We start from the raw sequence: 54581 nt of genomic DNA, 5'->3' as shown, positions 1-54581 counted from the left end.
GCGGCTGGTCGACGTCGAGGCCGTTGTGGGTCGCCAGCTCGCAGGCGAACAGCTGCAGCGGGATCACCGCCAGCAGCGGCTGCAGCAGGGTCGGCACCTTCGGCAGCCGGATCATCACGTCGGCGTAGGGGGTGACCACCTCGTCGCCCTCCTCGGCCAGCACGATCGTGCGGGCGCCCCGGGCGCGGACCTCCTGGATGCCGCTGACCATCTTGTCGTGCAGCTGGTCGCGGCCCCGGGGAGGTACGACGCAGAAGACCGGCATGCCCTCCTCGACGAGCGCGATCGGGCCGTGCTTGAGCTCGCCGGCGGCGAACCCCTCGGCGTGGATGTAGGCCAGCTCCTTGAGCTTCAGCGCTCCTTCGAGCGCGACCGGGTAGCCGGCGTGACGGCCGAGGAACAGCACCGACCTGGCACCGGCCAGCTCGCGGGCGAGCTCGTAGACCTGCTCGGCGTGGTCGAGGACCTGCTGGATCTTGTCCGGGGTCTGCGCGACCTCGTGGACCACCTGGGCGATCTCGTCGCCGTACCTGGTGCCGCGGACCTGCGCGAGGTAGAGCCCGAGCAGGTAGCAGGCGACCAGCTGGGTGGTGTAGCCCTTGGTGGAGGCGACGCCGATCTCGGGCCCGGCGTGGGTGTAGATCACCGCGTCAGACTCGCGCGGGATGGTCGAGCCGTTGGTGTTGCAGATCGCGAGCACCTTGGCGCGCTGCTCGCGGGCGTGCCGGATCGCCATCAGGGTGTCGGCGGTCTCCCCGGACTGGCTGATCGCGACGACGAGGGTGTCGCGGGTCAGGATCGGGTCGCGGTAGCGGAACTCCGAGGCGAGCTCGACCTCGCAGGCGATCCGGGTCCAGTGTTCGATGGCGTACTTCGCGACGAGGCCGGCGTAGAACGAGGTGCCGGTCGCGATGATGATGATCTTGTCGACGTCGCGCAGGTCCTCCTCGCTGATCCGGATCTCGTCCAGCTGCAGCGCCCCGGTCTCGTCGTGCCGGCCCAGCAGGGTGTCGGCGACCGCGCGCGGCTGCTCGAAGATCTCCTTGCGCATGAACCAGTCGTAGCCGCCCTTCTCTGCGGCCGAGAGGTCCCAGTCGACGTGGTACGGCGTGCCCTCGGCCGACGCCCCCTCGAAGTCGGTCACCGAGACCTCGTCGCGGGTGATCGTCACCACCTGGTCCTGACCGAGCTCGAGTGCCTCGCGGGTGTGCTCGATGAAGGCCGCGACGTCGGAGGCGAGAAAGTTCTCGCCCTCCCCCAGCCCCACCACGAGCGGGGAGTTGCGCCGGGCGGCGACCACCCGGTCGGGGTCCTGGGCGTCCACCGCGACCAGCGTGAACGCACCCTCGAGCCGGCGGGCGACGCGCTGCATCGCCTCGGTCAGGTCCGCCCCGCCGGCGACCTCGCGCTCGAGCAGGTGGGCGGCCACCTCGGTGTCGGTCTCCGAGCGCAGGTCGTGGCCCTGCGCCTCGATCTCGTCACGCAGGGCGGCGAAGTTCTCGATGATCCCGTTGTGGACCAGCGCGACGCGGCGCTCCTGGCCCAGGTGCGGGTGGGCGTTGCGGTCGTTGGGGGCGCCGTGCGTGGCCCAGCGTGTGTGCCCGATGCCGGTGGTGGCGCCCGGCAGCGGGGTGTCGTCGATCGCCTTCTCGAGGTTGGCGAGCTTGCCGGCGCGCTTGTCGGTGGCGATCTGGCCCTCGTGGACCAGCGCGATGCCGGCGGAGTCGTAGCCGCGGTACTCCATGCGCCGCAAGCCCTCGATCACGATGCCCTGCGCCTGCCGCGGCCCGACGTACCCAACGATTCCACACATGCGCCTCAGCCTACCGGCGTGGACTGGTGCTCCCGCCCATCGCGGGGTGGTGAAGAATGCGCCGCATGGCTTCTGCTCAGGCGCACGGCCGGCCCGGCGCTCCGGTGCCCGGCGACCGCGAGTCCTCGCCGTACGTCGAGCTGGACCGGGCCGCCTGGGCGGCGCTCGGCGCCACGACCGTGCAGCCGCTCAGCGAGGAGGAGATCGCGCGGGTTCGCGGCCTCGGCGACGAGCTGGACCTCGACGAGGTGGTGCAGGTCTACCTGCCGGTCTCGCGCCTGTTGAGCCTCTACGTGAAGGCCGCCGGCGAGCTGCACCGGGCCCAGGAGGAGTTCCTGGAGCGCCCGCACCCGCCGCGGACCCCGTTCGTGATCGGCCTGGCCGGCTCGGTCGCGGTGGGCAAGTCGACCACCGCACGGCTGCTGCAGCAGATGCTGGCGCACTGGCCCGAGCACCCGTCGGTGGCGCTGGTCACCACCGACGGGTTCCTCTACCCCAACGCCGAGCTCGAGCGGCGCGGCATCCTGGGCCGCAAGGGGTTCCCGGAGTCCTACGACCGCAAGGCCCTGCTGCGGTTCGTGATGGACATCAAGTCCGGCAAGGACGAGGTGGAGGCACCGACGTACTCCCACCTGGTCTACGACGTGGTGCCCGACGAGAAGGTGGTCATCAAGCGGCCCGACATCGTGATCATCGAGGGGCTCAACGTGCTGCAGCCCGCCCGGGTGCGCGAGGACGGGCGCACCGGGCTGGCGATCAGCGACTTCTTCGACTTCTCCGTGTACGTCGACGCGGCGATGAACGACATCCGCCGGTGGTACACCGAGCGGTTCCTGCGGCTTCGGGAGACGGCGTTCCGCAACCCGGCGTCGTACTTCGCCAAGTACGCCGAGCTCACCGAGGACGAGGCGGTCGAGGAGGCGCACCGGATCTGGGACACGATCAACGGACCCAACCTCGAGGAGAACGTCCGGCCGACCCGCAGCCGGGCGACGCTGGTGCTGCGCAAGGACAAGGACCACTCGGTGCGCTACGTGCGGCTCCGCAAGCTCTGACTCCACGCGAAAATCCGGTGCGGTGCCGTGCCGCGCCGCCCTACCGTCGGGACATGCAGACCACGACCCTGGACGTCCGGCTCCTCGACACCCGCGACGACGCGGCCCTTCGCCGCTGGCACGAGGTGAGCCAGGCGGCGGAGCGCTTCGAGCGTCCCTGGGCGACCACCTGGACGTTCGAGGAGATGGTGCTCCAGGTCCGCGCCGAGGACGAGGCGATGGGCTGGAAGATGCTCGGCGCCTACGACGGCGAGGACATGGTCGGCGGCGCCGCGCTGATGCTCCCGCGGCTGGACAACCTCGACAAGGTGTACGGCGTGATCGTCGTGCACCCCGACCGTCGTCGCCGCGGCGTGGGCGGCCGGATCGTCGAGGAGGTCGTCGCCCTGATGCGCGCCGAGGACAGGTCCGTGCTGCTCGTCGAGTCGGGCTTCCCCGGGGAGGACCGGGACGAGCACCCCTATGCGCGGTTCGCGCGCAAGCACGGGTTCACGATGGCCAACGTCGAGGTGCACCGCGTGCTCGACCTGCCGCTCGACCCGGAGCTGATCCGCTCGATGCAGGCCGAGGCCGCCACGCACCACACCGGCTACGAGCTCGTCACCTTCCAGGACCGGGTCGACGAGGAGCTCGTTCCCTCCTACGTCAGGCTGCTCAACCAGCTCGCGGTCGGGGCGCCCACCGGCGACATCGACTTCGAGGAGGAGGGGCTGACCCCCGAGGTGCACGAGCGGCAGGTCGACAGGATGCTGCGGCAGGGGCGGCACAAGCTGGTCACCCTCGCCCTGACCCCGGCCGGCGAGGTCGTCGCGCACAGCGACCTGCTCGTGCCGGCCGGTGACCGGCCGAAGGTCTACCAGTGGGGGACGCTCGTCCGGCGGGACCACCGCGGCCACCACCTCGGTGCGGCCGTGAAGCCGCAGAACCTGCTGGCGCTGCAGGAGCGGTTCCCCGACCGCACCGAGATCCACACCACCAATGCCGAGAACAACGCCGCGATGGTCGGGATCAACGAGCGGCTCGGCTTCCGGGTGGTCGAGATCTGCCCGGAGTTCATGCTCGAGCTCTGACCTCTGGGGCCGATCGGACGTGCACTCGCGGCCGCCGGCGGGTGACCCTGCGCCTGTGCGGCGGCGTCTTGCCGTTCGAGTGCACGTCCAACTGGCCCTGCAGACGGGGCCTTGGCGCTCAGAGGTGCTTCTGGAACTCCCCGAGCCGCTCGACGGGACGGAAGCCCATCTTGTCGTTGACGCCGATCATGTGGCTGTTGACCTCGGCGTTGTAGGTGGTGAGCAGCCGCAGGTCGGGCCGCTCGTCCTGCAGCCACAGTAGGTTGCGCGCCTTGAGTGCCTGCCCGAGCCGGTGCCCGCGGTGGTCGCGGCGGACGAGCGTGCCCCACTGGTAGACCCGGCCAGGGTCGTGCGCGGGCACCACGAGCTCGGTGTAGCCGGCGAGGACGCCGTCCGGCGCGACCGCGACGGTGGTGTACTTCATCCGCCCCGACTGCGCGAACATCACCTCGTCGGCGCGGATCCGCTGCACGTCGAGCACCTCGGGCTCCAGGTCGATCTCACCCATCGGGGCCTCGACGACGAGCTGGCCGATCAGCTCGCCGAACGCCTCCACGATGTCCTCGGGCACAGCACCGCGGAACTGCCGGATCCCGTAGCCGGTGTGGAACGGCTCGGCGTCCTTCGCGAGACCGCGCAGGACGGCCGTGTCGGCGGGGAGGTCCAGGACCCGTTGCACGTCACCCAGGCCGAAGGTGAAGCCGTGCTGCCTGAGGAAGACTGCATGCGGGTGGTCGCCACCGTCGGCCGGCGCGTCGAACGGGTAGGCAGCCTCGGCGAGGAGCACCGCTCGCTCGTGCTCGCGCGCGAACTCGGTCAGGTGCTCGAGCATCGCGGCGCCGTACCCCCGGCGCCGGAGCTCCGGCAGCGTGTCGACCTGCAGCCAGGCCTTGGTCAGATTGTCCTTCAGCGGCAGCTCGACCATGCCGGCGGCCGCGACCCGTCCGTCGACGACTCCTGAGAACGCATACGCCTTCTCACCCGGCCGGTCGCTGGTCAGGTCGGCGCGGACCTCCTCGAGCATCCACGGTGTGGCGTAGGGGCGGTCGTGCGTCGTCGAGGCGAGGTAGGTCGCATGCCAGGGGCGCAGCGCCGCGTCGTCATGAGGGTCGAGGGGTCGGATGTCCACGGGGCGGAACGCTAGGTGGTACGGCGGTCACGCGCACGTGGTTTAGCGGACGGGGCCTTCAGACGGCGGCGCCGAGGGCGGCGAGCTCGTCGACGATCCGGGCGCGCAGCTCGTCGTGCCGAGGCCCGAGAGCATGGTCGCCCCCGTAGAACTGCTCCGGGTCGTAGAGCCAGACCGGCCGGCCGATGTGCTCCGACGCCTCCCAGTCGTAGCGCGGGAACAGGTGTGCGTGCAGGTAGGCGTCGGTGTTGCCGAGTATCTCGTAGTTCATCCGGCGGAACGCCGGGTCGACTGCACGGCAGGCCGTCTCCACCGCCTGGCCGAGTGTGTCCATGCTGTCGAGGAACTCCAGGCGCTGGCGCTTCGGCAGGTCCGTGAGCCGGTCGATGCTCGGGTCGTCGACCAGCAGGACGCAGTAGCCGGGGAGGAACTGGGCGTCACCGATGACGGCGTAGGAGCGGGGCAGCTTGGCGAGCACCGTGGGGTTGGTGCCGGCACGTGCCGAGCCGATCCGGTCCAGCTTCCAGGCATCGGTCTGCGTCATGCGGGCCAGTCAACACCACCGGGCGGGTCGGGTGCGGTCACTCGAGATGCCGGGCGAACTCGTCGACCACGTTGCCGTCGCGATCCTCGACGACCCAGCGGCCGATGCCGTCGGGATGCTCCCGCGCCTGAGCCTGTAGCCGGACCAGGTCTTCATCGACCGGCAGGTCCTCGCTCCGCGAGGCGACGAGCGTGTAACAGTCATAGACCAGGAAGCGGTGCCCCTGCTCAAGGCCGCGCACGATCTTGGCGAGATGCTGGCTGAACTCCGGACACAGGCCGCCCCACATGACGCTGATCATCTCGTCACACTGCTCCGGCGAGATCAGGACGTCGACGTCCCGCTCGGCACCGTCGGGGCCCGTCACCGTGAACCGGACCCGTCCAGGTCCGGCCTCGACCGCCGTGCCCAGCTCACCGAGCAGAGCCAGGAATCCCTCCCAGAGAAGCTGCCTGTGCCCGCACATGCACCCAGCATGCCTCAGGCATGCCAGGCAAAGTCAGAGAGCGAGCTGCTGGCGCACCACGCCGGCGAGCCGCTCGGCGATGCTGCCGGCCTGCTCGGAGGTCGACGCCTCCACCATCACGCGGACGAGCGCCTCGGTGCCCGAGGGGCGCAGCAGCACCCGGCCGCTGTCCCCGAGCTCAGCCTCGGCCTCGGCGACCGCGGCGGCCAGCAGCGCGTCCTCGTCGGCGCGGGACTTGTCGACGCCGGGGACGTTGACCAGCACCTGCGGGAGCCGGTCCATCACCCCGGCGAGCTCGGCGAGCGAGGCGTCCTTCTCGGCCATCCGGCCCAGCACGTGCAGCGCGGTGAGGATGCCGTCGCCGGTGGTCGCGTGGTCGCTCATGATCACGTGCCCGGACTGCTCACCGCCGAGGGAGTAGCCACCGGCCTTCATCGCCTCGAGCACGTAGCGGTCGCCGACCTTGGTCTGGCGAACCCCCACTCCTTCGCGGCGCATGGCCTGGACGAAGCCGAGGTTGCTCATCACCGTCGCGACGACCGTGTCGGCGTGGAGCCGGCCGGCGTCACGCAGTGACAGCGCGAGGATCGCCAGGATCTGGTCGCCGTCGACGACATTGCCCTGGTGGTCGACGGCGAGGCACCGGTCGGCGTCGCCGTCGAGAGCGAAGCCGACGTCGGCGCCGTGCTCGACGACCGCCTTCTGCAGGACGTCGAGATGCGTGGACCCGCAGCCGTCGTTGATGTTGAGGCCGTCGGGCTCGGCGTTGATCGCGACCACCTCGGCGCCGGCGTCGGCGAGCGCCTTCGGGCCGGCGAGCGAGGCGGCGCCGTGGGCGCAGTCGAGCACGACCTTGATCGGGCGTCCCCCGTCGGCGGAGGTCTCCAGCCGGTGCGGGAGCGTGGCGACGAGGTGCGCGGCGTACCGGTCCACGGCCTCGTCGTACGTGGAGACCCGGCCGACGGCACCGCCGGTGGGCCGGTCCCACGGCTCGCGCAGCCGCTTCTCGATGGCGATCTCGATCGCGTCGTCGAGCTTCACGCCACCACGGGCGAGGAACTTGATGCCGTTGTCGGGCATCGGGTTGTGGCTGGCAGACAGCATGACGCCGAGGTCGGCGCCGAGGACGTCGGTCAGGTAGGCCACGCCCGGAGTCGGCAGCACCCCGAGCAGGAGGACGTCGACGCCGGCGGAGGCGAGGCCGGCCACGACGGCCGCCTCGAGGAACTGGCCCGAGATCCGGGTGTCGCGCCCCACGACGGCGACGGGCCGGCCCCTCCCCCTGACAGAGTCGGAGAAGACACCGGCCTCGCCGAGGACGTGTGCTGCGGCGACCGAGAGGTCCACCGCGAGCTCGGCGGTCAGGAGATCGTTCGCGAGCCCACGGACACCGTCGGTGCCGAAGAGACGTGCCACTACAGGGAGTAGCGGATCAACGCTTGCTGAACTGAGGCGCCTTGCGGGCCTTCTTCAGACCGGCCTTCTTGCGCTCGATGACGCGGGCGTCGCGGGTGAGCAGCCCGGCCTTCTTCAGCGAAGGACGGTTCGCCTCGACGTCGACGGCGTTGAGCGCACGGGCCACACCCAGACGCAGCGCGCCGGCCTGGCCGGTGATGCCGCCGCCGTGGATGCGCGCGATCACGTCGAAGCGGCCCTCCAGGTCGGTGGTCACGAAGGGCTCGTTGACGACCTGCTGGTGCAGCTTGTTGGGGAAGTAGCTCTCGAGGGTGCGGCCGTTGACCGTCCACTGGCCGGTGCCCGGGACGAGGCGCACGCGAGCCACGGCCTCCTTGCGGCGGCCGGTGGCCGACGCCGGGGCGATCGTGGCGGGGCGGGCCGGAGCCTCGTCGGACGGCGCGCTCTCAGAGCTGTAGGCGACGCCCTGCTCGTTGACCTCGTAGGTCTCCTCGACGCCCTCGGTGGTGGTCTCAGCCACGGATGTTCCTCACTTAACGACTGCTGTTCTCGACGGATGCGGTTACTGGGAGATCTGGGTGATCTCGAACGGCTTGGCCTGCTGCGCCTGGTGCGGGTGGTCCGGACCGGCGTACACCTTGAGCTTCTTCAGCATCTGGCGGCCGAGACGGTTCTTGGGGAGCATGCCCCACACCGCCTTCTCGATGGCCTTGCGCGGGTCCTTGTCGAGCAGCTCGCCGATCGGCGTCGCCGACAGACCACCCGGGTAGCCGGAGTGGCGGTAGGCCATCTTGGTGGTGGACTTGGTGCCGGACAGGGCGACCTTCCCGGCGTTGACGATGATGACGAAGTCGCCACCGTCGACGTGCGGGGCAAACGTGGGCTTGTGCTTGCCGCGAAGCAGCGTCGCGGTCTGGACGGCGAGGCGTCCGAGCACCACGTCGGTGGCGTCGATGACGTGCCACTCGCGCTGGATGTCAGCGGGCTTCGGGCTGTACGTACGCACGGTTGTTTGCCTTCTCATCGAGATCGGTTGTGTGTGCGGCCCGATCTCACGGTGTGCGTGTCACGGGCCAGGCGGCCAAGCTGAGGACCGGAGAGGTCCGTGCCAGAACATGCCGCGACCGCCAAGACTACCGGCGCCCCGAACCGGGGTCAAAACGGCCCCGGTTTCGCTGAGGGCAGGGTGGAGGCATAAGTTAGAAGGCGACTCACCTGTGACCTAACAGTACGACGTCCCCCGATGCGCCCTTTGACACACACAGCGGACAAGACGCGCTTACGGACTCAAGGACGGTCCCGACTCAGCGAGGAGCCGACGTGACCGACAGCACGGCCACCGACACCAACTCCACCTCAGGCGCCGCCACGAGCGACAGCCTCACCGTCCGGGACAACCGGACCGGGCAGGAGTACGAAGTCCCGATCCTGGACGGCGCGATCAAGGCCGCCGACATGGGCAAGATCCGGGTCAACGAGGACACCCCCGGCCTGGCGGTCTACGACCCTGGTTTCGTGAACACCGCGTCGTGCAAGAGCGCGGTCACCTTCATCGACGGCGAGAAGGGGATCCTGGAGTACCGCGGCTACCCGATCGAGCAGCTCGCGGAGAAGTCCACCTACCTCGAGGTGGCCTACCTGCTCATCCACGGCGAGCTGCCTACCAAGGAGCAGTACGACAGCTGGGTGCACGAGATCACCTACCACACGTTCGTGCACGAGAACGTCCGCCGCTTCATGGAGGGCTTCCGCTACGACGCCCACCCGATGGGCATGCTGCTGGCCTCGGTCGGCGCACTGTCGACGTTCTACCCGGAGTCGCGCAACATCTCCGACGGCGACAACCGGCACATGCAGATCGTGCGGCTGATCGCGAAGATGCCGACCCTCGGCGCCTGGGCGTTCCGCCACGCGCAGGGCAAGCCCTACATCTACCCCGACAACGACCTCGGCTACGCCGCCAACTTCCTGGCGATGCTGTTCAAGATGAGCGAGCCGAAGTTCGGCGCCGACGAGCGGCTGGTCCGCGCGCTCGAGGTGCTGTTCATCCTGCACGCCGACCACGAGCAGAACGCCTCGACCAACGCGGTGCGCTCGGTCGGCTCGACCCAGGTCGACCCCTACTCCGCGGTGACCGCCGGCATCGGCGCCCTCTACGGTCCGCTGCACGGTGGCGCCAACGAGGCCGTGCTGCGGATGCTGCGCCGGATCGGCTCGGTGGACAAGGTCCCCGAGTTCATCGAGGGCGTGAAGAACGGCAAGGAGCGGCTGATGGGCTTCGGCCACCGGGTCTACAAGAACTACGACCCGCGCGCGAAGATCATCAAGAAGGCCGCCGACGACGTCTTCGAGGTCACCGGCGTCAACCCGCTGCTCCAGATCGCGCTCGAGCTGGAGAAGATCGCGCTCGAGGACGAGTACTTCGTCAGCCGCAAGCTGTACCCGAACGTCGACTTCTACAGCGGCCTGATCTACGAGGCCCTGCAGTTCCCGCCGGAGATGTTCACCGTGCTGTTCGCGATCCCGCGGACCTCGGGCTGGCTCGCGCAGTGGCTCGAGCTGGTCCAGGACCCGGAGCAGAAGATCGCCCGCCCCAAGCAGATCTACACCGGCGCCCGCACGCTCGACTTCGTGCCGGCGAGCGAGCGCTGGAAGTGATGCTCGACGGCTGAGCTGTCACGGCTTAGCACGACGAACCGGAACTCCCCATGGCATGTATGCCATGGGGAGTTCCGGTTTACCAGGTGAACATGGTGTTCGTGGGGCCGGCGGTACGGCGGTCGGCCGGGCCGCCCTGCCGCCGTACGACGGGACTCAGGCGGCGCGTCGCACGAACGCCAGCCGCCACGCCTCGGGGCCGCGCTCGACGTAGCTGACCTCGAAGGCACCCGGGGCGCGCTGCTCGATCTGGGCGAGCAGCGGCAGCGGGTCGTGCGGGGCGACGAGGATCATCCCGCCACCGGGGCGCACGGCGTCGAGGGCACCGAAGATCGTCGCGTGCCGGATCGCGTGCGGCACCGCGCGGGCGTCGAGCTCGGGGTAGCCCTCGGCGTCCTTCTCGCCGCAGTTGCAGTGGTGGCCCTCCTCGGCGTGGGCACCGGCCTGCTCGGCATGGTCCTCGTGGGCGTCGGCGCCGAGCAGCTCGTGCATCCCGCCGAGGATGTCGGCGACCGAAACGTCGGGCGCGCTGACCAGCAGCGGCAGCACCAGCTCGTTCTCCTTGGCGAGGTGGCTGTCGAAGGCCACCTGCAGGGCCTTGGCGACCGCGGCTGCGCGGACCGGCTCCTCGGTGACACCGAGCGCCTGCACCAGCCCGGTGATGACCTGGTGCTCGGCGAGCATGCCTTCGACGAGGAGCCGGCCCTCGACCTTGGCCTGGGCAGCCGGGTACATCGCCTTCTCCTCGGCCAGCGCGTGCGGGACGAGCTCGCGATCGCACCAGCCCACGAGGTCGGCGCGCGCCTCGGCCGCGCGAGCGGCGTCGCCGGTGCTCGCGGCGCCGACCAGGGTCTCGACCCGGGTGGCGAGCGCCCCGGCCATCTGGGCGTGGTGCTGCTCGACCGCCTCGGCAGCTCGCGCGTCCGCCTCGGTCGACGCGATCACGACGTTGTCCATCTCAGTCCTCCACCTCGTGGCAGTGCCACCGGTCTCTTGGGCCGCTCGGTTGGCGACCGCCTCAGATATTTATTACAGTAAACACCGTGGAAAATATTGTGGGCAACTTGAACCGCCCCGGCTACGGTCCCCTCCCGGCGGTGCCGGTGCGCGAGGGGCGCGCGCTCTCCCCGTCCCGCGCCGCCGTGCTCGATGCGCTGCGCGCGAGCACCGGCCCGGCGACGCTGCACGTCCTCGCCGACGCCACCGGCCTGCACGCCAACACGCTCCGCGAGCACCTCGACGCCCTGGTCGCCCGCAAGCTGGCCCGCCGGTTCCGCGACACCCCGAAGGGGCGGGGCCGCCCGGCCTGGCTGTACGAAGCCACCGACCCGGAGGTCGAGGCGGCCGGCTCCGAGTACGCCGGCCTCGCGGCCACGCTCGCCGCCCACATCCACCGCACCAGCTCCAACCCGCGCGAGGACGCGATCATCGCCGGCCGTTCCTGGGGCCGAGAGCTGGCCCGTCGGTCCGGCAGGCCCGCGGGCACGACGCCCGCGGCGGCGCGCCGCAAGGTGGCCGAGCTGCTCGACGAGGTCGGGTTCGCCCCGCAGACCGACGCCCGGGCCACCACCACCGTGCTGACCCGCTGCCCGCTGCTGGAGACGGCCAAGGAGTACCCCGACGTCGTGTGCGGGGTGCACCTCGGCATCGTCCGAGGGGCGCTCGACGAGTACGGCGCCGACAGCTCGCGCACCGACCTGCACCCGTTCTCCGAGCCCGGCGGCTGCCGGCTCGAGCTGCTGACCCGGCCGGGTCTGCGATGACCGCGACCGTAGCCGCCGGCGCCCGCACCACGACGCCGGCCCGGACGAGCGAGACGCTGCGCCGACTGCCGTTCCTCCTGCCGGGCGGCCTGGCCCTGCTCGCCGGCCTCGACGCGGCGCTGATGCTGCTCGGTCTGCCCGCCCCGGTCTCCTCGCAACGCCTGCCCGAGGTGCACGGCATGCTGCTCGTGCTCGGCTTCGTCGGCACGCTGATCGCACTCGAGCGCGCAGTCGCCCTCGGCCGCCGTACCGGCTTCCTCGCCCCCGGCCTGCTCGGTGCCGGCGCCGTGCTGCTGGTCTCCCCCGCGCCGCTGGTCGCCGGACGCTCCCTCCTCGTCGCCGGCGCGGTGGCGATGACCCTGGTCTACGTGCCGCTGTGGCGGCGCCAACGCGACGACGCGGTCCTGGTGCAGGCGCTCGGCGCCGTGCTCGCCGTCGGCGCGGCCACGCTGTGGCTCGGCGGGGTGGAGGTCTCGGCGCTGCTGCCCTGGCTGGCCGGCTTCATCGTGCTGACCATCGCCGGTGAGCGCCTCGAGCTCGCCCGGATCGCGATGGGCTCGGGAGCAGGCTCCACGCTGGTCGCGCTGACCACCGCAGTCGTGGTCACCGTCGTCGCCTCGCTGCTGTGGCCCGAGGTCGGCACCCCGCTGCTCGGGCTGGCGCTGCTGGTGCTCGTCGCCTGGCTGGCCGTCCACGACGTGGCGCGGCGCACGGTCCGTTCGACCGGGCTGGTGCGCTACATGGCCGCGAGCATGCTCGCCGGCTACTTCTGGCTCGCCGTCGCCGGCTCGGTGTGGCTGGTGGGCGGCCCCGCCGCCGAGGGTGTGCGGTACGACGCGGTGATCCACGCCGTCTTCCTCGGCTTCACGATGTCGATGATCATGGCGCACGCACCAGTGATCCTGCCCGCCGTGCTCCGCCGGCCGCTGCCCTACCACCCGGCCCTGCTGGTCCCCGCCGTCCTGCTGCACGTCTCGCTGGCGCTGCGCCTGTGGGTGGGCGACGCGCTCGGCAGCCAGGCCGGCTGGGAGCTCGGCGGCACCCTCAACATCTCCGCGCTGCTCGCCTTCGTGATCCTCGTGGTCTGGCTGGTGGCGGCCCCGCCGGCGACGACACCCCGCCGTCCGAGCACCACGGGAGCGACCCGATGAGCACCACGTCCTCCCGCGGCTTCTGGCCTTTGCGCGACCTGCCGGTGGTGCTCTGGCTCGCGGGCACCGCCCTGATCGCCCTGGTGCACCCGTTCGTCCCCGCGCCGCGCTGGTTGATGATCCACCTGCTGCTGCTGGGCGCGGTCACGCACGCGATCCTCGTCTGGAGCCGGCACTTCGCCGACGCCCTGCTGCACACCCCGCCCCGCCCGGGCGATCGCCGCAGGCAGTCGGCACGGCTGCTGATGCTCAACGGCGGCGTGCTCGTCGTGGTAGCAGGGGTGCTCACCGACGCGTGGCCCGTGACGGTCACCGGCGCGACCGCGGTGGCCGGGGCAGTGGCGTGGCACGCCGTGGCCCTGGTCGGTCAGATGCGCCGTGCCCTGCCCTCGCGGTTCGGAGCGACCGTGCGCTACTACGTCGCCGCCGCCGCGCTGCTGCCGATCGGCGCCACGCTCGGCACGATCCTGGCCCGCGGCCTCGGCGACCCGCTGCACGGCCAGATGCGGCTGGCTCACGCGACCATCAACGTGCTCGGCTGGATGGGCCTCACCGTGGTCGGCACGCTGGTGACCCTGTGGCCGACCATGCTCCGCACCCGGATGGCCGAGGGCACCGAGCGAGCCGCCGGCCGGGCGCTGCCCGTGCTGGCGGGATCGGTCGTGGTCGCCGCGACCGGGGCGCTGCTCGGCGTGCGGCCGGTCGTGGTCGTCGGGCTGCTCGGCTACCTGGCCGGGCTGGCTCTCGTCGCGGTCCCGTTCGTGCGCACCGCGCTGGGCAAGCGGCCCTCGTCGTACCCGACCTGGTCGGTGCTGGCCGGCGTGGCGTGGTTGACCGGGTCGCTGGTGGCGATGGCGGTCGGCATCGCCACGGCCGACTCGTGGCAGGTCGCCGACGAGCGGGTCTCGTGGATGACGCCGTTCCTCGCCGCCGGCTTCGGCGCGCAGGTGCTGCTCGGTGCCCTGTCCTACCTCGTCCCGATGGCGCTCGGCGGCGGCCCGCTCGCCGTACGCGCCGCCAACACCGTGCTCGACCGCGGCGGGGCGCTGCGGATCGTCGCGGTCAACGGCGGGCTGCTGCTCGCGGTGCTGCCCGTCCCGAGCGTGGTGCGGGTGGTGGCCACGTCGGTGGTCCTGATCGGGCTCGCGGCCTTCGTGCCGCTGTTGATGTCGGCGATCCGCGCCTCACGCCGGGCCAAGGCGGCCCAGGCGGCTCGGGTGGAAGGCGCCTCCCCGCTCGCAACGTTCGGCACCGGTCCCACCCCCGAAACAGTGCCGAACGTTGCGAGCCCCGCCGACCAGAAGCCGGTACGGCGGCCGGCAGCACCGGACGGGGACCGCCCGCCCGGCCAGGTCCGGGGCCTCGCGGCGACCGGGCTCGCCGTCCTGGTGATGGCCGTGGCCGTCGGCGTCGCGGTCGACCCCGCCTCGCTCACGGGCACGCAGACCCTGGCCGCCGCGTCCGCGGGCGTCGCCGCCAACGGCGAGACCAAGACCGTCACGGTGCAGGCCCGCGACATGCGGTTCACCCCGTCGCACATCGAGGTCGAGGCCGGCACCCGGCTGGTGATCGAGCTGGCCAACATCGACGACCAGGACGTCCACGACCTGGTGCTGGACACCGGCGCCGACAGCGGCCGACTGTCCCCCGGCGAGTCGGCCACCGTGGACGTCGGCGTGGTCGGCCGCGACATCGTGGGCTGGTGCTCGGTGGTCGGGCACAAGCAGATGGGGATGGTGCTCACGATCGAGGTGACCGGCGCCGACGGGGTGACGGCCGGCCCGGACAGCGACACCGGGGCCGACTCGGGAGACGGGCACGGCGACCACCAGCACGGTCCGGCGCAGGACACCGGGCACGACGCCGACGCCGGCTCGGAGGGCGAGGAGCCGGCCGACGCGGCGGCCGCGGTGGACCACATGGCCACCCCCGGTGACGACTTCGTCGCCCACGACGCCGAGCTGCCTCCGCTGCCGGCCGGCCGGGTGCACCGTCGTACCTTCACCGTCACCGAGGTCGAGCGCGAGGTCGCACCCGGCGTCACCCAGCGGCTGTGGACCTACAACGGCTCGGCGCCCGGTCCGACCCTGCACGGCCGCGTCGGCGACGTCTTCGAGATCACCCTGGTCAACGACGGCTCCATGGGCCACTCGATCGACTTCCACGCCGGCGCGCTGGCACCGGACCGGCCGATGCGCACGATCGCGCCCGGCGAGTCGCTGACCTACCGGTTCACCGCGACGCGCGCGGGGATCTGGATGTACCACTGCTCGACGATGCCGATGTCGGCGCACATCGCCAACGGCATGTTCGGCGCGGTCGTGATCGAGCCGCCCGGGCTGCCCGAGGTCGACCGGAGCTACCTGCTCGTGCAGTCCGAGCTGTACCTCGGTGAGCAGGGCGGCGTCGTCGACGTGGACAAGGTCAACGAGGAGCGCGCGGACCTCGTCGTCTTCAACGGCTACGCCAACCAGTACGACGCCCGGCCGCTCGCCGCACGCACGGGCGAACGGGTCCGGGTGTGGGTGCTCAACGCGGGGCCGAACCGGCCGAGCTCGTTCCACGTCGTGGGGGGCCAGTTCGACACCGTCTGGTCCGAGGGCGCCTACCTGCTCGGCGGCGACCGTGGGCGCAGCAGCGGCGGCGCCCAGGTGCTCGCACTGTCCGCGGCCCAGGGCGGGTTCGTGGAGCTGACCTTCCCCGAGCCGGGCCACTACCCGTTCGTCTCGCACCTCATGGTCGACGCCGAGCGGGGCGCCCACGGCATCTTCGAGGTGAGCCGGTGACTTTCGGCACTGGCCGGATCGCAACCTCGGCGCGAGGCTGGGAGCAGCGCACCTGACAGGAGGGGTTGCACCATGCTCCGACGCACCACCATCGCAGCTCTCGGATCCGTCCTCGTGCTGTCCTCGGGCGTCGCCGTGGCCGCCGAGATCACCGGCACCGTCGGCGCCGACGTGCTCCGAGGCACCGACGGGGACGACGTCATCGTCGCGCGGGCCGGAGACGACCAGCTCTACGGCTACGCCGGTGACGACGAGCTCGTCGCCGGGGCCGGCGACGACAAGGTCTATGCCGCGCTCGGTGCCGACCGGCTCTTCGGCGGCCCCGGCGTGGACAGCCTGCGCGCCGCGGGCGGGGCCGACCTGCTCCGTGGCGGCGACCAGCACGACAACATGTTCGGCGGCCACGGCCCCGACCGGCTGCTCGGCGGCCCGGGCGGCGACTACATGGACGGCGGACGCGGCAACGACGTGCTGCGCGGCGGCGAGCACGCCGACAGCATGGCCGGTGACTACGGCGACGATCGGGTCTTCGGCGAGTCCGGCCCCGACACGCTCACCGACACCGGGATCTACTCCCCCGGGCCCGACGGCGACACCCCGTCCGTCCCCGCCGACCGGGACCTGCTCTCCGGCGGCCCCGGCAACGACATCATCGCGGCCCAGGCCGGTCCGGACCGGGTGTACGCCGGTGACGGCAGCGACGAGATCAAGGTGTTCGGCGACGACGGGGCAGTCGACCGGATCAGCTGTGGCGCCGGCAACGACGTGGTCATCTACTTCTACCGGCTCGACCCCGACGACGTGATCGGCGCCGACTGCGAGCGGCTCGTCGTCGAGGCCGAGTGAGCCCCGGTCAGCGGGCGCGCGCCACCCGGCCCTCGTCCCACACCGGTTCGGGCGACTCGTAGACCGAGCCGTCGGCGCCGTACACCAGGAACCGGTCGAAGCCGCGCGCGAACCAGCGGTCGTGGGTGACCGCGAGCACCGTGCCGTCGAACGCCGCCAGCCCCTGCTCGAGCGCCTCGGCGGACTCGACGTCGAGGTTGTCGGTGGGCTCGTCGAGCAGCAGCAAGGTCGCCCCGGACAGCTCGAGGAGCAGGATCTGGAACCGCGCCTGCTGCCCGCCCGAGAGCGACTCGAACCGCTGCTCGGCGGCGTGCGCGAGCTCGTAGCGGTCGAGCGCGCGTGACGCCTGCTCGCGCGGCATCCCGTGCCGGTGCTCGTCGCCTCGGTGCAGGATCTCCAGCAGGGTGCGGCCGCGCAGCTCGGGGTGCTCGTGGGTCTGCACGAACCAGCCGGGTCGCACCCGCGCACCCAGCTTGGCGCGGCCGGTGTGCGCGACGGGCTCGATCCTGGTCTCGTCGACCGGCCGGTGCTCGGCTTCGGGGTCGGTGCCGCCGGCGGCCAGCAGGCGCAGGAAGTGCGACTTGCCCGAGCCGTTGGAGCCCAGCACGGCCACCCGCTCGCCGTACCAGACCTCCAGGTCGAACGGCTTCATCAGACCGGTCAGCTCGAGCTGCTCGCACACCACCGCGCGCTTGCCGGTGCGGCCGCCGGTCAGCCGCATGGTGACCTGCTGCTCGCGCGGGATCGCCTGCGGCGGCCCGGCCTCCTCGAACTTGCGCAGCCGGGTCTGCGCCGCGCGGTACTGCGAGGCCAGGCCGTCGTTGTACTCCGCCTTGATCTTGTAGCGCAGCACCAGCGCCTTGAGCTTGGCGTGCTCCTCGTCCCAGCGGCGGCGCAGCTCCTCGAACCGCTCGAACCGGTCGCGCCGGGCCTGGTGGTAGGAGGCGAACCCGCCCGGGTGCACCCACGCTGTGTTGCCTGCCGCACCGAGCTCGATCGTCACGACCCGGGTAGCGGTGTTCGCGAGCAGCTCGCGGTCGTGGCTGATGTAGAGGATCGTCTTCGGCGACTCGTTGATCCGCTGCTCCAGCCAGGTCTTGCCGGGCACGTCGAGGAAGTTGTCGGGCTCGTCGAGGAGCAGCACCTCGTCGGGACCGCGCAGCAGCAGCTCGAGCACCAGCCGCTTCTGCTCACCGCCCGACAGCGTGGTCAGGTCGCGGTACTTCGCCTTGTCGTAGGAGATCCCCAGCGCCTCGGTGCAGCACACGTCCCAGGTGACCTCGATGTCGTAGCCGCCGGCGTCGGCCCACTCGGCCAGCGCCGCGGCGTACCTCATCTGCGTGGCTTCGTCGTCACTGTCCATCATCGCCAGCTCGCACGCGTCGACCTGCGCAGCGGCGGCCCGGATCCGGGGAGGTGACACCGACAGCAGCAGGTCGTGCACCGAAGCCCCACCCAGCCCGTGCGTGACCATCTGCCGCATCACGCCGAGCCCACCGGTGCGGGTCACCGCTCCCGCGTGCGGCACCAGGTCGCCGGTGATGATCTTGAGCAGCGTGGTCTTGCCCGCGCCGTTGGCGCCGACCAGCGCGACCTTGGCGCCCTCGCCGACCCGGAAGGAGACGTCGTCGAGGAGCACCCGCCCGTCCGGGAGCTCGTACCTGACACCTGCGACATCGACGTGACCCACGAGATCCGATTGTCCCTGCCGTGGCGACGTCGCGCATCCGGGTTTCGGCGCCAGCCCCGGCGGGCATGGGGGACTCAGCGGGCGTCCGGGTCGTCCGCCGTACCGGAGGTCTCCCATGTCGACACAGGACACGCGCAGCCGGACCGTCGAGGAGCAGGCGCCTCGCTGGAAGCTGGTGGGACCGGGCCTGGTGGTCGCCGCCACCGGTGTGGGCGCCGCGGACCTGGTGGCGACCCTGGTCGCGGGCAGCAAGTACGGCTATGCCCTGCTGTGGGCGGCGGTGCTCGGCGCCCTCATGAAGATCGTGCTGGTCGAGGGCGCCGGCCGCTACAGCCTCGCCACCGGCAACACCATCTACGAGGGCTGGTCCAGCCTCGGCCGCTGGACCAGCTGGTACTTCGGCCCCTACATCGTGATCTGGGGCTTCGTCTACGGCTCCGCGGCGATGGCGGGCACCGGCCTGGCGCTCCACTCGCTCTTCCCGGTCCTCGGCGTCGCGCCCTGGGGCATCCTCGCCGGGCTCACCGGCCTGGCTCTGGTGTGGGTGGGCCGCTACGGCGTGTTCGAGAAGGTGCTCAGCGCCATGGTGCTCCTGATGTTCGTCTCCATGGTGTGGGCCGCCGCGGTCACCTTGCCGAACCTGCCGGAGCTGTTCGGCGGGCTGGTGCCGCGTATCCCCGACGGCGCGCTATTCAACGTGCTGAGCGTGGCCGGCGGGGTGGGCGGCACGATCACGCTGGCGGCGTACGGCTACTGGCTCCGGGAGAAGGGCTGGAGCACGCCACGCCACATGCGGGTGATGCGGATCGACAACTCCGTCGCGTACGCCGTGACCGGACTGTTCGTGGTGTCCACCCTGATCGTCGGCGCGGAGCTGCTGCACTCCGCGGGCATCGCCGTGGACAGCAGCGACAAGGGTCTGCTCGACCTCGCCGGCGTGCTCGAGGACCGCTACGGGCCGACCACCGGCACGGTGTTCCTCGTGGGCTTCGGAGCCGCCGCGATGTCCTCGCTCGTCGGTGTCTGGAACGGCGTCAGCCTGATGTTCGCCGACTTCGTCGCCCACGTGCGCGGCCTCCGGCCCGACCACCCCGACGCCCGCTCGGGGGGCCGCTACTACAAGGCCTACGTGCTCTGGCTGACCCTCCCGCCGATCACCATGCTGTACCTCGGCAAGCCGGTGTTCCTGATCCTGGCCTACGGCGCGCTCGGCGCGTTCTTCATGCCGTTCCTGGCCGTCACGCTGCTGTGGCTCCTCAACACCGACCGGGTGCCCGCCGCGTGGCGCAACAAGCTGCACTCCAACGTGGCCATGGGGATCGTTGCGCTGACCTTCGTCGCGCTGGCGGTCGACGAGCTGCGCAAGGTGCTCCTCGACCTCTGACTTCCGGGACGTTTCAGGACCAACGGCACTCCGCCCGCAGACTCCGCGAGCGCCATCCTGGGGATCAGGAGGAGTGCTCCCTCGGACGTCCGTCCGACGCCACCCCGCCCACGACACGGGGCGAAGGAGATGAGGGTGATGACCGGGATCGCCGGGGCAGTCAGGTACGTCGCGTTCGGGTTCATGACGCTGTTCGGCGTCCTCGCCACGCTCTTCGTGGCCGGCTATGCGTTCACGGACCTGGCCCTGGCCACCGCCGTCGCGCTGACCGCGGCCTGGGTGGTGCCGATGGTGGTACTCAGCGTCCTCGCGCTGCGCCGGCCCGAGCCGATGGCCCGGGTGCTTGCCTGGGGCGCGGGGATCGTCTCGGCCGCCACGCTGCTCGACTCGGCGGTCGGCATCGTCCCGCGCGACGACTGGGGCCCGGTGCTGGCGATCGTGGTGCTGGCGCTGGCGGTCCCGCTCGCCTTCCTCGGACTGCACCGGACCCGCACCGCCGGGGTGCTCATGGTCGTGCTGGCAGGCGCCCAGCTCGCGGCGACGGTCCTGGGCGTCGCGCTCGCCGGGCGTGGCGACGACGGTCCCGGGCCTGCCGGTCTGCTGGGCACCTCCTCGGGCGTGGTGGTCGCGCCGATCCTGCTCACGGGTCTGCTGTACCTGGCCGCGGCGGCCCTGGCCCGCGAGCCCCGTCGCCCCGGCGGCCGTACGGCGGTCCGCCCGGCCCACTGACCCTCGCCGGGCGCCACAACCGTTCATCTGAACGGTTCTGACGTCGATCCGGCGCCCAAGACCGTCACAACCGTTCATCTGACGGGTTCTGACGGCTGCCATCGGCCTCGAACGGGCCGAGGCCATCTCGACAGGCAGGTTGCCCGGCGGAAGCACGTGCCCCGGCGCCGAAGCCGGCGCTGCCCCGGGCCCTGCCTGTCGAGATGACGCACGATCGGACTGTCAGGCGGAGTCGCTCTGCTCCGCCACGTTGGAGCGACCTGCCTCGAGGCGGGCGACCGGCACCCGGAACGGCGAGCAGGAGACGTAGTCCAGGCCCACCTCGTCGAAGAAGTGGATCGAGTCCGGGTCGCCGCCGTGCTCGCCACAGACACCGAGGTGCAGGTCGGGACGCGTGGCCCGGCCCCTCTCCACGGCCTGCCGGACCAGCCCACCGACACCCTCGCGGTCGAGGGTCTCGAAGGGCGACACCCCGAAGATGCCCTTCTCGATGTAGGTCCCGAAGAACTTCGACTCGACGTCGTCGCGGGAGAACCCCCAGGTCATCTGGGTCAGGTCGTTGGTGCCGAAGGAGAAGAACTCTGCGGCCTCGGCGATCTGGTCGGCCACCATCACCGCCCGCGGCAGCTCGATCATCGTGCCGACCTTGAAGTCCAGCTTCACGCCGGTCTCCTTCTCCACCTCCGCGGCGACCGCGACGATGTCGGCCTTGACCAGCTCCAACTCCTGCACCGCCGCCACCAGCGGGATCATGATCTCCGGCTGCGGATCTCCGCCGGCCTTCTTGCGCTCGGCAGCCGCCTCGAGGATGGCCCGCGCCTGCATCGTGAACAGGCCCGGGATGACCACGCCGAGGCGGACACCGCGCAGGCCGAGCATCGGGTTCTGCTCGTGCAGCCGCTTCACCGCGTCCAGCAGCTTGTGGTGCTTGCTGTCCTCGTTGCCGTGGTCGTCCTCGATCGCCACCTGCACCGAGAGGTCGGTGAGGTCGGGCAGGAACTCGTGCAGCGGCGGGTCGATCAGCCGGATCGTGACCGGCAGGCCGTCCATCGCGTCGAGGATCTCGATGAAGTCCTGGCGCTGGAGCGGGAGCAGCGCCGAGAGCGCCTCCTCCTGGTCCGCCTCGGTCTCGGCGATGATGAGGTGCTCGACCAGCTCGCGCCGGTCGCCGAGGAACATGTGCTCGGTGCGGCAGAGCCCGATCCCCTGCGCGCCGAACCGGCGGGCACGCGCAGCGTCGTCGGGGGTGTCTGCGTTCGCGCGGACGCCGAGCCGCCGGTTGCTGTCGGCGTGCTCCATGATCCGGGCCACGGCCTGCACCAGCTCGTCGGAGGTGGCGTCGTCGTCACCCTCGAAGTAGCGCACCACCAGGCTGTCGCTGACGGGCACCTCGCCCTTGAACACCTCGCCGGTGGTGCCGTCGATCGAGATCACGTCGCCCTCGTTGACGACCTGCCCGTCGGCGCTGGTGAACTTGCGCGCCTTGACGTCCACGTCGAGGGACTCCGCGCCGCAGACGCAGGTGCGGCCCATGCCTCGGGCGACGACCGCCGCGTGCGACGTCTTGCCGCCGCGGCTGGTCAGGATGCCGCGGGAGCACACCATGCCCTTGAGGTCGTCGGGGTTGGTCTCCCGCCGGACCAGGATCACGTCCTCCCCACGGTCGCTCCACTCGACGGCGGTGTGCGAGTCGAAGACCGCCTTGCCGACGGCGGCGCCCGGGGAGGCGTTCATGCCCTTCGCGACGAGGTCGCGCTCGGCGCTGGCGTCGAAGCGCGGGAACATCAGCTGGGCGAGCTGGGCACCGTTGACCCGTCGTACCGCCTCGTCCATGTCGATCAGGCCCTGGTCCACCAGCTGCACGGCGATCTTGAAAGCCGCCTCGGCGGTGCGCTTGCCGACGCGGGTCTGCAGCATCCACAGCTTGCCGTGCTCGACGGTGAACTCGATGTCACACAGGTCGCGGTAGTGCTCCTCGAGCTTGGCCATGATGTCCATGAGCTCGTCGTAGGACTTCTTGTCCAGCTGCTCGAGGTCGGCCAGCGGCACCGTGTTGCGGATGCCGGCGACGACGTCCTCGCCCTGGGCGTTCTGCAGGTAGTCGCCGTACACGCCCTGCGCACCGGTCGCCGGGTCGCGGGTGAAGGCCACGCCGGTGCCCGAGTCCATGCCGACGTTGCCGAAGACCATCGCCATCACGTTCACCGCGGTGCCCAGGTCCCCGGGGATCCGCTCCTGGCGGCGGTAGAGCACCGCGCGCTCGGTGTTCCAGGAGTCGAAGACCGCCCGGATCGCCATGTCCAGCTGCTCGCGCGGGTCCTGTGGGAAGTCGATGCCCCGCTGCTCCTTGATGATCTGCTTGTAGGTCGACACCAGCTCGCGGAAGTCGTCCGCGTCGAGGTCGAGGTCGCTGGTCGAGCCCTTGGCGTGCTTGCGGGCCTCGAGCTCCTCCTCGAACAGGTCACCGTCGATCCCGAGCACGGTCTTGCCGAACATCGTCAGCAGTCGACGGTAGGAGTCGTACGCGAACCGCTCGTCGCCCGACTGCGCCGCAAGGCCGTGCACGGACTCGTCGTTGAGCCCGATGTTGAGGACGGTCTCCATCATGCCGGGCATCGAGAACTTCGCGCCCGAGCGCACCGACACCAGCAGCGGGTCGTCGCTCTGGCCGAGGGTCTTGCCCATCGTCTTCTCGAGCTTCTCAAGGTGCTCGGCGACCTGGGCGGCCATCTCGGCGGGCTCGTCGCCCTCCTCGAGGTAGGCACGGCACGCCTCGGTGCTGATCGTGAAGCCTGGCGGGACCGGCAGCCCGAGGTTGGTCATCTCGGCGAGGTTCGCGCCCTTGCCGCCGAGAAGATCCTTCTGGTCCTTGCTGCCCTCTTCGAAGCCATACACGTACTGGGTCATGTGCTGATCATGCCCCAACAGGACCAGATCGATGAGGGGGCCTTTGGTCACATCCCGAGCGCCTCTCGGCCCTTTGTCCGGTTCGTCGGCGGCCCCAGTCCGCGCTTTCAGTCCGCGGTCTGCTCCGCCCACAGGTTGATGCCGGCGTCGACGGCGTACTGGTCGATCGCGGCGAGCTCCTCGTCGGTGAACGGCGGCCCGTCGAGCGCGTCGAGGTTGGTGTCGAGCTGCTCGACCGAGGAGGCGCCGAGCACGACCGACGTCATCCGCTGGTCGCGCAGCGCCCACTGGATCGCCATCTGGGCGAGCTTCTGACCGCGCGCCCGAGCGATCTCGTCCAGCGCACGGACGTGGTCCAGCACGGTCGCGTCGAGGTGCTCGCGCGGAAGGGTGTCACCGCGCGCGGCACGGGAGTCGGCCGGCACTCCGTCGAGGTAGCGGTCGGTGAGCAGGCCCTGGGCCAGCGGCGTGAACGCGATGCAGCCCATCCCCTGCTCCTCGAGCTCGTCGAGGAGGTCGGTCTCGATCCAGCGGTTGAGCATGGAGTACGACGGCTGGTGGATCAGCAGCGGCGTGCCGAGCTCGCGGGCGATCGTCGCCGCCTCGTGGGTGCGCTTGGCGGAGTACGACGAGATGCCGGCGTACAACGCCTTGCCGGAGGCGACGGCGTAGTCCAGCGCGCGCATCGTCTCCTCGATCGGGGTCTCCGGGTCGTACCGGTGGCTGTAGAAGATGTCGACGTAGTCGAGGCCGAGCCGGTCCAGGGACTGGTCCAGGCTGGCGAGCATGTACTTGCGCGAGCCGCCGCCCTGCCCGTAGGGGCCGGGCCACATGTCCCAGCCGGCCTTGGTGGAGATGACCAGCTCGTCACGGTAGGGGGCGAAGTCGTGCTGCAGGAAGTGACCGAAGTTGACCTCGGCCTGGCCGTAGGGCGGGCCGTAGTTGTTGGCCAGGTCGAAGTGGGTGACGCCCCTGTCGAAGGCCCGGCGCAGGATCGCCCGCTGCACCTCCTCGGGCTTGTCGTCGCCGAAGTTGTGCCACAGGCCCAGCGAGATCGCCGGCAGCTTGAGGCCACTGCGCCCCGTGAAGCGGTACTCCATCGAGTCGTAACGGTCGGGTGCAGCCTCGTACTCGCTCATGATTCCATCCTGCCCCTCCGCCCGGGATCTCGCACAGCGCCCCCGGCAAGGTGGAGCTCAGCCCGGGATCGCGAGCCCTTCGCGCACCACCATGTCGGTGAACTCGATCGTGTCGCGAGCTCGCGCGGCCGGGTCGGCGTCGTACATCCCGGAGGTCTCGCCGGTCACCCGGAACGCCATGGCCTCGGTGACCACGTCGCGCCAGCGCGGGCCGAAGGCCTCGAAGGCGTAGCGGCCGGCGCCGCTCTTGGAGGTCAGCTCACCGGTGGCGAGCAGGTGGTGCAACCGGCTCACCCCGAGCACGCACCACGACACGACGTCGGGCCGGCCGGCCTCGGCGGGGAACTGCGCCAGCGAGTCGGCCGTCTCGCGCCAGTAGCCGGCGAGGTTGTCGTGCGTGTAGCCGCGCAGCGCCGCGTCGTCGGTCCAGATGCCGATCTCAGCAGGCTCAGGGCCGCGCACGGTGACGCCGTGCCGGGCGAGCTCGTGCCAGGTGACCGGGTGTACGTCGATGCGTGCCTCGTCGTGGAAGATCCCGCCCTGGGTGCACGGCACGTCCGGGCACGCGGCCGGCGGTGCGGCGAGGTCGGCCCAGGTCAGGTGGAGCCCGTCGAAGGGCGGCCGCTGGAACGTCGTGCCGACCTCGTCGTGGACCTCGTGCAGCCGTTCGACGACGGCCCGCCCCGGACGCTCGGCGAGCACCGCCACGAAGTCGATGTCGCTGCGACCGTCGTACCACTCACCGAAGCCGAGCGAGCCGCGCAGGTAGAGCCCCTCGACCAGGCCGGGCAGCGCCTCGTCGGCCAGCGAGAGGAACAGGTCGCTGACCTGCCGGACCGGCTCGGGAAGCGGGGTCACGACTCGGCCCGCCGCGACTCCAGCACCCGGAACCCCTTCGCGCTGGCCAGCCGCACGGTCGGGTAGCCCTGCTCCCCCAGCCAGCGCTGCAACGAGTCGGCGCCGAGGTTCTTGCCGACCACCATCACCGCACGTCCGCCCGGCCTGAGCCGCGGCAGCCAGCTCAGCAGCAGCTCGTGCAGGGCCTGCTTGCCGACCCGGATCGGCGGGTTGGACCAGATCTCGTCGAAGACGACGTCGTCGGGCACCCGGTCCGGCGTCACCGCGGCGTAGCGGCCGGCGACACCGAGAGCCTCGGCGTTCTCGTTGGCGAGCAGCACCGCCCTCTCGTTCACGTCGACCGCCCAGACCCTCGCCTCGGGCGCGGCCGCGGCGACCGCGAGCCCGATCACGCCGTAGCCGCAGCCGAGGTCCAGTACCGTCCCGCCGGCGGGCGGGGTCGTCTCCCGGAACAGCACCGCGGTGCCGATGTCGAGCCGGCCCTGCGCGAACACCCCGGAGCCGCTGGTCAGCTGCAACCGGTTGCCCCAGACCTCTGCCTCGACCGGTACCCGGCGGAACGCGACCGTCGGGTCGGCGGAGAAGTAGTGCTCATCCATCGCGTCCACCCACCCGGTCCAGCGTGCGCACCCGTCGCGCGGCCGCCGCCCGCGCCGCCAGCTCCTCGTCGGCGGGATAGCCGACCTCCTCGAGCGTCAGCCCGTGCGGGTGTACGACGGTCACGCCGGCGTCGCGCACGCCGCGACGGAGCACCTCGTGCGCCCACTCCGGCTCGCGGCGCGCCTCGCCGACGGCGATCATCGCCCCCATCAGCGCACGGACCATGTTGTGGCAGAACGCGTCGGCCCGCACCGTCGCCACCGCCCGGCCGGCTTCGTCGCGGTGCCAGGACAGCTCGTGCAACGTGCGGATGGTCGTGGCGCCCTCACGCTTCTTGCAGAAGGCGGCGAAGTCGTGCTCCCCGCGGAACGGCTCGGCTGCGCGGTTCATGGCGTCGAGGTCGAGCTCGCGCGCCCAGGTCAGCACCGACCTGCGCATCAGCGGGTCGACCAGCGCCGGGGCGTCGGCGATCCGGTAGGCGTAGCGCCGCCAGATCGCGGAGAACCTCGCGTCGAAGCCGTCCGGCGCGGTCGAGACCCGGTGCACCCGCAGGTCGTCGGGGAGGATCCCGTTCAGCCTGCGGAGCAGGGCCTCGGCCGGTGGCCGGGGGCTGCGGCCGGCGCTGGCCCGGAATGCCTCGGCGTCGACGTCGAGGTGGGCGACCTGGCCGCGGGCGTGCACGCCGGTGTCGGTGCGGCCCGCGACGGTCAGCTGAGCCCGCGGCACCCTGAGCACCTGGGCGAGCGCGGCCTCGAGGGTGCCCTGCACGGTGCGCAGCCGCGGCTGGGTCGCCCAGCCGTGGAAGTCGGTGCCGTCGTAGGCAAGGTCGAGTCGCAGCCGCACCCAGGAAGTCTCTCAGACCGCCGTCGCCGTATCTTCGACAGTCATGGAGCACATTCACATCGACCACGACTCCGCCACCGTGCCCCCGTTCGAGCAGCTGCGCTCCCAGCTCGCGGCGGCCGTGCGCAGCGGCGAGCTGGCGCCGGGCACCCGGCTGGCCACGGTCCGTCAGGCCGCCGCGGAGCTGGGCCTGGCGGTGAACACGGTCGCCCGTGCCTACCGCGAGCTCGAGGCCGACGGCGTCGTGGTCACCCGCGGACGGCAGGGGACGTTCGTGCGCTCCTCGACGCTCGACGGTGGATCCGGCGCCGGCGACGTGGATCGGGCGGCGGCCGAGTACGTGGCCGTGGCACGCCGGTCGGGGCTCACACGCACGGAGGCGGTCCGGCTGGTGGAGGACCGCTGGGCCTGACGACGCACGAGGGCCCGTCACCGGGAACGGTGACGGGCCCTCGAGGTTCAGCAGGTGAGGCTGGCCTGGGTCAGGCCTTCTCCTCCTCGGTGGACTCCTCCGCGGGAGCCTCCTCGGTGGTCTCGGCCTCGGTGGTCTCCTCGGCCTCGGCCGGAGCCTCGGTAGCCTCCGCGGTCTCCTCGGCCGGAGCCTCGGTCGCGTCGGTGGTTTCCTCAGCGGGCGCCTCCGCGGCCGGGGCGGCAGCCGGAGCGGCCTTCTCGGTGCGGGCCGGCTTGGCCTTGGCGACGTACTCCTCGGTCACGAGCTCGATGACCGCCATGGGGGCGTTGTCGCCCTTGCGGGGGCCGAGCTTGGTGATCCGGGTGTAGCCACCGGGGCGCTCCGCGAAGCGCGGGCCGATCTCCTCGAACAGCGCGTGCACGACGCCCTTGTCACGGATGACCCGCAGCACCTGGCGGCGGTTGTGCAGGTCGCCCTTCTTGGCCTTGGTGATCAGCCGCTCGGCGTAGGGCCGCAGCATGCGCGCCTTCGCCTCGGTGGTGGTGATCCGGCCGTGCTCGAAGAGGCTCGTCGCCAGGTTCGACAGGATGAGCTTCTGGTGAGCGGGGCTGCCGCCGAGGCGCGCGCCCTTCTTCGGGGTAGGCATGTCTTCTTCTCTTCTCTCCCGGGCCGTACCAGGTACCCGGGTAGGTGGGTGTTGACTTCACGGCCCGACGGGTTCGCCCCGTCAGGCCGACGGGATCAGTACTGCTCGTCCTCGACGAAGCTGTCGTCGTCGTCCTCGTACGCCGCCAGGGCAGCCTGCGGGTCGAAGCCCGGGGCGCTGTCCTTGAGCGAGAGGCCCATCTCGACGAGCTTGGCCTTGACCTCGTCGATCGACTTCGCACCGAAGTTGCGGATGTCGAGCAGGTCCTGCTCCGAGCGGGAGATGAGCTCACCCACGGTGTGGATGCCCTCACGCTTGAGGCAGTTGTAGGAGCGGACGGTCAGCTGCAGGTCCTCGACCGGCAGGGCGAGGTCCGCGGCGAGCTGCTCGTCGACCGGCGACGGGCCGATGTCGATGCCCTCGGCCTCGACGTTGAGCTCACGAGCCAGGCCGAACAGCTCGACCAGGGTCTTGCCGGCCGAGGCGAGCGCGTCACGGGGGCGGATCGACGGCTTGGTCTCGACGTCGATCACGAGCTTGTCGAAGTCGGTGCGCTGCTCGACACGGGTGGCCTCGACCTTGTAGGTCACCTTGAGCACCGGCGAGTAGATCGAGTCGACCGGCATCCGGCCGATCTCGACGTCGCCGGCCTTGTTCTGCACCGCGGAGACGTAGCCGCGGCCCCGCTCGACGACGAGCTCCATCTCGAGCTTGCCCTTGTCGTTGAGGGTCGCGATCTTCAGGTCGGGGTTGTGCACCTCGACACCGGCCGGCGGCGCGATGTCGGCGGCGGTCACGTCGCCGGGGCCCTGCTTGCGCAGGTACATGGTGACGGGCTCGTCGTGCTCGGAGGAGACCACGAGGTCCTTGAGGTTCAGGATGATCTCGGTGACGTCCTCCTTCACCCCTTCGACCGTCGAGAACTCGTGCAGCACGCTGTCGATCTTGATGCTCGTGACCGAGGCACCGGGGATCGAGGAGAGCAGCGTGCGGCGCAGCGAGTTACCCAGGGTGTAGCCGAAGCCGGGCTCCAGCGGCTCGATGACGAACCGCGAGCGGAACTCGTCGACGACCTCTTCCGACAGGGTCGGGCGCTGAGCGATAAGCACTGGTGATTCCTTTCCGAGCCCACCCGCTATTTGACGGGCTCGAACCGAAGGGAGGTGGCCACGGGGGTGGAGCCGGAGCGGTACCGGACCCCACCACCGAGAGGGCCCACGAGGGCGGAGCCGAGCCGGTACCTGACCGACCGGACTCCACCACCGCGGGGGTCCACGGGGACGGAGCCCCCGTGTGGTTACTTCTTCGAGTAGTACTCGACGATGAGCTGCTCCTGGACGGGCAGATCGATCTGCGCCCGGACCGGGAGCTGGTGCACCAGGATCCGCATCCGGTTCGGCAGCGCCTCGAGCCACGCCGGGACGATGCGCTCGCCGTGCGTCTCGCGAGCCACGATGAACGGCGTCATCTCCTTGGACTTCTCGCGGACGTCGATCACGTCGTGCTGGCTGACCTGGTACGACGGGATGTCGACCTTCTTGCCGTTGACCAGGAAGTGGCCGTGGACCACGAGCTGGCGGGCGTGACGACGGGTGCGGGCGAAGCCGGCGCGGTAGACCACGTTGTCGAGGCGGCACTCGAGCAGCTGCAGCAGGTTGTCACCGGTCTTGCCGGGGCGGCGGTTCGCCTCGGCGTAGTAGCGGTGGAACTGCTTCTCCATCACACCGTAGGTGAAGCGAGCCTTCTGCTTCTCACGAAGCTGGAGGAGGTACTCGCTCTCCTTGATGCGGCCGCGGCCGTGCTGGCCGGGCGGGTAGGGGCGACGCTCGTAAGCCTGGTCGCCACCGACGAGGTCGACACCGAGACGGCGCGACTTCTTCGTCATGGGGCCGGTGTAGCGGGCCATTTCTTAAGTCTCCTTGATTCGCAGTCGGGCAGGTCGGGTCAGACGCGGCGGCGCTTGGGCGGGCGGCATCCGTTGTGGGGCGTCGGCGTGACGTCCGCGATGGTGCCGACCTCGAGGCCGATCGCACCGAGCGAACGAATCGCCGTCTCGCGACCCGAACCCGGGCCCTTCACGAAGACGTCGATCTTCTTCATGCCGTGCTCCATCGCCCGACGACCGGCAGCCTCGGCTGCCATCTGCGCGGCGAACGGGGTGGACTTGCGCGAGCCCTTGAAGCCGACGGTGCCGGCAGAGGCCCACGAGATCACCGCACCGGTGGGGTCGGTGATGGTGACGATGGTGTTGTTGAACGTGCTCTTGATGTGAGCCTCGCCCTGGGCGATGTTCTTCTTCTCCTTGCGGCGCACCTTCTTGGCGCCGGCAGCCTGACGGCTCTTGGGAGGCATTCAGTAACTCCTGAGGATTGTCTGGTTCAAGCTCTGGTTCGAGGAAGTCGGCGGTGGACGCCGGTCGAGAGGTGGTGCGGCTCGGTGGTCGAGCCGGTCGAGACCCCTCGACCAGGGATCACTTGGCCTTCTTCTTGCCGGCGACGGTGCGCTTGGGGCCCTTGCGGGTGCGCGCGTTGGTCTTGGTGCGCTGACCGCGGACCGGGAGGCCCTGGCGGTGACGGCGACCCTGGTAGCTGCCGATCTCGATCTTGCGACGGATGTCAGCCTGGACCTCGCGACGGAGGTCACCCTCGATCTTGAAGTTCGCTTCGATCTCGTCGCGGAGCTTGACCAGCTCCTCGTCGCCCAGCTGGTGGACCCGCATGTTGGGGTCGACCCCGGTCGAGGCCAGGAGCTGCTGGGCGCGGGTACGGCCGATGCCGTAGATGTAGGTGAGTGCGATCTCGATGCGCTTGTCGCGCGGGAGGTCCACACCAACGAGGCGTGCCATGTAAGGCGGTTTCCCTTCGGTTGTTCTCGGAGGTGTCCGACGTGTCGCGCCCCGTGCCCTCGTGGCACGGGCCCCGGCCTCCGATCCGGGGGTGGCCTCCACCGGCGTGCCGGGGAGGAGCGATCACGTTGTGCGGTGTTCAGTTGTGCTGCTCGACGGCCGAGGCCGTCGCGCCGGGGCTCAGCCCTGGCGCTGCTTGTGGCGAGGGTTCTCGCAGATCACCATGACGCGGCCGTGGCGACGGATCACCTTGCACTTGTCACAGATCGGCTTGACGCTCGGGTTGACCTTCATTCGAAGCTCTTCTCATGTGCATGACCCCGGCGCGCGTGGGACGCGGACCGGCGCCGTGGACGGCTGGCTGGACCGATTGCTCGGGTGTTACTTGTACCGGTAGACGATCCGACCGCGGGTCAGGTCGTACGGCGAGAGCTCGACGACGACTCGGTCCTCGGGAAGGATCCGGATGTAGTGCTGACGCATCTTGCCGCTGATGTGGGCGAGGACCTTGTGCCCGTTGCTCAGCTCGACCCGGAACATAGCGTTCGGGAGAGCTTCGACAACCGTGCCCTCGATCTCGATCACGCCTTCTTTCTTCGGCATGTCCTCCGCAATCTGTTGATGACTGGTCTACCGTTACTGCACTGCGCCAGCCGGGGCCTGAGGGACTCGGCGCGACGCAGGTGGCCCGGGAACCTCCGACGCGCACGTGCGGCCGGTGGACCTCGTGAGGCCCGCCGGGTGCCCCTTCCCGACCGCACACCGGTCCTCTTGCGAGGACGAGGCGTTCGCCGGGCAGCCGCAGGGCACCACGAAACAGGCCCACGTTGGACCGACGTCCAAGTCTACGGGATCACCCCACGGAACCCCTAATCGCGCAGGAACCACCCTTCGACGGGCTCAGGGACCGCCCTTCGACGGGCTCAGGGACCGCCCTTCGACGGGCTCAGGAACCGCCGAACGGGACGCCGAGCTCGGCGAGCTTGGCCGCTCCCCCGTCGATCGCGGTGAGCACCCAGGCCCCGCGCTCGGTGAGCGTGAAGGTGTGCTCGAAGTGGGCGGCGAACGAGCCGTCGTCGGTCTTGACCGTCCAGTCGTCGGGGAGCACGTAGGTCGAGGGATGGCCGAGCACGACCATCGGCTCGACCGCGAGGGCGAGCCCCTCGACCAGCTTGGGACCGCGCCCCGGCTTGCCGAAGTTCGGCACGTTCGGCGGCTGGTGCATGGCGGTGCCGATCCCGTGCCCGACGTAGTCCTCGACGATCCCGTAGTCACCCTGGCTGCGGACGTAGGACTCCACGGCGTGGGAGATGTCGGTCAGCCGGCCGCCGAGGCGCGCTGCGGCGAAGCCGCGCCACATTGCCTCCTCGGTCACCCGCATCAGCTCGCGGGCCTCCTCGGGCACCTCGCCGACGGCGACCGTGATCGCCGCGTCGCCGTGCCATCCGTCGACCACGGCCCCGCAGTCGATCGAGACCAGGTCACCCTCCTCGATCACCCGGTCGCCGGGGATCCCGTGCACGACCTCGTCGTTGACCGAGGCGCAGATGCTGCCGGTGAAACCGTGGTAGCCCTTGAACGAGGGGACGCCTCCGTGGGAGCGGATGTTGTCCTCCGCGATCCGGTCCAGCTCCAGCGTGGTGATCCCGGGCCGCACCGAGGCTCGCAGCAGCTCGAGGGTCTGACCGACCAGGAGCCCGGCGGTCCGCATCTTGCGGATCTGCTCGGGCGTCTTGATCTCGATCCCGCGGTCCTTGAACACAGCCCTCAGCTGCCGGAGCGCTGGCGGACCGCGTCGAGAGCGGTGAAGATCCGCTCGCTGACCTCGTCCACGGTGCCCATGCCGTCGACCTCGACGAGCAGGCCCCGGTCGGCGTACACCGCGATCAGCGGAGCGGTCTGCTGGTTGTAGACGTCCTGCCGGTGCCGGACGACCTCCTCGGTGTCGTCGGTCCGGCCCTCGGTCTGTGCACGGTGGAGCAGGCGCTGCACCAGCTCCTCGTCGACGACGGTGAGCACGACCACCGCGTCGAGGGAGGCACCGGAGTCGGCCAGCATCGAGTCGAGCTCCTGGACCTGGGCGACGGTGCGCGGGTAGCCGTCGAGCAGGAAGCCCCCGGTCGCGTCGTCCTGGGAGATCCGGTCGCGGACCATCGCGTTGGTGACCTCGTCGGGCACGTAGTCCCCGCGGTCCATGTAGCGCTTGGCCTCCACCCCGAGCGGGGTGCCCTCGGACACGTTGGCCCGGAAGATGTCACCGGTGGAGATGGCGGGGATGCCCAGTCGGGCGGAGATCACCTTGGCCTGGGTGCCCTTGCCGGCACCCGGAGGGCCCATCAGGATCAGTCTCATCAGCGCAGGAATCCTTCGTAGTTGCGTTGCTGCAGCTGGCTCTCGATCTGCTTCACCGTGTCGAGAGCGACACCGACCATGATCAGGATGGACGTGCCACCGAACGGGAAGTTCTGGTTGGCACCGATCAGCACGAAGGCGACCAGGGGGATCAGGGCCACGAGGCCGAGGTAGAGCGAGCCGGGGAACGTGAGGCGGGACAGGACGTAGGAGAGGTACTCCTCGGTCGGCTTGCCCGCCCGGATCCCGGGGATGAAGCCGCCGTACTTCTTCATGTTGTCGGCGACCTCCACGGGGTTGAAGGTGATCGCGACGTAGAAGTAGGTGAAGAAGATGATCATCAGGAAGTACACCGCCATGTAGAGGGGGTGGCTTCCGTCGGCGAAGTAGGTGGTGATGAACTCGTTGAACCACGAACCCTGGTTGCCGAACTGCGAGGCCATCGCCGGCAGGTACAGCAGGCTCGAGGCGAAGATCACCGGGATGACGCCGGCCTGGTTGACCTTGAGCGGGATGTAGGTCGAGGAGCCGCCGAACATCTTGCGACCGACCATCCGCCGGGCGTACTGCACCGGGATCCGGCGCTGGGCCTGCTCGATGAAGATGACCGCCGCGATGATGACCAGGCCGACGGCGACCACGATGCCGAAGGTCAGCCAGCCGTTGGCCTCGCGGACCGCCCAGAGCGAGGCGGGGAAGGTGGCGACCACCTGGGTGAAGATCAGCAGGGACATGCCGTTGCCGATGCCGTGCTCGGTGATCAGCTCACCGAGCCACATGATCACCGCGGTGCCGGCCGTCATGGTGATCACCATGATCAGCATCGTGGACAGGGCGTCCTCGTTGTGCAGCAGCGGGAGCTCACAGCCCTGGATCAGCTGCCGGTTGCGGGCCAGCGCGGTGATGCCCGTCGCCTGAAGGATCGCCAGCGCCAGGGTCAGGTAGCGGGTGTACTGGGTGATCTTGGTCTGACCGGCCTGCCCCTCCTGCTTGAGGGCCTCCAGGCGCGGGATGACCACGACAAGCAGCTGCAGGATGATGCTCGCGGTGATGTACGGCATGATCCCCAGCGCGAAGATCGTCAGCTGGAGCAACGCCCCGCCGGAGAAGAGGTTGATCAGGCCGTAGATGCCCTGGTTCTCGATCTGGCCGAAACAGGCCTGGACGTTCTCCACGTGCACGCCCGGGGCGGGCACCTGAGACCCGAGCCGGAAGATCACGATGATCAGCAGGACGAACAACAGCTTGCGTCGCAGGTCCGGCGTCCGGAACGCGTTGGCGAAAGCGCCTAGCACCTGGTCCTCTTTCTTCACGTGCGGGTATCTCGCTGTCTGCAGCGGGACCCCGGAAGCCTAACAGGCACCGAACCCACGGTTTCACCGTGATCCGCGATGCCCCTGGTGATGCAAGCAGGGGCGCAGCCGGCTCGCGCCGACCACGCCCCTGCTCTGCGTACCTGTGTCCGAGTGAGCCGGTGGCTCAGAGCTCGGTGGTGCTGCCGCCGGCGGCCGCGATCTTCTCCTTCGCGCTGTTGGAGAACGCGTGGGCGCTCACCTGCAGCGCGACCGAGACGTCGCCGGAGCCGAGCACCTTGACGGGCTGGCCCTTGCGGACCGCGCCCTTGGCGACGAGCTCGTCGACGCCCACGGTGCCGCCCTCGGGGAAGAGCTCGTTCAGACGGTCGAGGTTGACCACCTGGAACTCCACCTTGAACGGGTTCTTGAAGCCCTTCAGCTTCGGCAGCCGCATGTGCAGCGGCATCTGGCCGCCCTCGAAGCTCTCGGGGACCTGGTAGCGCGCCTTCGTACCCTTGGTACCGCGGCCCGCGGTCTTGCCCTTCGAGGCCTCACCGCGACCCACACGGGTCTTCGCGGTCTTGGCGCCAGGGGCGGGACGCAGGTGGTGCAGCTTGAGCGTCATGTCAGTCGACCTCCTCGACGGCGATCAGGTGCCTGACCGTGTGGAGCATGCCACGGATCTCAGGACGGTCCTCCTTGACGACGACGTCGCCGATGCGCTTGAGCCCAAGCGTGCGGAGGGTGTCCCGCTGGTTCTGCTTGCAGCCGATCGTCGACCGCTTCTGCTCGACCTTGAGGCGTGCCATCACTGGCTCACCTCCGCACGGGCCTTGAGCAGCGCGGCCGGGGCGACGTCCTCGACGGGGAGACCCCGGCGAGCAGCGACGGACTCCGGCTCCTCGAGACCCTTCAGGGCCTCGACCGTGGCGTGCACGATGTTGATCTGGTTCGACGACCCGAGCGACTTGCTCAGCACGTCGTGGATGCCGGCGCACTCGAGCACAGCGCGCACCGGGCCACCGGCGATCACACCGGTACCGGGAGCGGCCGGACGCAGGAGCACGACGCCCGCGGCCTTCTCGCCCTGCACCGGGTGCGGGATCGTGCCCTGGATGCGGGGGACGCGGAAGAAGTTCTTCTTCGCCTCCTCGACACCCTTGGCGATCGCCGCCGGAACCTCCTTGGCCTTGCCGTACCCGACACCGACCATGCCGTCGCCGTCACCGACGATCACGAGGGCGGTGAAGCTGAAGCGACGACCACCCTTCACGACCTTGGCGACACGGTTGATCGCGACGACACGCTCGATGTAGGCGGTCTTGTCCGCAGCCTGGCCACGACGGTCGTCGCGGCCGCGACGGTCGCCGCCGCCGCTACGGCGCTGGGATCCGCTCATTCGAACTACCTCTTCCTTCTTTCAGTCGATTCGCGATCAGAACGCGAGGCCGCCCTCACGGGCGCCGTCGGCGAGGGCGGCTACGCGCCCGTGGTACTTGTTGCCCGCACGGTCGAAGACCACGCCCTCGACGCCGGCGGCCTTGGCGCGCTCTGCGACGAGCTCACCGACCCGCTTGGCCTTGGCGGTCTTGTCGCCCTCGAACGAGCGCAGGTCCGCCTCCATGGTGCTGGCGGAGGCAAGCGTCTTGCCGACTAGGTCGTCGACGACCTGCACCGTGATGTGCTTGCTGGACCGGGTGACGACCATGCGCGGACGCTCGGCGGTGCCGGCGATCTTCTTGCGGCCGCGAACCTGGCGGCGCAGACGCGACGCCACACGCGCGGAGGTGTGCTTGGAAGCCCTGAGTGCGATAGCCATCGTCACTTACCAGCCTTTCCGACCTTGCGACGGATCTGCTCGCCCGCGTAGCGAACGCCCTTGCCCTTGTAGGGCTCCGGCTTGCGCAGCTTGCGGATGTTGGCAGCGACCTCGCCGACGAGCTGCTTGTCGATGCCCTGGACACCGAGCTTGGTCGGGCCCTCGACGGTGAACGTGATCCCCTCGGGCGCGTTGAAGGTGATCGGGTGGGAGTAGCCGAGCTGGAACTCGAGCTGCGTCGGCCCCTTCGACAGGACGCGGTAACCCACGCCGACGATCTCGAGCTTCTTCTCGTAGCCCTCGGTCACACCGGTCACCATGTTGGCGATCAGCGTGCGGGTCAGGCCGTGGAGCGACTTGCTGACACGCTCGTCGTTGGGCCGGGCCACCTCGATGGCACCGTCCTCACCGCGAGCGACGGTGATCGGGGATGCGACGGTGTGCGACAGGGTGCCCTTGGGCCCCTTCACAGTCACAGTGCTCTCCTCGACGGCCACGTCGACACCCGACGGGACCGTGATGGGGAGCTTGCCAATGCGCGACATGCTTCTTCCTCCTTCTGGTCTCGTCGTTACCAGACGTAGGCGAGGACTTCCCCACCCACGCCCTTCTGGTTGGCCTGACGGTCGGTCAGCAGGCCCTGGCTGGTCGAGATGATCGCGACGCCGAGGCCGCCGAGCACCTTCGGGAGGCCGGTGGCCTTGGCGTACACACGCAAGCCCGGCTTGCTGATGCGGCGCAGCCCAGCGATCGAACGCTCGCGGTTCTGGCCGTACTTGAGGATCACGGTGAGCGTCTTGCCCACCTGGTCCTCCGGGGTGTCCTCCACCTTCCAGGAGGTGATGTAGCCCTCCTGCTGGAGGATCTCGGCGACACCGGCCTTCAGCTTGCTGTAAGGCATCGACACCGAGTCGTGGTACGCCTGGTTGGCGTTGCGCAGACGCGTGAGCATGTCTGCGATCGGGTCAGTCATCGTCATGGCCTTCTAGGGCCCTTTCCCACCGTGGTTTCGCCCCGATCCTGCCGGGCGACCTTCAGCGATCTAGTTGCTTGTTGAGTCAAGAGGAATGTGGTGCGTGCTCTACCAGGAGCTCTTGGTGACACCGGGCAGCTCGCCGCGGTGAGCCATCTCGCGCAGGCAGACGCGGCAGAGACCGAACTTGCGGTACACCGCCTTCGGCCGGCCGCATCGCTGGCAGCGGGTGTAGCCGCGAACCTTGAACTTCGGCTTGCGCGACGCCTTGACGATCAGTGCTGTCTTCGCCATGGTCTCACTGCTCCTTGAAGGGGAACCCGAGCTGCTTGAGCAGCGCGCGACCCTCGTCGTCGTTCGTTGCGGTGGTCACGACCGTGATGTCCATGCCTCGCGAGCGGTCGACCTTGTCCTGGTCGATCTCGTGGAACATGACCTGCTCGGTCAGACCGAAGGTGTAGTTGCCGCGGCCGTCGAACTGTGTGCTTGAGAGGCCGCGGAAGTCGCGGATACGCGGAAGGGCGAGCGACAGCAGTCGGTCGAGGAACTCCCACATCCGGTCGCCGCGCAGCGTGACGTGCGCGCCGATCGGCATCCCCTCACGCAGCTTGAACTGCGCGATGGACTTGCGGGCCTTGGTGACCTGCGGCTTCTGGCCGGTGATCGCGGTCAGGTCGCGCACCGCGCCCTCGATGAGCTTCGAGTCGCGCGCCGCCTCGCCGACACCCATGTTGACCACGATCTTGGTCAGGCCGGGCACCTGCATCACGTTGGCGTAGCCGAACTCCTGGTGCAGCGCGGGGAGGATCTCCTCGCGGTAGCGCTGCTTGAGGCGCGGCATGCTGCGGGTCTCAACTGTCTCGGTGGTCATCAGATCTCCTCACCGTTCTTGCGCGCGACACGCACACTGCGCTCAGCGGTGTAGGTCGAGCCGTCGGGGCGGCGCTTGGTGACCTCGTCGCGACGGAAGCCGACGCGCGTGGTGACCTTGCCCTTCTCGCCCTTGGGGGCGTCCACGAGGAGCATCACGTTGGACACGTGGATGGCTGCCTCCTGGGTGACGATGCCGCCGGTGTTGCCGGCGCGACCGCCCTGGTTGACCACCTTGGTGTGCCGCTTGATGCGGTTCACACCCTCGACGATCACACGCTCACGGTCGGCCTGGACGGCGATGACCTTGCCCTCGGCGCCCTTGTCCTTGCCGGCGATGACGCGGACGACGTCGCCCTTCTTGATGCTCAGGGTCTTCTTCTTGTTCTGTGCCATCTCAGAGCACCTCCGGAGCCAGCGAGATGATCTTCATGAACTTCTTCTCCCGCAGCTCGCGACCCACGGGGCCGAAGATGCGGGTTCCGCGGGGCTCCCCGTCGTTCTTGAGAATCACGGCTGCGTTCTCGTCGAACCGGATGTAGGAACCGTCGGGACGGCGGCGCTCCTTGACGGTGCGGACGACGACGGCCTTGACGACGTCGCCCTTCTTCACGTTGCCACCGGGGATCGCATCCTTGACGGTGGCGACGACGACGTCGCCGATGCCGGCGTAGCGCCGACCCGAGCCACCGAGAACACGGATGCAGAGGATCTCCTTCGCACCGGTGTTGTCGGCGACCTTGAGTCGCGACTCCTGCTGGATCATCACTTTCTCCTTGTCGCCCCGGTTCTCACCTGGTGGTGAGCCTGGGGGAACCTACTGGCGGCTTCGCCGCCCCTGACTGCGCGGACCGGCTGGCGCCGGGCTGACTGTTTGTTGCGAAGTAGGCAGGCTCGCTTCGCTCGCGCCTTACTTCGCCTTCTCGAGGACCTCGACGACGCGCCAGCGCTTGGTGGCCGACAGCGGACGGGTCTCCATGATCAGGACCCGGTCGCCGACGCCGCACTGGTTCTGCTCGTCGTGCGCCTTGAGCTTGCTCGTACGACGCATGACCTTGCCGTAGAGAGCGTGCTTGACACGGTCCTCGACGGAGACGACGACGGTCTTCTCCATCTTGTCGCTGACCACGAGGCCCTCACGGACCTTGCGGGCAGAACGCTGCTCGGTTCCAGTCACTTCGTTCGCCTTCTCGCTCATGCGGCACCGTCCTCGTTGCCCGGGGTCTCGCGGATCCCGAGCTCGCGCTCACGCACCACGGTGTAGATGCGGGCGATGTCACGCTTGACCGTGCGGAGACGGCCGTGGCTCTCGAGCTGGCCGGTGGCGGCCTGGAAGCGCAGGTTGAACAGCTCTTCCTTGGCCTCCCGCAGCTTCTGCTCGAGGTCGCCGTTGGTCAACGAGTCAAGCTCGTGTGCAGTGGTAGCCATCAGAATTCACCACTTTCACGGGTGACGAACTTGCACTTCATCGGGAGCTTGTGGATCGCGCGGCGCATCGCCTCGCGGGCCACGTCCTCCGGGACGCCGGAGAGCTCGAACATCACGCGGCCGGGCTTGACGTTGGCCACCCACCACTCGGGGGAACCCTTACCGGAACCCATCCGGGTCTCGGCGGGCTTCTTCGTCAGCGGACGGTCCGGGTAGATGTTGATCCAGACCTTTCCGCCACGCTTGATGTGACGGGTCATCGCGATACGAGCGGACTCGATCTGACGGTTGGTCACGTAGGCGGGCTCGAGGGCCTGGATGCCGTAGTCACCGAACGTCACCTGGGTGCCGCCCTTGGCCGCACCGGTCCGCTTCGGGTGGTGCTGCTTGCGGTGCTTGACCCTGCGGGGCATCAACATGTCGGTCAGCTCTCCTGTCCGGACTGGGGCTGCTGCTCGGCAGCGGCGGTCGCGGGAGCGCCACCCTGCGCCTCGACGGCAGGGGCTTCCTGCTGGCCGGAGGGCTGGGCGCCACGGTCGGCGCGCGACGGACGGTCGCCACGGCTGCCACGGCTCGGGCGGTCACCACCGCGCGAGGGACGGCCACGGCCGGGAGCGGCGGCGCGGGCAGCAGCCTGAGCCTCACGCTCGGCGCGGGTGCCGGCGACCTCGCCCTTGTAGATCCAGACCTTCACGCCGATCCGACCGAAGGTGGTGCGTGCCTCGTAGAAGCCGTAGTCGATGTCCGCGCGGAGGGTGTGCAGGGGCACGCGGCCCTCGCGGTAGAACTCCGAGCGCGACATCTCGGCGCCACCGAGGCGACCCGAGCACTGGATCCGGACACCCTTCGCGCCGCTGCGCATCGACGTCTGGATCGCCTTGCGCATCGCGCGACGGAACGCCACACGACCCGACAGCTGCTCGGCCACGCCCTGCGCGACGAGCTGCGCGTCGATCTCGGGGTTCTTCACCTCGAGGATGTTCAGCTGGACCTGCTTGCCGGTGAGCTTCTCGAGCTCCCCGCGGATCCGGTCAGCCTCGGCGCCACGGCGACCGATCACGATGCCCGGACGCGCGGTGTGGATGTCCACACGGACGCGGTCGCGGGTGCGCTCGATCTCGACGCGGCTGATGCCGGCGCGCTCCATGCCCTTGGAGAGCAGACGCCGGATCGCGACGTCCTCGCCCACGTAGGACTTGTAGAGCTTGTCGGCGTACCAGCGGCTCCGGTGGTCGGTGGAGATACCGAGGCGGAAACCGTTCGGGTTGATCTTCTGACCCATTACCTGTTGCCCGCCTTCCGTGCCTTGTTCGTGGACGCACCGTCGGCGACCGGCTGCACGACCAGCGTGATGTGGCTCGTGCGCTTGTTGATCCGCGACGCGCGACCCTGCGCGCGGGGGCGCCAGCGCTTCATCGTCGGACCCTCGTCGACCATCGCCTTGGTGACGACCAGCGTGTTGCGGTCCAGGTTCTCGGTGCCCTCCGCGTTGGCGACTGCACTCTCAAGGACCTTGTAGACCGTCTCGCTGGCCGCCTGCGGCGCGAACTGCAGCAGCGCCAGCGCCTCGTCCACACCCATGCCGCGGACCATGTCGACGACACGGCGGGCCTTCATCGGGGTGATCCGGACGAAGCGTGCGCTGGCGAAAGCACCGGGCTCGTCGCCCAGCAGGCTCTCGCGTCGGGCGCTCACGCGCCTCCGCTCCATAACGCTCATATTCTTTCGACTCTCTCGACTCTGTTCGCCGGCCCCCGCGTCAGCGGCGGCGGCTCTTCCGGTCGTCCTTGACGTGCCCGCGGTAGGTGCGGGTCGGGGCGAACTCACCGAGCTTGTGGCCGACCATCGCGTCGGTCACGAACACGGGAACGTGCTTCCGGCCGTCGTGCACGGCGATCGTGTGGCCGATCATGGCCGGCACGATCATCGAACGACGCGACCAGGTCTTGATCACGTTGTGGGTGCCCTTCTCGTTCTGTCCGTCCACCTTCTTCATGAGGTGGTCGTCGACGAAGGGACCCTTCTTCAGGCTGCGTGGCATTGGTCAGGTCCTTTCTCAGCGACGCTTGCCGGACTTGCGGCGACGGACGATGAGGGCATCGCTGGCCTTGCGCTTGCGCGTGCGGCCCTCGGGCTTGCCCCACGGGGAGACCGGGTGACGACCACCGGAGGTCTTGCCCTCACCACCACCGTGCGGGTGGTCGACCGGGTTCATGACCACACCGCGGACGGTCGGGCGCTTGCCCTTCCACCGCATGCGGCCGGCCTTGCCCCAGTTGATGTTGGACTGCTCGGCGTTGCCGACCTCGCCGACCGTCGCGCGGCAGCGCACGTCGACGTACCGCATCTCGCCGGAGGGCAGACGCAGCTGTGCGCGGCTGCCTTCCTTAGCGACGAGCTGGGCGCTGTTGCCCGCGGAGCGGGCCATCTTGGCGCCGCCGCCGGGGCGAAGCTCGATGCAGTGGATCGTCGTGCCGACCGGGATGTTGCGCAGCGGGAGGTTGTTGCCGGGCTTGATGTCAGCCTTCGGCCCGGCCTCCACGACCGTGCCCTGCCCCAGGCCCTGCGGCGCGATGATGTAGCGCTTCTCGCCGTCGGCGTAGTGCAGCAGCGCGATGCGCGCGGTGCGGTTCGGGTCGTACTCGATGTGGGCCACCTTGGCCGGCACGCCGTCCTTGTCGTAGCGACGGAAGTCGACGACGCGGTAGGCGCGCTTGTGACCGCCGCCCTGGTGACGGGTGGTGATCCGGCCCTGGTTGTTGCGGCCGCCCTTCTTCGGGAGCGGGCGCACCAGCGACTTCTCCGGCGTCGACCGCGTCACCTCGACGAAGTCGGCGACCGACGAGCCGCGACGGCCCGGGGTGGTCGGCTTGTACTTACGGATTGCCATGAGTTCTCAGTCCTCTACCTGGCCCGGTCAGCTGACCGGACCTCCGAAGATGTCGATGCGCTGGCCCTCGGCCAGGCTGACGATCGCGCGCTTGGTGTTGGCTCGCTTGCCCATCCCGAAGCGCGTGCGACGCGTCTTGCCCTGACGGTTGAGGGTGTTGACGGAGGTGACCTTGACGTTGAAGACCTTCTCGACCGCGATCTTGATCTCGGTCTTGTTGGCGTCCGGGTGCACCAGGAAGGTGTACTTGTTGGCGTCGAGCAGGCCGTAGCTCTTCTCGCTGACGACCGGCGCGATCAGGACGTCGCGGTGGTCCTTGTGGAAGGTGCTCACTTGCCCTCCTCCTCATCGGCCTCGGTGGACGTGGCGACGGCCTTGACCGACTTGCCGGCCTGCGGGCCGGCCACGAAGGCGTCGAACGCGGCCTTGGTGAACACCACGTCGTCCGAGAGCAGGACGTCGTAGGTGTTGAGCTGGTCGACGGCGATCAGGTGCACCTCGGGAACGTTGCGCAGCGACAGCCAGGAGACGGTGTCGGAGCGCTCGAGGACGACCAGGGTGCGGGGACGGTCGGTGAGACCGGCGATCGCAGCCAGGGCGGCCTTGGTCGAGGGAGCGTCGCCGGTGACGAGCGCCTCGACGACGTGGATGCGGTCGGCACGCGCCCGGTCGGAGAGGGCGCCACGGAGAGCGGCGGCCTTCATCTTCTTCGGGGTCCGCTGGTCGTAGCTGCGCGGCTGCGGGCCGTGCACGGTGCCACCACCGGCGAACTGCGGCGCGCGGGTCGAGCCCTGGCGGGCGCGGCCGGTGCCCTTCTGCTTGTAGGGCTTGCGGCCACCACCGCGGACCTCGGAGCGTGTCTTCGTGGAGGCGGTGCCCTGACGCGCGGCAGCCTGCTGCGCGACGACGACCTGGTGGATCAACGGGACGTTGACCTGGACGTCGAAGATCTCGGCCGGCAGATCGACCTTGACGGTCTTCGCGGTCATGCTCAGGCCTCCTTCACGGTCGACTTGGCGGCGGACCGGATGACCACGAGGCCACCCTTGGGACCGGGCACGGCGCCCTTGAGCAGGACCAGGCCCTTCTCGGCGTCCACGGCGTGGATGGTGACGTTCTGGGTGGTGACGGTCTCGCCACCCATCCGGCCGGCCATCCGCATGCCCTTGAAGACGCGGCCGGGCGTGGCGCAGCCGCCGATCGAACCCGGCGAGCGGTGCTTGCGGTGCACACCGTGCGAGGCGCGCAGACCGTGGAAGCCGTGACGCTTCATGACACCGGCGTTGCCCTTGCCCTTGCTGGTGCCGGTCACGTCGACCTCCTCGCCGGCCGAGAACAGCTCGGGGCTGATCTCCTGGCCGACGGAGTACGACGCGGCGTCCGCGGTGCGGATCTCCACCAGGTGGCGGCGCGGGGTGACGCCGGCCTTCTCGAAGTGACCCGCGCGCGGCTTGTTCACCTTGCGGCCGTCGATCTCGCCGAAGCCGAGCTGGACGGCGTTGTAGCCGTCGGTCTCGGGCAGGCGGACCTGCGTGACCACGTTGGTGCCAGCCGCGACCACGGTCACAGGCACGATGCGGTTGTTCTCGTCCCAGGTCTGGGTCATGCCGAGCTTGGTGCCCAGCAGCCCGCGGACGTTGCGTTCAAAAGTGCTCATGGGATTGGCCTTCAGAGCTTGATCTCGATGTCGACACCGGCAGGGAGGTCGAGCCGCATGAGCGAGTCAACCGTCTTCGGCGTGGGGTCGATGATGTCGATAAGACGCTTGTGGGTGCGCATCTCGAAGTGCTCGCGGCTGTCCTTGTACTTGTGGGGCGAGCGGATGACGCAGTAGACGTTCTTCTCGGTCGGGAGGGGCACAGGGCCGGCGACCTTCGCGCCCGTACGGGTGACCGTGTCAACGATCTTGCGCGCCGAGGTGTCGATCACCTCGTGGTCATAGGCCTTGAGCCTGATGCGGATCTTCTGTCCCGCCATAGCTCTCAGTTCGTCTTTCTACTCGTGTACCGCTGAGTATCTCGTCGCACTCCGGGAGGAGTGCTCCGCCCTTGCTCCCACCGACCCCCGAGGTCGGGCGTGTCGCGCAGGTTTCGCGCGGACAGCCGCCATCGATCTGTCATTGTTGGGGTGGCGCCCGACGGGTTTGTCGGGCTCACAGAGGTCTCCAGGTTCGGTGCAACCTGCATGTCCGACGTGCGACATGCTCACTCGGCGCACCCCGGCGACCCCGCCGGAGCAACCGGACTATCTTGTCAGACACCGGGCGCCCATATCAAATCGAGCCCCCGCCCGGCGGATGTGACGCGCGCGCCACGCAGCACCGTTCAGGTCCTCCGCCGGTAGACCAGGTCGGTGATCGGCCGCCCGGCGGAGACGCCGCGCCGCTCGAACCGGGTCACCGGACGCTCCGACCATCGCGGCGCGGGACCGTCGTACACGTTCTCGAGGAGGGACTCGGCGCCGAGCACCTCGGTCATCTGCTCGGCGTAGTCCGGCCAGTCGGTGGCCAGCCGCCACACGCCGCCGGGCTGCAGCCGGGACGCGGCGACCGAGGCGAAGCCTGGGTTCACCAGCCGCCGCCGGTGGTGCCGCTTCTTGGGCCACGGGTCGGGGAAGAACGTCCACAGCTCGGCGATCGCGGCCTCGCCGAAGAGGTGTTCCATGGACCAGACCGCGTCGACGCTGATCATCCGGACGTTGTCCACGCCGGCGTCCGCGAGCCGGGCGAACGTCTCGGCCACCCCGGGCCGCCAGACCTCGAACGCCAGGATGTTGTACGACGGTCTCGCTGCCGCGAGGGCTGCCGTGGCCTCCCCCACGCCCGAGCCGATCTCCACGACCAGAGGGGCAGCCGGGTCCGCGAAGGAGGACCTGACGTCGAACCCGGGCGCGTCGACGGCCTCGTCCGGGATCCACCAGCGGTCGCGGTGCCGGTCCCAGGCGACCTGCTGCTTCGGGGTCAGCCGGCTCCCCCGACGCGTGTAGGTCAGCACCTGGGCCAGCCGACGGCCGTCCTCGGTCAACCCGGTGTGCGGCCGAGCGGGCCGTACCTTGGCGTGCTCCACGCGTGTCCTTCCGGTCAAAGCAAGAGGCCCCGCCCCCCAGGGGGACGGGGCCTCTCGGCTGAGGTGCTAGGCGATCACTTGGTGATCTTGGTGACGCGGCCCGCGCCGACGGTGCGGCCACCCTCGCGGATAGCGAAGCGGAGGCCCTCCTCCATGGCGATCGGCTGGATCAGCTCGACCGTCATGTCGGTGTTGTCGCCCGGCATGACCATCTCGGTGCCCTCGGGGAGGGTCACGACGCCGGTCACGTCCGTGGTGCGGAAGTAGAACTGCGGGCGGTAGTTGTTGAAGAACGGCGTGTGACGGCCGCCCTCCTCCTTCGAGAGGATGTAGACCGAAGCCTCGAAGTTGGTGTGCGGGGTCGTGGTGCCCGGCTTGATGACGACCATGCCGCGCTCGACGTCCTCGCGCTTGGTGCCACGAAGCAGCAGACCGACGTTCTCACCGGCCTGGCCCTCGTCGAGCAGCTTGCGGAACATCTCGATGCCGGTGACGGTGGTCTTCATCGAACCCTCGCGGATGCCGACGATCTCGACCTCCTCGTTCACCTTGACGATGCCGCGCTCGATACGGCCGGTGATCACGGTGCCGCGACCGGTGATCGTGAAGACGTCCTCGACCGGCATGAGGAACGGCTTGTCGACCTCACGCTCGGGCTGCGGGATGTACTCGTCGACGGCGTTCATCAGCTCGATGATCGACTCGCCCCACTTCTCGTCGCCGTTCAGCGCCGGGAAGGCCGCAACGCGGACCACGGGGATGTCGTCGCCGGGGAACTCGTACTCGCTGAGGAGCTCGCGGACCTCCATCTCGACGAGCTCGATGAGCTCCTCGTCGTCCACCATGTCGCACTTGTTCAGCGCGACGACCAGAGCGGGGACGCCGACCTGGCGGGCCAGGAGGACGTGCTCGCGGGTCTGCGGCATCGGGCCGTCGGTGGCGGCGACCACCAGGATGGCGCCGTCCATCTGCGCCGCACCGGTGATCATGTTCTTGATGTAGTCGGCGTGACCCGGGCAGTCGACGTGCGCGTAGTGACGCGCCTCGGTCTGGTACTCGACGTGCGCGATGGAGATGGTGATACCGCGCTGACGCTCTTCAGGGGCCTTGTCGATCTCGTCGAACGGCGTGAAGGGGTTCAGGTCCGGGTACTTGTCGTGCAGCACCTTGGTGATCGCTGCGGTCAACGTCGTCTTACCGTGGTCGATGTGACCGATGGTGCCGATGTTGACGTGCGGCTTAGTCCGCTCGAACTTCGCCTTAGCCACTGGGGCTCCTCCTAGCTAGTTTCTTGACTCGTCTGATTTAGGCGCCGGGCACTGCCGATGGGCAGCTACTCGCCGCGGACCTTCTTGATGATCTCGTCCGCGACGTTCTGGGGAACCTCGGCGTACGAGTCGAACTCCATCGAGTACGAGGCCTGGCCTGAGGTCTTGGACCGCAGGTCGCCAACGTACCCGAACATCTCGGACAGCGGAACAAGGGCCTCGACGACCCGGTCACCGTGCCGCTCGAACATGGACTGGACCTGCCCACGGCGGGAGTTGATGTCGCCGATCACGTCGCCGAGATAGGTCTCGGGAGTGGTCACCTCCACCTTGAACATGGGCTCCAGCAGCACCGGCTTGGCCTGGCGGGCGGCCTCCTTGAAGGCCTGGTTGCCGGCCAGCTTGAAGGCCAGCTCGGAGGAGTCGACCTCGTGGTAAGCACCGTCCTCGAGGGTGAACTTGACGTCCACCATCGGGTAGCCGGCGAGCACGCCGAACTCCATGGCCTCCTGGCCGCCCTGGTCCACCGAGGGGATGTACTCGCGCGGCACGCGACCACCGGTGACGTTGTTCACGAACTCGTAGCCCGCACCGGCACCGGTCTCGGGGTCGATGCTCGGCTCGAGCGAGACCACGACCTTCGCGAACTGACCCGACCCACCGGTCTGCTTCTTGTGGGTGTAGGTGTGCTTCTCGACCTTCTTGCGGATGGTCTCCCGGTAGGCGACCTGCGGCTTGCCGACGGTGGCCTCGACGCGGAACTCGCGCTTCATGCGGTCGACGAGCACCTCGAGGTGCAGCTCGCCCATGCCGGCGATGATCGTCTGGCCGGTCTCCTCGTCGGTCTTCACGGTGAAGGTGGGGTCCTCCTCCGAGAGCCGCTGGATCGCGACGCCGAGCTTCTCCTGGTCGCCCTTGGTCTTCGGCTCGATGGCGACCTCGATCACCGGGGCCGGGAAGGTCATCGACTCGAGGACGACCGGGTCGCTCTGGACACAGAGCGTCTCGCCGGTGGTGGTGTCCTTCAGACCCATCACGGCCACGATCTGGCCGGCGCCGACCGACGCGATCTCCTCACGCTTGTTGGCGTGCATCTGGTAGATCTTGCCGATCCGCTCCTTCTTGCCCTTGACCGAGTTCAGCACGGTCTGGCCGGCCTCGAGCTTGCCGGAGTAGACGCGGACGTAGGTCAGCTTGCCCAGGTGCGGGTCGGCGGCGATCTTGAACGCCAGGCCGGCGAAGGGCTCCTCGTCGGCGGGCTTGCGCTGGATGACCGCCTCCTCGTCGCCGGGCTTGTGGCCCTCGATGGCCTCGATGTCCAGCGGGGAGGGGAGGTACTTCACGATCGCGTCGAGCAGGGGCTGCACGCCCTTGTTCTTGAACGCGGTGCCGGTGAGCACGGGGTTGACCTTGTCGGCGAGCGTGGCGCGACGGATCGCTGCCTCGATCTGCTCGACCGAGGGGGTCTCCCCCTCGAGGTACATCTCCATGATCTCGTCGTCGGCCTCGGCGAGGGTCTCCAGGAGCTTCTCGCGCCACTCGGCGGCCTGGTCGGCCAGCTCGGCGGGGATCTCCTCGACCTCGTAGTCCTCGCCCATCTTGGTCTCGCCGCGCCAGGTGAGCGCGCGCATGCCGACCAGGTCGACCACGCCGAGGAAGTCGGACTCGGCGCCGATCGGGATCTGCAGCACCAGCGGGGTGGCGTTGAGGCGGTCGACGATCATGTCGACGCAGCGGAAGAAGTCCGCCCCGGTGCGGTCGAGCTTGTTGACGAAGCACATCCGCGGGACGGCGTACTTGTTCGCCTGGCGCCACACCGTCATGCTCTGCGGCTCGACACCGGCGACACCGTCGAACACCGCGACCGCGCCGTCGAGGACGCGCAGCGACCGCTCGACCTCGACCGTGAAGTCGACGTGGCCGGGGGTGTCGATGATGTTGATCTGGTGGTCCTTCCACCAGCAGGTCGTCGCGGCGGAGGTGATGGTGATGCCGCGCTCCTGCTCCTGCTCCATCCAGTCCATCGTGGCGCCGCCCTCGTGGACCTCACCGATCTTGTAGGTGATGCCGGTGTAGAACAGGATCCGCTCGGTGGTGGTGGTCTTGCCGGCGTCGATGTGCGCCATGATGCCGATGTTGCGGACCTTCTTCAGGTCCGTGGTGATGTCGACGGCCACGTGTCTTCGTTCCCTCGGGTTATTTCTCGGGTCAGGTGGGCAGCAGCGCTGATGAGCAGTACGACGGGCGCGGCAGCGGTCCTTGTGGGACGTGCACGTGCCCGGCGTACCGCCGGATCACCAGCGGTAGTGCGCGAAGGCCTTGTTGGACTCGGCCATCTTGTGGGTGTCCTCGCGGCGCTTGACAGCGGCACCGAGGCCGTTGGAGGCGTCGAGGATCTCGTTCATCAGGCGCTCGGCCATCGTCTTCTCGCGACGGGCCTGGGCATAGCCCACGAGCCAGCGCAGGGCCAGCGTGGTCTGCCGGCTGGCGCGGACCTCGACCGGGACCTGGTAGGTGGCGCCACCGACGCGGCGGCTGCGGACCTCGAGGGAGGGACGCACGTTGTCGAGAGCGCGCTTGAGGGTCACGACGGGGTCGGTGCCGGTCTTCTCACGGCAGCCCTCGAGGGCGGTGTAGACGATGCGCTGGGCAACCTGCTTCTTGCCGTCCTGCAGGACCTTGCTGACCAGCTGCGTGACGACGGGGCTGCCGTAGACCGGGTCGACGACGACCGGACGCTTCGGGGCGGGACCCTTGCGCGGCATTAGCTCTTCTCCTTCTTCGCGCCGTAGCGGCTGCGAGCCTGCTTGCGGTTCTTCACACCCTGGGTGTCGAGCGAACCGCGGATGATCTTGTAGCGGACACCGGGAAGGTCCTTCACACGACCACCGCGCACGAGCACGATCGAGTGCTCCTGCAGGTTGTGACCGACACCCGGGATGTAGGCCGTGACCTCGATGCCGCTGGACAGGCGCACACGGGCGACCTTGCGCAGCGCGGAGTTCGGCTTCTTGGGAGTGGTCGTGTAGACACGCGTGCACACGCCACGTCGCTGGGGCGAACCCTTCAGAGCGGGCGTCTTGTTCTTCGACACCTTGTCCTGGCGGCCCTTACGGACCAACTGCTGGATGGTGGGCACCGCGCGGTTCTCTTTCCTGTTCGGTGATGCTGTCTAGGTCGTGCTGTGCTGGCCGCCGACCCGGGTCTCCGGGCCGTACCGTCCCTCCCGCACACCCCCCGCGGTCGGGCGTGTCGCCCGCTCCGCGATCCGCCACAGGTCTCTGCCGCAGTGGAGCGCTTGGGTTGAACGCTGCTGAACAGCAGCCACGCGGCTCGCGGTGAAACCTGCCCTGGTGGTGCGGGGCGCTGGTTCCGCTTCGGAGCACACGCGATGGCCTGGGTCAGCCAGGCACGCTGAAAAAGATTACCGGCTCGCCGAAGCAGGGTCAAAACGGGGAGGCACCACATGCGCTATGGGGCCTCGCACCCCCCAAGTGGATGGCCCGTAAGGGACGTTCGGCCAGTTTCCGGACGTTTTCAAGACCTGTCCCGGAGCCACCGCAACGATACTAGCCGTGGGGGAGCTGATCGAGCGTGTCACGGAGCTGGAGCAGGCACGAGGGGTGTTTGAGGGGGCAGCCGGCGGTGGCGGTGAGCTGCTGCTGGTCTCCGGGACCGCCGGCATCGGACGGTCCGCCCTCGTCAGACGCACGGCGGAGATGGCCCGGGCCATGGGGATGGCGGTCCTGACCGCGAGCCCGACCCCGGTGTCGAGCTCGCTGACGTACGCCCTGGTCCGGGACTGGCTCACCGACCACGCCCGCCGTGAGCTCAAGGGCGACCCGCCGTTCGACGGCCCGGCCCTGGAGCTCGCCCAGGCCCTCAGCGGGGCTGCCTGGGCGGTCGAGGGCTGGACCCTGGCGGACCTGGACCATGCCCTGACCTGGACCTTGAAGGGACTGGCCGAGTCCCAGCCGCTGCTCCTCGTGGTCGACGACGTCCAGTGGGCCGACGTGGGCTCCGTCCAGCTGCTCGACCTGCTCTCCGCCAGGATCCAGCAGCTTCCCGCGACGCTGCTGCTGGGCCACCGTGCGGGCGAGCCGCCGACGGCCGCGCACGTCCTGGACCGGATCGGTGCCCGAGCCCGCCGGCTGGACCTCGAACCGTTGTCGGAGGCGGGGGTCGCGGAGCTGCTGCGTGGCGCCGGGAACCCACCGATGTCCGCCCGGGAGCTGCACCGGCTCACCGGCGGGGTCCCGTTCCTGGTGCGGGAGGTGCTCCGGTCCGGTGGCCGCGAGGGGACGCCGCGTTCGGTGGTCGCGGCCGTCACCGAACAGCTCGACCGGCTGGGCCCGCGCGCCGTGGCCCTGGCCCGCGCAGCCGCCGTGCTCGGCGACGAGGCCGAACGCGGGAGCCTGGCGGCGCTGACCGGCATCGAGCCCGAGCAGCTGGCCGACACGCTGGCGGTGCTCGACGAGGCAGGGATCCTCGAGGTCGACGGCTGGCTGGCGCGGCCCGCGCGACCGTTGCTGGCCGAGGCGATCCTGTCGTCGATGACCCCCTCGACCCGTTCCGAGCTGCACCGCGCGGCAGCGCGTCACCTCCTCTCCGGCGACAAGCCGCGGCGGCTCGTGGCGGCCCACCTCGTGCACACGTTGCCCGGTGGCGACCAGGACCTGGTCGAGCTGCTCCGCGCCACGGGCGAGGAGGCGCTGGCCGGCGGCGCCCCGCAGGTGGCCGCGCGCCAGCTGTTGCGGGCCGTGGCCGAGACCGGCCCGGACGGCGCCGACGTGGGGCTGTTGACCCGGGCCGCCTCCGCCCACCTCGCCGCGGGCCTCCGGGATGACGCCTACGAGCTCTGGTCACGGGCCCTCGACCGCGCCGAGGACCCGGTCGTGCGCGCCCGGCTGCTCGCCGACGTCGGCGACGTGCAGATGACGATGGGCCACACCGCCGACGCCGCCGCGTCCTACCGCACCGCGATCGGTGCGCTGACCGACGCCGGGCACTCCGACGACTCCCGGGAGCTGCGCCACCTGCGCGTGCGGATCGGCCTCACCCGGACGATGTACGACGGCGCGGCCACGGACCTCGACGACACGGCGACCGCCGTCCCCGAGCAGCCCGTGACCGACGACACGCACACGGACCGGCTGCTGTGCGCGCTCACCGCCGCTGACCTCGCGGTCCGCAGCGTGGACCGGGAGCGGGCGCGGGACCTGGCACTGCGGGCGCTCGGCGCCGGGGCGCTGCTGGCCGAGGAGACCTCCGAGAGGATCGGCTTCTACGTGGCGACGTCGGTGCTGACGTGGACCGACAGCTATGCCGAGGCCCTCCACGCGCTGGACGCAGCCGTCGCGGATGCGCGGGACAGGGGCTCCGTGCTCGGCCTGGCCGGCGCGTCGTACTACCGCGGTCTGGTGCACTTCCGGCAGGGGCGGATGAAGGAGGCACTCTCGGACCTCGCGCCGGCGCTGCAGCTGCGCGAGGGGGGCTGGCCGGACTTCGCCGACCCCGCGCTCGCCGTCGCCGCACTGGCCGAGGCCGCGCTGGGCCGGCTCGACGCGGCACGCGCACTGGAGCCGGTTCTGCGTGCCGCGGCCGCTCGCGGCCAGTTCGCCGGCGCCCCGTTGATCGCCGCGGTCGGTGTGGTCCGCGCCGCGCACGGTGACCACGAACGCGCCCTCGAGGACTACGCCCGCGCCGCACGGCTGATGGGCGACCACCGCGACAACGCCTCGATCGTGCAGTGGCGTGAGCTCTCGGCGTGGTCGTCGGCCGCGCTGGGCCGGGTCGGGGAGGCCAGGGCACTCGGCGAGGAGGCCCTCGACCACGCGCGGAGGTGGGGCGCGCCCCGGGCGCTGGGGTTCGCGCTGCGCACCGTCGCGCGCGTCAGCCCCGTCGAGGACGCGCTCACCTACCTGGCCGAGGCCGAGCAGCTGTTCGAAAGGGTCGACTGTGGTGACCAGCTGGTCCTGACCTGGATCCAGCGGGCCCAGGTGCTGCTCACCGAGGACCCCGCGTCGCGCGACGAGGCGGTCGGTGCGCTCCGCCGGGCGCGCGAACGCGCCCGGGCCGCCGGTCTGGTTCCGATCACGGCCCGCGCGACGAGGATGCTGGTCCGCGCCGGCGAGACGGTCGTCGAGGAGCACGAGGACGGGATGCTGCCCCTCACGCCGGGCGAACGCCGGGTGGTCGAGCTCGCCGCGGCAGGCCACACCAACCGGCAGATCGCCCACCAGCTCTTCGTCACCGTCAAGGCCGTGGAATGGCACCTGTCGAACGCCTATCGCAAGCTCGGCATCTCGTCGCGCACCGAGCTGCCCGGTGTGCTCTACAGCGACTCCGACCCCGACAGCAGCTCGGCCATGTGAACCGCGCGCACCCCGGCGAGGTCCTCGAGCTGGGTGCGGCACGAGAACCCGTCGGCGAGCACCACGGCGCCCTCCCCCGCCGTACGGACGGCCGGGAGCAGCGCGTGCTCGGCGACCGCCACGGACACCTCGTAGTGACCCTGCTCGACCCCGAAGTTGCCCGCCAGGCCGCAGCAGCCACCCAGCCGGTCGACCGTGGCGCCGGCACGTGCCAGCAGCCGGGCGTCGGCCTCCCAGCCGAGCACCGAGGCGTGGTGGCAGTGCGGCTGGGCGACGACCGTCGTCCCGCTCAGGTCGGGCGGCGCCCAGCCGGGCAGCGACTCGAGCAGCTCCGCGAGCGTGCGGACACCGCGCGCGAGCTCGGCCGCCCGCGGGTCGTCGGTCAGCTGCACCAGGTCCGCGCGGAGCACGGCGAGGCAGGACGGTTCGAGCCCGACGACGGGCACGCCGTCGGCCACGTAGGGGTGGAGCACGTCGATCGTCCCGCGGACGATCCGGCGTGCGGCGTCGAGCTGACCGGTGCTGATCCAGGTCAGACCGCAGCAGGCGTTCTCGCCCACCACCGCAACCTTCAACCCGGCACGCTCCAGCAGCCGGACCGCGGCCTGGCCGGGACCGGTGGCGAAGTGCTCGGTGAACGAGTCGGCCCACACCACCACGTCGGGGCGCGCGGCTCCGGGCCGCTGCCGGGCCCCGTGCTCACGCGCCCAGCGCGACAGCGGCCGGGCGGCGAAGGCGGGGATCCCCCGCCGCTGGTCGATCCCGGCCACGCTGCGGGCCAGCCGCTGCACCGGCGCCAGCCGCATCACCCGGTTGGCCAGGGGCGCCACCGGCTGGGTCAGCCGGGCCCACTGCGGCAGCCGGCCCAGCACGTAGTGGCTGCGCGGGCGCAGCTTGCCGCGGTAGCGCTGGTGCAGCGCCTCGGCCTTGTAGGTGGCCATGTCGACGCCGGTCGGGCAGTCGGTCGAGCAGCCCTTGCAGGCCAGGCACAGGTCCAGCGCCTCGTGCACCTCGGGCGAGTCCCAGCCTCGGCGGACGACGCCACCGTTGACCATCTCCTGGAGCACCCGGGCGCGGCCGCGGGTGGAGTCCTTCTCCTCGCGGGTGGCCAGGTAGGAGGGGCACATCACCCCGCCGGAACCGGTGTTGTCGGCCGTGCACTTGCCCACGCCGGTGCAGCGGTGCACCGCACTGACGAGCGACCCGCCGTCGTCGACGAGCCGGAGCGTCGTGGGCGGCTCGGCGAGCCTGCTGCCCAGTCGCAGGTCCGCGTCGACCGGCCGCGGCTCGACGAGGACGCCCGGGTTCAGCAGCCCCTCCGGGTCGAGCACCGCCTTGACCTGAGCGAACAGGTCGAGGGCCTGGGGCGAGTACATCGCCGGCAGCAGCTCCGACCGGGCCCGGCCGTCGCCGTGCTCGCCGGACAGGGTGCCGCCGTGGGTGGCGACCAGCGTGGCCGCGTCCTGGAGGAACGTGCGGAAGCGGCCGCGGCCGCCG

62 protein-coding genes and 1 pseudogene (2 of these 63 cut by a window edge) are annotated in these 54581 nt (G+C 70.0%); 11 read left to right on the top strand and 52 right to left on the bottom strand.

Annotation, left to right across the window (positions count from 1 at the left end):
• Positions 1-1813, bottom strand: the 5' portion of a protein-coding gene (glmS, locus tag ACYVIH_RS22225) for a glutamine--fructose-6-phosphate transaminase (isomerizing) (protein WP_460871726.1). 32 nt of this gene lie to the left of the window's left edge; the window shows 1813 of its 1845 coding nt (coding positions 1-1813); its start codon is at positions 1811-1813; its stop codon lies beyond the left edge, outside the window.
• Positions 1814-1878: 65 nt separating this feature from the next.
• On the opposite strand from glmS, the gene coaA reads away from it, so the two are divergent.
• Both coaA and ACYVIH_RS22215 read left to right on the top strand, forming a co-directional pair.
• Positions 1879-2868 carry a type I pantothenate kinase gene (coaA, locus tag ACYVIH_RS22220; RefSeq protein ID WP_460871725.1) on the top strand — a complete coding sequence of 330 codons (990 nt, stop codon included), beginning with the start codon at positions 1879-1881 and terminating at the stop codon, positions 2866-2868.
• Between the two features lie 53 nt (positions 2869-2921).
• Complete coding sequence (locus tag ACYVIH_RS22215; protein WP_460871724.1) at positions 2922-3938, top strand: GNAT family N-acetyltransferase; 1017 nt, start codon at positions 2922-2924, stop codon at positions 3936-3938.
• A 118-nt stretch (positions 3939-4056) separates the two neighbouring features.
• On the opposite strand, the gene ACYVIH_RS22210 is transcribed toward ACYVIH_RS22215, so the two are convergent.
• The 6 genes from ACYVIH_RS22210 to rplM are packed head-to-tail and all read right to left on the bottom strand — an operon-like array spanning position 4057 to position 8499.
• Positions 4057-5067 (bottom strand): GNAT family N-acetyltransferase, encoded by a 1011-nt coding sequence (locus tag ACYVIH_RS22210; protein ID WP_460871723.1) that lies wholly within the window; start codon positions 5065-5067, stop codon positions 4057-4059.
• Positions 5068-5125: 58 nt separating this feature from the next.
• Complete coding sequence (locus tag ACYVIH_RS22205) at positions 5126-5611, bottom strand: HIT family protein (protein ID WP_460871722.1); 486 nt, start codon at positions 5609-5611, stop codon at positions 5126-5128.
• Between the two features lie 37 nt (positions 5612-5648).
• Positions 5649-6077: a hypothetical protein gene (locus ACYVIH_RS22200; RefSeq protein ID WP_460871721.1), complete on the bottom strand. Its 429-nt coding sequence runs from the start codon at positions 6075-6077 to the stop codon at positions 5649-5651.
• Between the two features lie 33 nt (positions 6078-6110).
• A complete protein-coding gene (glmM, locus tag ACYVIH_RS22195; protein WP_460871720.1) occupies positions 6111-7493 on the bottom strand; it encodes a phosphoglucosamine mutase in 1383 nt (460 codons plus the stop codon).
• 16 nt (positions 7494-7509) lie between these two features.
• Positions 7510-8013, bottom strand: coding sequence for a 30S ribosomal protein S9 (rpsI, locus tag ACYVIH_RS22190; RefSeq protein ID WP_460871719.1), 504 nt, complete (start codon positions 8011-8013; stop codon positions 7510-7512).
• A gap of 42 nt (positions 8014-8055) precedes the next feature.
• Positions 8056-8499 (bottom strand): 50S ribosomal protein L13, encoded by a 444-nt coding sequence (gene rplM / locus ACYVIH_RS22185; protein WP_460871718.1) that lies wholly within the window; start codon positions 8497-8499, stop codon positions 8056-8058.
• 314 nt (positions 8500-8813) lie between these two features.
• On the opposite strand from rplM, the gene ACYVIH_RS22180 reads away from it, so the two are divergent.
• Positions 8814-10151, top strand: a complete 1338-nt coding sequence (locus ACYVIH_RS22180; RefSeq protein ID WP_460871717.1) for a citrate synthase — start codon at positions 8814-8816, stop codon at positions 10149-10151.
• Positions 10152-10307: 156 nt separating this feature from the next.
• Here ACYVIH_RS22180 and ACYVIH_RS22175 read toward each other — a convergent pair whose 3' ends face one another.
• Together ACYVIH_RS22175 and ACYVIH_RS22170 are read right to left on the bottom strand one after the other, a co-directional pair.
• Positions 10308-10634, bottom strand: a complete 327-nt coding sequence (locus ACYVIH_RS22175) for a DUF2249 domain-containing protein (RefSeq protein WP_460871759.1) — start codon at positions 10632-10634, stop codon at positions 10308-10310.
• A 63-nt stretch (positions 10635-10697) separates the two neighbouring features.
• Positions 10698-11108 (bottom strand): annotated as a pseudogene (locus ACYVIH_RS22170) (hemerythrin domain-containing protein); the annotation flags it as partial.
• An 86-nt stretch (positions 11109-11194) separates the two neighbouring features.
• On the opposite strand from ACYVIH_RS22170, the gene ACYVIH_RS22165 reads away from it, so the two are divergent.
• From ACYVIH_RS22165 to ACYVIH_RS22150, 4 genes are all read left to right on the top strand, one after another.
• A complete protein-coding gene (locus ACYVIH_RS22165; protein WP_460871716.1) occupies positions 11195-11914 on the top strand; it encodes a helix-turn-helix transcriptional regulator in 720 nt (239 codons plus the stop codon).
• Positions 11911-13065: a hypothetical protein gene (locus tag ACYVIH_RS22160; RefSeq protein ID WP_460871715.1), complete on the top strand. Its 1155-nt coding sequence runs from the start codon at positions 11911-11913 to the stop codon at positions 13063-13065. Before ACYVIH_RS22165 ends, ACYVIH_RS22160 begins: the two co-directional genes overlap by 4 nt.
• On the top strand, positions 13062-15851 hold the full coding sequence (locus ACYVIH_RS22155; RefSeq protein WP_460871714.1) for a multicopper oxidase domain-containing protein: 2790 nt from the start codon (positions 13062-13064) through the stop codon (positions 15849-15851). The genes ACYVIH_RS22160 and ACYVIH_RS22155 overlap by 4 nt, the downstream gene beginning before the upstream one ends.
• 72 nt (positions 15852-15923) lie before the next feature.
• Positions 15924-16697 carry a calcium-binding protein gene (locus tag ACYVIH_RS22150; RefSeq protein WP_460871713.1) on the top strand — a complete coding sequence of 258 codons (774 nt, stop codon included), beginning with the start codon at positions 15924-15926 and terminating at the stop codon, positions 16695-16697.
• A 7-nt stretch (positions 16698-16704) separates the two neighbouring features.
• Here the strand turns inward: ACYVIH_RS22150 and ACYVIH_RS22145 are convergent, their stop codons facing one another.
• Positions 16705-18387, bottom strand: a complete 1683-nt coding sequence (locus tag ACYVIH_RS22145; RefSeq protein ID WP_460871712.1) for an ABC-F family ATP-binding cassette domain-containing protein — start codon at positions 18385-18387, stop codon at positions 16705-16707.
• 115 nt (positions 18388-18502) lie between these two features.
• On the opposite strand from ACYVIH_RS22145, the gene ACYVIH_RS22140 reads away from it, so the two are divergent.
• Positions 18503-19771 (top strand): Nramp family divalent metal transporter, encoded by a 1269-nt coding sequence (locus ACYVIH_RS22140; RefSeq protein ID WP_460871711.1) that lies wholly within the window; start codon positions 18503-18505, stop codon positions 19769-19771.
• Positions 19772-19900: 129 nt separating this feature from the next.
• Complete coding sequence (locus ACYVIH_RS22135) at positions 19901-20500, top strand: hypothetical protein (RefSeq protein ID WP_460871710.1); 600 nt, start codon at positions 19901-19903, stop codon at positions 20498-20500.
• Positions 20501-20722: 222 nt separating this feature from the next.
• On the opposite strand, the gene ppdK is transcribed toward ACYVIH_RS22135, so the two are convergent.
• The 5 genes from ppdK to truA form a co-directional block, all read right to left on the bottom strand.
• Complete coding sequence (ppdK, locus tag ACYVIH_RS22130) at positions 20723-23407, bottom strand: pyruvate, phosphate dikinase (RefSeq protein ID WP_460871709.1); 2685 nt, start codon at positions 23405-23407, stop codon at positions 20723-20725.
• 107 nt (positions 23408-23514) lie between these two features.
• Positions 23515-24546: an L-glyceraldehyde 3-phosphate reductase gene (gene mgrA, locus ACYVIH_RS22125; protein ID WP_460871708.1), complete on the bottom strand. Its 1032-nt coding sequence runs from the start codon at positions 24544-24546 to the stop codon at positions 23515-23517.
• A gap of 57 nt (positions 24547-24603) precedes the next feature.
• Positions 24604-25404: a hypothetical protein gene (locus ACYVIH_RS22120; RefSeq protein ID WP_460871707.1), complete on the bottom strand. Its 801-nt coding sequence runs from the start codon at positions 25402-25404 to the stop codon at positions 24604-24606.
• Positions 25401-26003, bottom strand: coding sequence for a class I SAM-dependent methyltransferase (locus ACYVIH_RS22115; RefSeq protein ID WP_460871706.1), 603 nt, complete (start codon positions 26001-26003; stop codon positions 25401-25403). Before ACYVIH_RS22115 ends, ACYVIH_RS22120 begins: the two co-directional genes overlap by 4 nt.
• Positions 25996-26847, bottom strand: coding sequence for a tRNA pseudouridine(38-40) synthase TruA (gene truA / locus ACYVIH_RS22110; RefSeq protein ID WP_460871705.1), 852 nt, complete (start codon positions 26845-26847; stop codon positions 25996-25998). The genes ACYVIH_RS22115 and truA overlap by 8 nt, the downstream gene beginning before the upstream one ends.
• Positions 26848-26890: 43 nt before the next feature.
• Here truA and ACYVIH_RS22105 point away from each other — a divergent pair, with 43 nt between their 5' ends.
• Positions 26891-27259, top strand: coding sequence for a GntR family transcriptional regulator (locus tag ACYVIH_RS22105; protein ID WP_460871704.1), 369 nt, complete (start codon positions 26891-26893; stop codon positions 27257-27259).
• Between the two features lie 70 nt (positions 27260-27329).
• On the opposite strand, the gene rplQ is transcribed toward ACYVIH_RS22105, so the two are convergent.
• The 36 genes from rplQ to rpsL all read right to left on the bottom strand — a co-directional run bounded on the left by rplQ (position 27330) and on the right by rpsL (position 49849).
• Complete coding sequence (gene rplQ, locus ACYVIH_RS22100; protein WP_460871703.1) at positions 27330-27905, bottom strand: 50S ribosomal protein L17; 576 nt, start codon at positions 27903-27905, stop codon at positions 27330-27332.
• 95 nt (positions 27906-28000) lie between these two features.
• Positions 28001-29014 carry a DNA-directed RNA polymerase subunit alpha gene (locus ACYVIH_RS22095; protein ID WP_460871702.1) on the bottom strand — a complete coding sequence of 338 codons (1014 nt, stop codon included), beginning with the start codon at positions 29012-29014 and terminating at the stop codon, positions 28001-28003.
• A gap of 188 nt (positions 29015-29202) precedes the next feature.
• A complete protein-coding gene (rpsD, locus tag ACYVIH_RS22090; protein WP_460871701.1) occupies positions 29203-29811 on the bottom strand; it encodes a 30S ribosomal protein S4 in 609 nt (202 codons plus the stop codon).
• A 38-nt stretch (positions 29812-29849) separates the two neighbouring features.
• Positions 29850-30257, bottom strand: a complete 408-nt coding sequence (gene rpsK / locus ACYVIH_RS22085; protein ID WP_221024413.1) for a 30S ribosomal protein S11 — start codon at positions 30255-30257, stop codon at positions 29850-29852.
• A gap of 118 nt (positions 30258-30375) precedes the next feature.
• Entirely contained in the window at positions 30376-30750 is a 375-nt protein-coding gene (gene rpsM, locus ACYVIH_RS22080; RefSeq protein WP_460871700.1) for a 30S ribosomal protein S13, read from the bottom strand.
• A gap of 180 nt (positions 30751-30930) precedes the next feature.
• A complete protein-coding gene (gene rpmJ, locus ACYVIH_RS22075) occupies positions 30931-31044 on the bottom strand; it encodes a 50S ribosomal protein L36 (protein ID WP_004008316.1) in 114 nt (37 codons plus the stop codon).
• An 87-nt stretch (positions 31045-31131) separates the two neighbouring features.
• Positions 31132-31353 (bottom strand): translation initiation factor IF-1, encoded by a 222-nt coding sequence (infA, locus tag ACYVIH_RS22070; protein WP_011757309.1) that lies wholly within the window; start codon positions 31351-31353, stop codon positions 31132-31134.
• A gap of 343 nt (positions 31354-31696) precedes the next feature.
• Positions 31697-32512, bottom strand: a complete 816-nt coding sequence (gene map / locus ACYVIH_RS22065; protein WP_460871699.1) for a type I methionyl aminopeptidase — start codon at positions 32510-32512, stop codon at positions 31697-31699.
• A gap of 5 nt (positions 32513-32517) precedes the next feature.
• Positions 32518-33102, bottom strand: a complete 585-nt coding sequence (locus ACYVIH_RS22060; protein ID WP_460871698.1) for an adenylate kinase — start codon at positions 33100-33102, stop codon at positions 32518-32520.
• Positions 33102-34397, bottom strand: coding sequence for a preprotein translocase subunit SecY (secY, locus tag ACYVIH_RS22055; RefSeq protein ID WP_460871758.1), 1296 nt, complete (start codon positions 34395-34397; stop codon positions 33102-33104). Before secY ends, ACYVIH_RS22060 begins: the two co-directional genes overlap by 1 nt.
• 184 nt (positions 34398-34581) lie before the next feature.
• Positions 34582-35022, bottom strand: coding sequence for a 50S ribosomal protein L15 (gene rplO / locus ACYVIH_RS22050; protein WP_460871697.1), 441 nt, complete (start codon positions 35020-35022; stop codon positions 34582-34584).
• A 1-nt stretch (position 35023) separates the two neighbouring features.
• Complete coding sequence (gene rpmD / locus ACYVIH_RS22045; RefSeq protein WP_460871696.1) at positions 35024-35206, bottom strand: 50S ribosomal protein L30; 183 nt, start codon at positions 35204-35206, stop codon at positions 35024-35026.
• Entirely contained in the window at positions 35206-35796 is a 591-nt protein-coding gene (gene rpsE / locus ACYVIH_RS22040) for a 30S ribosomal protein S5 (RefSeq protein ID WP_460871695.1), read from the bottom strand. Before rpsE ends, rpmD begins: the two co-directional genes overlap by 1 nt.
• A 36-nt stretch (positions 35797-35832) precedes the next feature.
• Positions 35833-36216, bottom strand: coding sequence for a 50S ribosomal protein L18 (gene rplR / locus ACYVIH_RS22035; protein ID WP_460871694.1), 384 nt, complete (start codon positions 36214-36216; stop codon positions 35833-35835).
• Positions 36217-36218: 2 nt separating this feature from the next.
• A complete protein-coding gene (gene rplF / locus ACYVIH_RS22030; protein ID WP_460871693.1) occupies positions 36219-36761 on the bottom strand; it encodes a 50S ribosomal protein L6 in 543 nt (180 codons plus the stop codon).
• Between the two features lie 26 nt (positions 36762-36787).
• Positions 36788-37195, bottom strand: a complete 408-nt coding sequence (gene rpsH / locus ACYVIH_RS22025; protein WP_460871692.1) for a 30S ribosomal protein S8 — start codon at positions 37193-37195, stop codon at positions 36788-36790.
• Between the two features lie 102 nt (positions 37196-37297).
• On the bottom strand, positions 37298-37483 hold the full coding sequence (locus tag ACYVIH_RS22020; RefSeq protein ID WP_460871691.1) for a type Z 30S ribosomal protein S14: 186 nt from the start codon (positions 37481-37483) through the stop codon (positions 37298-37300).
• A 4-nt stretch (positions 37484-37487) separates the two neighbouring features.
• Positions 37488-38060 (bottom strand): 50S ribosomal protein L5, encoded by a 573-nt coding sequence (gene rplE / locus ACYVIH_RS22015; protein WP_460871690.1) that lies wholly within the window; start codon positions 38058-38060, stop codon positions 37488-37490.
• A complete protein-coding gene (rplX, locus tag ACYVIH_RS22010) occupies positions 38060-38455 on the bottom strand; it encodes a 50S ribosomal protein L24 (RefSeq protein ID WP_460871689.1) in 396 nt (131 codons plus the stop codon). Before rplX ends, rplE begins: the two co-directional genes overlap by 1 nt.
• Before the next feature lies 1 nt (position 38456).
• Positions 38457-38825 (bottom strand): 50S ribosomal protein L14, encoded by a 369-nt coding sequence (gene rplN / locus ACYVIH_RS22005; protein WP_192140182.1) that lies wholly within the window; start codon positions 38823-38825, stop codon positions 38457-38459.
• A gap of 144 nt (positions 38826-38969) precedes the next feature.
• Entirely contained in the window at positions 38970-39257 is a 288-nt protein-coding gene (gene rpsQ, locus ACYVIH_RS22000) for a 30S ribosomal protein S17 (RefSeq protein ID WP_460871688.1), read from the bottom strand.
• A complete protein-coding gene (gene rpmC, locus ACYVIH_RS21995; RefSeq protein WP_460871687.1) occupies positions 39254-39487 on the bottom strand; it encodes a 50S ribosomal protein L29 in 234 nt (77 codons plus the stop codon). Before rpmC ends, rpsQ begins: the two co-directional genes overlap by 4 nt.
• Positions 39487-39906, bottom strand: a complete 420-nt coding sequence (gene rplP / locus ACYVIH_RS21990) for a 50S ribosomal protein L16 (protein ID WP_460871686.1) — start codon at positions 39904-39906, stop codon at positions 39487-39489. Before rplP ends, rpmC begins: the two co-directional genes overlap by 1 nt.
• Positions 39907-39911: 5 nt before the next feature.
• Complete coding sequence (gene rpsC, locus ACYVIH_RS21985) at positions 39912-40769, bottom strand: 30S ribosomal protein S3 (protein ID WP_460871685.1); 858 nt, start codon at positions 40767-40769, stop codon at positions 39912-39914.
• Positions 40769-41206 (bottom strand): 50S ribosomal protein L22, encoded by a 438-nt coding sequence (gene rplV, locus ACYVIH_RS21980; RefSeq protein WP_460871684.1) that lies wholly within the window; start codon positions 41204-41206, stop codon positions 40769-40771. The genes rpsC and rplV overlap by 1 nt, the downstream gene beginning before the upstream one ends.
• Before the next feature lie 40 nt (positions 41207-41246).
• On the bottom strand, positions 41247-41528 hold the full coding sequence (rpsS, locus tag ACYVIH_RS21975; RefSeq protein ID WP_460871683.1) for a 30S ribosomal protein S19: 282 nt from the start codon (positions 41526-41528) through the stop codon (positions 41247-41249).
• A gap of 15 nt (positions 41529-41543) precedes the next feature.
• Complete coding sequence (rplB, locus tag ACYVIH_RS21970; protein ID WP_460871682.1) at positions 41544-42377, bottom strand: 50S ribosomal protein L2; 834 nt, start codon at positions 42375-42377, stop codon at positions 41544-41546.
• Positions 42378-42404: 27 nt separating this feature from the next.
• Entirely contained in the window at positions 42405-42710 is a 306-nt protein-coding gene (rplW, locus tag ACYVIH_RS21965; protein ID WP_460871681.1) for a 50S ribosomal protein L23, read from the bottom strand.
• Positions 42707-43366 (bottom strand): 50S ribosomal protein L4, sunset domain variant, encoded by a 660-nt coding sequence (gene rplD / locus ACYVIH_RS21960; protein WP_460871680.1) that lies wholly within the window; start codon positions 43364-43366, stop codon positions 42707-42709. Before rplD ends, rplW begins: the two co-directional genes overlap by 4 nt.
• Before the next feature lie 2 nt (positions 43367-43368).
• On the bottom strand, positions 43369-44034 hold the full coding sequence (gene rplC, locus ACYVIH_RS21955; protein WP_460871679.1) for a 50S ribosomal protein L3: 666 nt from the start codon (positions 44032-44034) through the stop codon (positions 43369-43371).
• A gap of 11 nt (positions 44035-44045) precedes the next feature.
• Positions 44046-44354, bottom strand: a complete 309-nt coding sequence (gene rpsJ / locus ACYVIH_RS21950; protein ID WP_008360994.1) for a 30S ribosomal protein S10 — start codon at positions 44352-44354, stop codon at positions 44046-44048.
• 347 nt (positions 44355-44701) lie between these two features.
• Positions 44702-45442: a tRNA (guanosine(46)-N7)-methyltransferase TrmB gene (gene trmB / locus ACYVIH_RS21945; RefSeq protein ID WP_460871678.1), complete on the bottom strand. Its 741-nt coding sequence runs from the start codon at positions 45440-45442 to the stop codon at positions 44702-44704.
• A 74-nt stretch (positions 45443-45516) separates the two neighbouring features.
• A complete protein-coding gene (tuf, locus tag ACYVIH_RS21940; RefSeq protein WP_460871677.1) occupies positions 45517-46710 on the bottom strand; it encodes an elongation factor Tu in 1194 nt (397 codons plus the stop codon).
• 65 nt (positions 46711-46775) lie between these two features.
• On the bottom strand, positions 46776-48836 hold the full coding sequence (fusA, locus tag ACYVIH_RS21935) for an elongation factor G (RefSeq protein ID WP_460871757.1): 2061 nt from the start codon (positions 48834-48836) through the stop codon (positions 46776-46778).
• Between the two features lie 168 nt (positions 48837-49004).
• A complete protein-coding gene (gene rpsG / locus ACYVIH_RS21930; RefSeq protein ID WP_460871676.1) occupies positions 49005-49475 on the bottom strand; it encodes a 30S ribosomal protein S7 in 471 nt (156 codons plus the stop codon).
• Complete coding sequence (rpsL, locus tag ACYVIH_RS21925; RefSeq protein ID WP_221024385.1) at positions 49475-49849, bottom strand: 30S ribosomal protein S12; 375 nt, start codon at positions 49847-49849, stop codon at positions 49475-49477. Before rpsL ends, rpsG begins: the two co-directional genes overlap by 1 nt.
• 436 nt (positions 49850-50285) lie before the next feature.
• Between rpsL and ACYVIH_RS21920 the strand changes: the two genes are divergently transcribed.
• Positions 50286-53084 carry a helix-turn-helix transcriptional regulator gene (locus tag ACYVIH_RS21920; RefSeq protein WP_460871675.1) on the top strand — a complete coding sequence of 933 codons (2799 nt, stop codon included), beginning with the start codon at positions 50286-50288 and terminating at the stop codon, positions 53082-53084.
• Here the strand turns inward: ACYVIH_RS21920 and ACYVIH_RS21915 are convergent.
• A protein-coding gene (locus tag ACYVIH_RS21915) for an FAD-binding and (Fe-S)-binding domain-containing protein (protein WP_460871674.1) crosses the window boundary here: on the bottom strand, positions 53045-54581 show its 3' portion. Its footprint extends 1298 nt past the window's final position; only the last 1537 of its 2835 coding nucleotides appear in the window; its start codon lies beyond the right edge, outside the window; the stop codon is at positions 53045-53047. The genes ACYVIH_RS21920 and ACYVIH_RS21915 overlap by 40 nt on opposite strands.

Source organism: Nocardioides pakistanensis, assembly GCF_054781215.1.
The sequence above is the reverse complement of the archived record's forward strand: the minus strand, read 5'-3'. Positions and strand labels throughout refer to the sequence as shown.

Bases quoted from the DNA above. Each gene is read 5' to 3' on its own strand.
- ACYVIH_RS22140 (WP_460871711.1), top strand. From the start codon at position 18,503: ATGTCGACACAGGACACGCGCAGCCGGACCGTCGAGGAGCAGGCGCCT.
- rpsC (WP_460871685.1), bottom strand. From the start codon at position 40,769: ATGGGTCAGAAGATCAACCCGAACGGTTTCCGCCTCGGTATCTCCACC.
- rplF (WP_460871693.1), bottom strand. From the start codon at position 36,761: ATGTCGCGCATTGGCAAGCTCCCCATCACGGTCCCGTCGGGTGTCGAC.
- rpsQ (WP_460871688.1), bottom strand. From the start codon at position 39,257: ATGAGCGAGAAGGCGAACGAAGTGACTGGAACCGAGCAGCGTTCTGCC.
- ACYVIH_RS22205 (WP_460871722.1), bottom strand. From the start codon at position 5,611: ATGACGCAGACCGATGCCTGGAAGCTGGACCGGATCGGCTCGGCACGT.
- rpsG (WP_460871676.1), bottom strand. From the start codon at position 49,475: ATGCCGCGCAAGGGTCCCGCCCCGAAGCGTCCGGTCGTCGTCGACCCG.
- rplP (WP_460871686.1), bottom strand. From the start codon at position 39,906: ATGTTGATGCCCCGCAGGGTCAAGCACCGCAAGCAGCACCACCCGAAG.
- coaA (WP_460871725.1), top strand. From the start codon at position 1,879: ATGGCTTCTGCTCAGGCGCACGGCCGGCCCGGCGCTCCGGTGCCCGGC.
- ACYVIH_RS22115 (WP_460871706.1), bottom strand. From the start codon at position 26,003: ATGGATGAGCACTACTTCTCCGCCGACCCGACGGTCGCGTTCCGCCGG.
- rplX (WP_460871689.1), bottom strand. From the start codon at position 38,455: ATGGCACAGAACAAGAAGAAGACCCTGAGCATCAAGAAGGGCGACGTC.
- ACYVIH_RS22060 (WP_460871698.1), bottom strand. From the start codon at position 33,102: ATGAGACTGATCCTGATGGGCCCTCCGGGTGCCGGCAAGGGCACCCAG.
- rplB (WP_460871682.1), bottom strand. From the start codon at position 42,377: ATGGCAATCCGTAAGTACAAGCCGACCACCCCGGGCCGTCGCGGCTCG.
- rplV (WP_460871684.1), bottom strand. From the start codon at position 41,206: ATGAGCGTTATGGAGCGGAGGCGCGTGAGCGCCCGACGCGAGAGCCTG.
- ACYVIH_RS22020 (WP_460871691.1), bottom strand. From the start codon at position 37,483: ATGGCGAAGACAGCACTGATCGTCAAGGCGTCGCGCAAGCCGAAGTTC.
- ACYVIH_RS22135 (WP_460871710.1), top strand. From the start codon at position 19,901: ATGAGGGTGATGACCGGGATCGCCGGGGCAGTCAGGTACGTCGCGTTC.
- rpsJ (WP_008360994.1), bottom strand. From the start codon at position 44,354: ATGGCGGGACAGAAGATCCGCATCAGGCTCAAGGCCTATGACCACGAG.
- rplQ (WP_460871703.1), bottom strand. From the start codon at position 27,905: ATGCCTACCCCGAAGAAGGGCGCGCGCCTCGGCGGCAGCCCCGCTCAC.
- ACYVIH_RS22215 (WP_460871724.1), top strand. From the start codon at position 2,922: ATGCAGACCACGACCCTGGACGTCCGGCTCCTCGACACCCGCGACGAC.
- rpmD (WP_460871696.1), bottom strand. From the start codon at position 35,206: ATGGCACGCCTCAAGGTCGAGCAGAAGCGGTCGACGATCGGCTGCAAG.
- ACYVIH_RS22105 (WP_460871704.1), top strand. From the start codon at position 26,891: ATGGAGCACATTCACATCGACCACGACTCCGCCACCGTGCCCCCGTTC.
- ACYVIH_RS22150 (WP_460871713.1), top strand. From the start codon at position 15,924: ATGCTCCGACGCACCACCATCGCAGCTCTCGGATCCGTCCTCGTGCTG.
- fusA (WP_460871757.1), bottom strand. From the start codon at position 48,836: ATGGCGCACATCGACGCCGGCAAGACCACCACCACCGAGCGGATCCTG.
- rpsE (WP_460871695.1), bottom strand. From the start codon at position 35,796: ATGAGCGGATCCCAGCGCCGTAGCGGCGGCGGCGACCGTCGCGGCCGC.
- rplO (WP_460871697.1), bottom strand. From the start codon at position 35,022: ATGACGCTCAAGCTGCACCACCTGCGTCCCGCCCCTGGCGCCAAGACC.
- rplC (WP_460871679.1), bottom strand. From the start codon at position 44,034: ATGAGCACTTTTGAACGCAACGTCCGCGGGCTGCTGGGCACCAAGCTC.
- rplD (WP_460871680.1), bottom strand. From the start codon at position 43,366: ATGACCGCGAAGACCGTCAAGGTCGATCTGCCGGCCGAGATCTTCGAC.
- infA (WP_011757309.1), bottom strand. From the start codon at position 31,353: ATGCCGAAGAAAGAAGGCGTGATCGAGATCGAGGGCACGGTTGTCGAA.
- ACYVIH_RS22160 (WP_460871715.1), top strand. From the start codon at position 11,911: ATGACCGCGACCGTAGCCGCCGGCGCCCGCACCACGACGCCGGCCCGG.
- rpsK (WP_221024413.1), bottom strand. From the start codon at position 30,257: ATGCCTCCCAAGAGCCGTCAGGCTGCCGGCGCCAAGAAGGTGCGCCGC.
- rpsM (WP_460871700.1), bottom strand. From the start codon at position 30,750: ATGGCACGCCTCGTTGGTGTGGACCTCCCGCGCGACAAGCGCATCGAG.
- mgrA (WP_460871708.1), bottom strand. From the start codon at position 24,546: ATGAGCGAGTACGAGGCTGCACCCGACCGTTACGACTCGATGGAGTAC.
- rpmJ (WP_004008316.1), bottom strand. From the start codon at position 31,044: ATGAAGGTCAACCCGAGCGTCAAGCCGATCTGTGACAAGTGCAAGGTG.
- rpsS (WP_460871683.1), bottom strand. From the start codon at position 41,528: ATGCCACGCAGCCTGAAGAAGGGTCCCTTCGTCGACGACCACCTCATG.
- rpsD (WP_460871701.1), bottom strand. From the start codon at position 29,811: ATGGCCCGCTACACCGGCCCCATGACGAAGAAGTCGCGCCGTCTCGGT.
- rplN (WP_192140182.1), bottom strand. From the start codon at position 38,825: ATGATCCAGCAGGAGTCGCGACTCAAGGTCGCCGACAACACCGGTGCG.
- ppdK (WP_460871709.1), bottom strand. From the start codon at position 23,407: ATGACCCAGTACGTGTATGGCTTCGAAGAGGGCAGCAAGGACCAGAAG.
- rplR (WP_460871694.1), bottom strand. From the start codon at position 36,216: ATGGCTATCGCACTCAGGGCTTCCAAGCACACCTCCGCGCGTGTGGCG.
- rpmC (WP_460871687.1), bottom strand. From the start codon at position 39,487: ATGGCTACCACTGCACACGAGCTTGACTCGTTGACCAACGGCGACCTC.
- rplE (WP_460871690.1), bottom strand. From the start codon at position 38,060: ATGACCACCGAGACAGTTGAGACCCGCAGCATGCCGCGCCTCAAGCAG.
- ACYVIH_RS22155 (WP_460871714.1), top strand. From the start codon at position 13,062: ATGAGCACCACGTCCTCCCGCGGCTTCTGGCCTTTGCGCGACCTGCCG.
- ACYVIH_RS22200 (WP_460871721.1), bottom strand. From the start codon at position 6,077: ATGTGCGGGCACAGGCAGCTTCTCTGGGAGGGATTCCTGGCTCTGCTC.
- rpsH (WP_460871692.1), bottom strand. From the start codon at position 37,195: ATGACGATGACTGACCCGATCGCAGACATGCTCACGCGTCTGCGCAAC.